The sequence below is a fragment of the Planotetraspora silvatica genome, assembly GCF_016863315.1.
Lineage (GTDB): Bacteria > Actinomycetota > Actinomycetes > Streptosporangiales > Streptosporangiaceae > Planotetraspora > Planotetraspora silvatica.
This window is the reverse complement of record NZ_BOOQ01000010.1, coordinates 1-57,671: the sequence shown is the minus strand read 5'-3', so window position 1 is coordinate 57,671 and position 57,671 is coordinate 1. Positions and strand designations below refer to the sequence as shown.

Annotated in this window: 48 protein-coding genes, 1 tRNA gene, 1 pseudogene and 1 riboswitch (1 of these 51 running past the window's edge); of the genes and pseudogenes, 25 read left to right on the top strand and 25 right to left on the bottom strand. The window is 69.8% G+C overall.

Annotated features, from left to right (window positions below; genetic code table 11):
* A protein-coding gene (ssd, locus tag Psi02_RS09525; protein WP_203973093.1) for a septum site-determining protein Ssd crosses the window boundary here: on the bottom strand, positions 1-731 show its 5' portion. 304 nt of this gene lie to the left of the window's left edge; the window shows 731 of its 1,035 coding nt (coding positions 1-731); the start codon lies at positions 729-731; the stop codon falls past the left edge of the window.
* A gap of 868 nt (positions 732-1,599) precedes the next feature.
* Positions 1,600-2,376, bottom strand: a complete 777-nt coding sequence (locus tag Psi02_RS09520) for a Fic family protein (protein WP_203973092.1) — start codon at positions 2,374-2,376, stop codon at positions 1,600-1,602.
* Between the two features lie 281 nt (positions 2,377-2,657).
* Between Psi02_RS09520 and acs the strand changes: the two genes are divergently transcribed.
* From acs to Psi02_RS09495, 5 genes are all read left to right on the top strand, one after another.
* Positions 2,658-4,634 carry an acetate--CoA ligase gene (gene acs / locus Psi02_RS09515; RefSeq protein ID WP_203973091.1) on the top strand — a complete coding sequence of 659 codons (1,977 nt, stop codon included), beginning with the start codon at positions 2,658-2,660 and terminating at the stop codon, positions 4,632-4,634.
* A gap of 129 nt (positions 4,635-4,763) precedes the next feature.
* Complete coding sequence (gene nhaA / locus Psi02_RS09510; RefSeq protein WP_203973090.1) at positions 4,764-5,966, top strand: Na+/H+ antiporter NhaA; 1,203 nt, start codon at positions 4,764-4,766, stop codon at positions 5,964-5,966.
* 20 nt (positions 5,967-5,986) lie between these two features.
* A complete protein-coding gene (locus Psi02_RS09505) occupies positions 5,987-6,475 on the top strand; it encodes a phage holin family protein (RefSeq protein WP_203973089.1) in 489 nt (162 codons plus the stop codon).
* A complete protein-coding gene (locus Psi02_RS09500; RefSeq protein WP_203973088.1) occupies positions 6,465-7,385 on the top strand; it encodes an alpha/beta fold hydrolase in 921 nt (306 codons plus the stop codon). The genes Psi02_RS09505 and Psi02_RS09500 overlap by 11 nt, the downstream gene beginning before the upstream one ends.
* 209 nt (positions 7,386-7,594) lie before the next feature.
* Positions 7,595-8,068: a DUF309 domain-containing protein gene (locus Psi02_RS09495; protein ID WP_203973087.1), complete on the top strand. Its 474-nt coding sequence runs from the start codon at positions 7,595-7,597 to the stop codon at positions 8,066-8,068.
* Positions 8,069-8,394: 326 nt separating this feature from the next.
* Here Psi02_RS09495 and Psi02_RS09490 read toward each other — a convergent pair whose 3' ends face one another.
* Complete coding sequence (locus Psi02_RS09490) at positions 8,395-9,579, bottom strand: MarP family serine protease (protein WP_203973086.1); 1,185 nt, start codon at positions 9,577-9,579, stop codon at positions 8,395-8,397.
* Positions 9,580-9,650: 71 nt separating this feature from the next.
* Here Psi02_RS09490 and Psi02_RS09485 point away from each other — a divergent pair, with 71 nt between their 5' ends.
* Complete coding sequence (locus tag Psi02_RS09485; protein ID WP_203973085.1) at positions 9,651-10,283, top strand: HEAT repeat domain-containing protein; 633 nt, start codon at positions 9,651-9,653, stop codon at positions 10,281-10,283.
* Here Psi02_RS09485 and Psi02_RS09480 read toward each other — a convergent pair.
* Positions 10,230-10,877, bottom strand: a complete 648-nt coding sequence (locus tag Psi02_RS09480) for an NUDIX hydrolase (protein ID WP_203973084.1) — start codon at positions 10,875-10,877, stop codon at positions 10,230-10,232. The genes Psi02_RS09485 and Psi02_RS09480 overlap by 54 nt on opposite strands.
* Positions 10,878-11,010: 133 nt before the next feature.
* A complete protein-coding gene (nth, locus tag Psi02_RS09475; protein WP_203954725.1) occupies positions 11,011-11,730 on the bottom strand; it encodes an endonuclease III in 720 nt (239 codons plus the stop codon).
* An 84-nt stretch (positions 11,731-11,814) separates the two neighbouring features.
* On the opposite strand from nth, the gene Psi02_RS09470 reads away from it, so the two are divergent.
* A complete protein-coding gene (locus tag Psi02_RS09470; RefSeq protein ID WP_203954726.1) occupies positions 11,815-12,495 on the top strand; it encodes a Crp/Fnr family transcriptional regulator in 681 nt (226 codons plus the stop codon).
* On the opposite strand, the gene Psi02_RS09465 is transcribed toward Psi02_RS09470, so the two are convergent.
* The 4 genes from Psi02_RS09465 to sp36 all read right to left on the bottom strand — a co-directional run bounded on the left by Psi02_RS09465 (position 12,492) and on the right by sp36 (position 15,262).
* Entirely contained in the window at positions 12,492-13,283 is a 792-nt protein-coding gene (locus Psi02_RS09465) for an MBL fold metallo-hydrolase (protein WP_203973083.1), read from the bottom strand. The genes Psi02_RS09470 and Psi02_RS09465 overlap by 4 nt on opposite strands.
* Positions 13,280-14,125, bottom strand: a complete 846-nt coding sequence (locus tag Psi02_RS09460) for an NUDIX hydrolase (RefSeq protein WP_203973082.1) — start codon at positions 14,123-14,125, stop codon at positions 13,280-13,282. The genes Psi02_RS09465 and Psi02_RS09460 overlap by 4 nt, the downstream gene beginning before the upstream one ends.
* Positions 14,126-14,645: 520 nt before the next feature.
* On the bottom strand, positions 14,646-15,110 hold the full coding sequence (locus Psi02_RS09455; protein ID WP_203954728.1) for a RidA family protein: 465 nt from the start codon (positions 15,108-15,110) through the stop codon (positions 14,646-14,648).
* Complete coding sequence (sp36, locus tag Psi02_RS09450; protein ID WP_203881737.1) at positions 15,110-15,262, bottom strand: Sp36 family protein; 153 nt, start codon at positions 15,260-15,262, stop codon at positions 15,110-15,112. Before sp36 ends, Psi02_RS09455 begins: the two co-directional genes overlap by 1 nt.
* A 280-nt stretch (positions 15,263-15,542) precedes the next feature.
* Here sp36 and bagA point away from each other — a divergent pair, with 280 nt between their 5' ends.
* Both bagA and bagB read left to right on the top strand, forming a co-directional pair.
* Positions 15,543-16,571, top strand: a complete 1,029-nt coding sequence (bagA, locus tag Psi02_RS09445) for an ATPase BagA (RefSeq protein ID WP_239094752.1) — start codon at positions 15,543-15,545, stop codon at positions 16,569-16,571.
* 40 nt (positions 16,572-16,611) lie between these two features.
* A complete protein-coding gene (gene bagB / locus Psi02_RS09440; RefSeq protein WP_203973081.1) occupies positions 16,612-17,766 on the top strand; it encodes an ATPase BagB in 1,155 nt (384 codons plus the stop codon).
* A gap of 235 nt (positions 17,767-18,001) precedes the next feature.
* Here the strand turns inward: bagB and Psi02_RS09435 are convergent, their stop codons facing one another.
* The gene (locus Psi02_RS09435) at positions 18,002-18,298 is read right to left on the bottom strand and encodes a WhiB family transcriptional regulator (protein WP_036326687.1); all 297 of its coding nucleotides are present in this window, start codon (positions 18,296-18,298) and stop codon (positions 18,002-18,004) included.
* 258 nt (positions 18,299-18,556) lie between these two features.
* Between Psi02_RS09435 and Psi02_RS09430 the strand changes: the two genes are divergently transcribed.
* Positions 18,557-20,776: a transglycosylase domain-containing protein gene (locus Psi02_RS09430; protein ID WP_203973080.1), complete on the top strand. Its 2,220-nt coding sequence runs from the start codon at positions 18,557-18,559 to the stop codon at positions 20,774-20,776.
* Positions 20,777-20,868: 92 nt separating this feature from the next.
* Here Psi02_RS09430 and Psi02_RS09425 read toward each other — a convergent pair whose 3' ends face one another.
* On the bottom strand, positions 20,869-21,324 hold the full coding sequence (locus Psi02_RS09425) for a GatB/YqeY domain-containing protein (protein ID WP_203973079.1): 456 nt from the start codon (positions 21,322-21,324) through the stop codon (positions 20,869-20,871).
* A 72-nt stretch (positions 21,325-21,396) separates the two neighbouring features.
* On the opposite strand from Psi02_RS09425, the gene Psi02_RS09420 reads away from it, so the two are divergent.
* The 5 genes from Psi02_RS09420 to Psi02_RS09400 all read left to right on the top strand — a co-directional run bounded on the left by Psi02_RS09420 (position 21,397) and on the right by Psi02_RS09400 (position 27,606).
* Positions 21,397-22,308, top strand: coding sequence for a metallophosphoesterase (locus Psi02_RS09420; protein WP_239094771.1), 912 nt, complete (start codon positions 21,397-21,399; stop codon positions 22,306-22,308).
* Between the two features lie 62 nt (positions 22,309-22,370).
* Positions 22,371-22,447, top strand: a tRNA-Pro gene (locus tag Psi02_RS09415).
* Between the two features lie 481 nt (positions 22,448-22,928).
* Positions 22,929-23,654 carry a DsbA family protein gene (locus Psi02_RS09410; protein WP_203973077.1) on the top strand — a complete coding sequence of 242 codons (726 nt, stop codon included), beginning with the start codon at positions 22,929-22,931 and terminating at the stop codon, positions 23,652-23,654.
* A 148-nt stretch (positions 23,655-23,802) separates the two neighbouring features.
* Positions 23,803-24,070: riboswitch (cobalamin riboswitch) on the top strand.
* A 132-nt stretch (positions 24,071-24,202) separates the two neighbouring features.
* The gene (locus tag Psi02_RS09405; protein ID WP_239094751.1) at positions 24,203-26,584 is read left to right on the top strand and encodes a ribonucleoside-diphosphate reductase subunit alpha; all 2,382 of its coding nucleotides are present in this window, start codon (positions 24,203-24,205) and stop codon (positions 26,582-26,584) included.
* Positions 26,585-26,610: 26 nt separating this feature from the next.
* Positions 26,611-27,606, top strand: a complete 996-nt coding sequence (locus Psi02_RS09400) for a ribonucleotide-diphosphate reductase subunit beta (protein ID WP_203973076.1) — start codon at positions 26,611-26,613, stop codon at positions 27,604-27,606.
* A gap of 10 nt (positions 27,607-27,616) precedes the next feature.
* Here Psi02_RS09400 and Psi02_RS09395 read toward each other — a convergent pair whose 3' ends face one another.
* Genes Psi02_RS09395 through Psi02_RS09380 form a run of 4 tightly spaced genes read right to left on the bottom strand, consistent with a single transcriptional unit; the run spans position 27,617 to position 32,971 of the window.
* Positions 27,617-30,403, bottom strand: a complete 2,787-nt coding sequence (locus tag Psi02_RS09395) for an FAD-binding and (Fe-S)-binding domain-containing protein (RefSeq protein WP_239094750.1) — start codon at positions 30,401-30,403, stop codon at positions 27,617-27,619.
* Between the two features lie 38 nt (positions 30,404-30,441).
* Positions 30,442-30,861, bottom strand: a complete 420-nt coding sequence (locus Psi02_RS09390) for an FmdB family zinc ribbon protein (protein WP_203973075.1) — start codon at positions 30,859-30,861, stop codon at positions 30,442-30,444.
* A 10-nt stretch (positions 30,862-30,871) separates the two neighbouring features.
* A complete protein-coding gene (locus tag Psi02_RS09385; protein WP_203973074.1) occupies positions 30,872-32,158 on the bottom strand; it encodes a hydroxyacid-oxoacid transhydrogenase in 1,287 nt (428 codons plus the stop codon).
* Positions 32,159-32,170: 12 nt separating this feature from the next.
* Positions 32,171-32,971: an N-acyl homoserine lactonase family protein gene (locus tag Psi02_RS09380; RefSeq protein WP_203973073.1), complete on the bottom strand. Its 801-nt coding sequence runs from the start codon at positions 32,969-32,971 to the stop codon at positions 32,171-32,173.
* A gap of 133 nt (positions 32,972-33,104) precedes the next feature.
* Between Psi02_RS09380 and Psi02_RS09375 the strand changes: the two genes are divergently transcribed.
* Positions 33,105-33,809 carry a GntR family transcriptional regulator gene (locus tag Psi02_RS09375; protein ID WP_203973072.1) on the top strand — a complete coding sequence of 235 codons (705 nt, stop codon included), beginning with the start codon at positions 33,105-33,107 and terminating at the stop codon, positions 33,807-33,809.
* 23 nt (positions 33,810-33,832) lie between these two features.
* On the opposite strand, the gene Psi02_RS09370 is transcribed toward Psi02_RS09375, so the two are convergent.
* Positions 33,833-34,657, bottom strand: a complete 825-nt coding sequence (locus Psi02_RS09370) for an alpha/beta fold hydrolase (protein WP_203973071.1) — start codon at positions 34,655-34,657, stop codon at positions 33,833-33,835.
* A 63-nt stretch (positions 34,658-34,720) separates the two neighbouring features.
* On the opposite strand from Psi02_RS09370, the gene Psi02_RS09365 reads away from it, so the two are divergent.
* The 3 genes from Psi02_RS09365 to Psi02_RS09355 all read left to right on the top strand — a co-directional run bounded on the left by Psi02_RS09365 (position 34,721) and on the right by Psi02_RS09355 (position 39,114).
* A complete protein-coding gene (locus Psi02_RS09365; RefSeq protein ID WP_203973070.1) occupies positions 34,721-35,170 on the top strand; it encodes a MarR family winged helix-turn-helix transcriptional regulator in 450 nt (149 codons plus the stop codon).
* A gap of 81 nt (positions 35,171-35,251) precedes the next feature.
* Positions 35,252-37,987: a helix-turn-helix transcriptional regulator gene (locus Psi02_RS09360; protein WP_203973069.1), complete on the top strand. Its 2,736-nt coding sequence runs from the start codon at positions 35,252-35,254 to the stop codon at positions 37,985-37,987.
* A gap of 305 nt (positions 37,988-38,292) precedes the next feature.
* A complete protein-coding gene (locus tag Psi02_RS09355; RefSeq protein WP_239094770.1) occupies positions 38,293-39,114 on the top strand; it encodes an alpha/beta hydrolase family protein in 822 nt (273 codons plus the stop codon).
* 101 nt (positions 39,115-39,215) lie between these two features.
* Here Psi02_RS09355 and Psi02_RS09350 read toward each other — a convergent pair whose 3' ends face one another.
* From Psi02_RS09350 to Psi02_RS09335, 4 genes are all read right to left on the bottom strand, one after another.
* The gene (locus tag Psi02_RS09350; RefSeq protein ID WP_203973068.1) at positions 39,216-40,460 is read right to left on the bottom strand and encodes a PP2C family protein-serine/threonine phosphatase; all 1,245 of its coding nucleotides are present in this window, start codon (positions 40,458-40,460) and stop codon (positions 39,216-39,218) included.
* Positions 40,461-40,658: 198 nt separating this feature from the next.
* Entirely contained in the window at positions 40,659-41,543 is an 885-nt protein-coding gene (locus Psi02_RS09345) for a helix-turn-helix transcriptional regulator (RefSeq protein WP_203973067.1), read from the bottom strand.
* A complete protein-coding gene (locus Psi02_RS09340; RefSeq protein WP_203973066.1) occupies positions 41,540-42,748 on the bottom strand; it encodes a sensor histidine kinase in 1,209 nt (402 codons plus the stop codon). The genes Psi02_RS09345 and Psi02_RS09340 overlap by 4 nt, the downstream gene beginning before the upstream one ends.
* Before the next feature lie 155 nt (positions 42,749-42,903).
* Complete coding sequence (locus tag Psi02_RS09335) at positions 42,904-43,365, bottom strand: PPOX class F420-dependent oxidoreductase (protein WP_203973065.1); 462 nt, start codon at positions 43,363-43,365, stop codon at positions 42,904-42,906.
* Positions 43,366-43,631: 266 nt separating this feature from the next.
* Between Psi02_RS09335 and Psi02_RS09330 the strand changes: the two genes are divergently transcribed.
* Entirely contained in the window at positions 43,632-43,826 is a 195-nt protein-coding gene (locus Psi02_RS09330) for a DUF5999 family protein (protein WP_203881702.1), read from the top strand.
* An 8-nt stretch (positions 43,827-43,834) separates the two neighbouring features.
* Positions 43,835-44,377, top strand: coding sequence for an ATP-binding protein (locus tag Psi02_RS09325; RefSeq protein ID WP_203973064.1), 543 nt, complete (start codon positions 43,835-43,837; stop codon positions 44,375-44,377).
* Here the strand turns inward: Psi02_RS09325 and Psi02_RS09320 are convergent.
* Positions 44,334-46,685: an ATP-binding protein gene (locus tag Psi02_RS09320; RefSeq protein WP_203973063.1), complete on the bottom strand. Its 2,352-nt coding sequence runs from the start codon at positions 46,683-46,685 to the stop codon at positions 44,334-44,336. The genes Psi02_RS09325 and Psi02_RS09320 overlap by 44 nt on opposite strands.
* A 122-nt stretch (positions 46,686-46,807) precedes the next feature.
* Here Psi02_RS09320 and Psi02_RS09315 point away from each other — a divergent pair, with 122 nt between their 5' ends.
* Together Psi02_RS09315 and Psi02_RS09310 are read left to right on the top strand one after the other, a co-directional pair.
* Positions 46,808-49,144, top strand: coding sequence for an ATP-binding protein (locus Psi02_RS09315; RefSeq protein ID WP_203973062.1), 2,337 nt, complete (start codon positions 46,808-46,810; stop codon positions 49,142-49,144).
* 274 nt (positions 49,145-49,418) lie between these two features.
* Positions 49,419-49,598: pseudogene (locus Psi02_RS09310) on the top strand (FGGY-family carbohydrate kinase); the annotation flags it as partial.
* 133 nt (positions 49,599-49,731) lie between these two features.
* Here Psi02_RS09310 and Psi02_RS09305 read toward each other — a convergent pair.
* The 3 genes from Psi02_RS09305 to Psi02_RS09295 all read right to left on the bottom strand — a co-directional run bounded on the left by Psi02_RS09305 (position 49,732) and on the right by Psi02_RS09295 (position 50,989).
* The gene (locus Psi02_RS09305; RefSeq protein WP_203973061.1) at positions 49,732-49,959 is read right to left on the bottom strand and encodes a hypothetical protein; all 228 of its coding nucleotides are present in this window, start codon (positions 49,957-49,959) and stop codon (positions 49,732-49,734) included.
* A gap of 133 nt (positions 49,960-50,092) precedes the next feature.
* Entirely contained in the window at positions 50,093-50,479 is a 387-nt protein-coding gene (locus tag Psi02_RS09300; protein WP_203973060.1) for a nuclear transport factor 2 family protein, read from the bottom strand.
* A 15-nt stretch (positions 50,480-50,494) separates the two neighbouring features.
* Positions 50,495-50,989 (bottom strand): NUDIX domain-containing protein, encoded by a 495-nt coding sequence (locus tag Psi02_RS09295; protein ID WP_239094748.1) that lies wholly within the window; start codon positions 50,987-50,989, stop codon positions 50,495-50,497.
* A 167-nt stretch (positions 50,990-51,156) separates the two neighbouring features.
* On the opposite strand from Psi02_RS09295, the gene Psi02_RS09290 reads away from it, so the two are divergent.
* Both Psi02_RS09290 and Psi02_RS09285 read left to right on the top strand, forming a co-directional pair.
* Complete coding sequence (locus Psi02_RS09290; RefSeq protein ID WP_203973059.1) at positions 51,157-53,424, top strand: MMPL family transporter; 2,268 nt, start codon at positions 51,157-51,159, stop codon at positions 53,422-53,424.
* A gap of 137 nt (positions 53,425-53,561) precedes the next feature.
* Entirely contained in the window at positions 53,562-54,782 is a 1,221-nt protein-coding gene (locus Psi02_RS09285) for an MFS transporter (RefSeq protein ID WP_239094747.1), read from the top strand.
* A gap of 162 nt (positions 54,783-54,944) precedes the next feature.
* Here Psi02_RS09285 and metE read toward each other — a convergent pair whose 3' ends face one another.
* Positions 54,945-57,368, bottom strand: coding sequence for a 5-methyltetrahydropteroyltriglutamate--homocysteine S-methyltransferase (metE, locus tag Psi02_RS09280; RefSeq protein WP_203973058.1), 2,424 nt, complete (start codon positions 57,366-57,368; stop codon positions 54,945-54,947).
* Between the last annotated feature and the right edge of the window lie 303 nt (positions 57,369-57,671).

The window sequence follows — 57,671 nt, the reverse complement described above, 5'->3', positions numbered from 1 at the left end:
TCCCCTTCCCCGACGGTTCGCGGGAGGTCGACGACCACCAGATCGCACCCGCGCCTGGCGGCGTCGAGCACGGCTCGCATCGCCTCCCGTGGAATGTCCGCCGGCTCGCCGCGATGCCAGGACAACACGGTGAGCTCGCCGAACGTCGGCAGCGCGTCCTGGAGCGCGGCGAAGCTGACCCGGCCCTCCCGGCCGACGATGTCCGGCCAGCGGGCCCCGGTGGCCTCCTCCTGACCGAGGACGACGTCGATGCCCCCGCCCAGAGGGTCGGCGTCGATGAGGAGCGTCCTGGCTCCGGCGCGGGAGGCCGTGAGGGCCAGCGAGGCCGACAGGACCGTCGCGCCGGCGCCTCCCCTCCCGCCCGCGACGCACACCACGGTGCCCGACCTGGTCACAGGGTCGGCCAGCTCTCCCAGCTCCTCGACCAGAAGCCGCTCCTCCTGAGGCAGTTCGAGCACGGCCTGCGCCCCCACGGCCACGCATCTGCGCCACATGTCCGGATCGTCGCGCACCCGGGTCACGAGCAGCACGTTCTGCCGGGGAGGCGGCGAGACAGCGGCGAGGGCGTCGGCGAGATCACCTCCGACGACCACGAGTGGGGCCCGGGTCCAGTACGGCCGGGCGTGGTCTGCCGCGTGGGCGACGTCCATCTCCACTCCGGCGGCTGCGGCGATGCGCAGCAGATCGTCGAGGAGATCCTGGTCGTCGGTGATGGCCAAGGGCCGGTGCATCGGTCTCTCCCTGTCGGTCGGGGAGACCACCGTGCGCCGCCACGCCTTCCCGCCCGGCGCCCGAACGCGGCTCTGTGGAAAAGGGCCGGCCTGTGGACGACGGGGTCGTCCCCACGGCCGCGGCGGCTCAGGCCGTACAGCGGAAAGTGGAAGAGAAAGCAGGCGACCCCCGCTGGGGGGGAGAGCGGGGGTCGCCAACCGGTCCGGCTCTGGGGGGGTAGAGCCGGCTCCGTATTAGAAGAAAGCTTTAAGTAGGAGGCCACCGCGTGACAAGGTGCACATGCTAGGCCTCCTTAGGAAGAGACACACCGTATGCTGCCCGATCGATATGAGGTTCGTCGAGCATCCTCTCTAAACTGAGTCAGTTTTTTTCACTGAGTCAGTCTCGACTGTGGACATCCACTTCCGGTTCCGGTAGGGCCACCGGTCACACCGAGTGAAACCAGCAACCCGTATCGGTCGAGTGAGCCCCAACTACGACGACTCCCCCTTACCGCCATAAGACCATACGAATGCCTGTTTCCGGAAGAGCGTGATCGTCGTAAAGGTCTTGGTCCCGGGGTTTCCAACCGCAGCAATCGGACGTAGAAAGGGCTTACGGGCCGCAAGGTCCGCGTACGGCCGCCGGGCACCCACGCGCGACCAGCCGCGGGAGGCGTGCCGAGACGGGCTTGACCCGGTCCGGCAAATTCGAGGTGCACGCTTGGTAACCCAGTGTGACGTACAGGCGACGGCGTTCCATCCCAGGGACGCCGTCCGCTTTGCCCCCAGCTGATTCTCCGTTTCTCCGGTGGAACCGGGCCCGGCGGCGACTCGTGCCGTTTCCCGGCTTTGCGCGGCTCCACGTTCTCCCCTTTCGCCATCCGTTTCAGCGCGACAGCGCTTCGCAGACGGCGGTGGTCTCGCGGGCTCCCAGGACGGTGGCCGCGGCGCAGTGCCGCACCCATGTCCCCACGCCCTCGGCGGTGCCCGTGAGATAGGCCCGCAGGCTCTCGCCGTACGCGTCACCGAGATCGGCGTGACCCACCTCGACGGCGACGAGCGACTTGGGATCGAGCCCGTGCTCCACGAGCGTGAGCCGCGCGGCCGCCCGGGCGACCACTCCGTCCACCACCCCGAACGGCCGGAGCACGGCGAGCTCGGCGTGCACGATCGCCGACAGGACGAGGGCCGGCGCCTGCGAGGTCGCCGAGACCAGCTCCGCCAGGGCGGCCATCCGCGCCGCGGCCTCCTCAGGACCCGGCGCCGTGCCGAGCCCGAGCGGGTCCGCGGAGGTCGGCCCGGTCCTCGGCCGGCCGGGATCAGAGGTCAGGCCCGTCGCCGCCAGGGTGTGCAGGCGGGCGAGCACCTGGGGAGGGGCCGATCGCCAGGTCTTGCCGAGCCGCCCGAGCTCGGCCGACGCCCGCAACGCGCCCTGCACGACCGGGTCGGTCACCTCGCCCAGCCGCAGCGGCTCCAGGCCGACCTCGACGCCTTCCAGCGACGCCGAGGCACGCGCGCCGCGGAGGGCGGACTCCGCCGACACCTCGGGGCTCCGACGGCGGAGCAGCCGGTGTCCGTAGAGGCGGTCGACCGCCTCCCGCGCCTCCTGGACGGCCTGGGGCACACCAGGCAACTCGGCGACGGCGGCCAGTGGGTCGTTCACAGGGACCGACCTTACCGGCCAGTAGGGGTCGTTCGGCGAGCCGGTCGAGCCGCTGAGCGCAGGAAATGCTCACTTGTCCCTCTAAAAGACTGATTTCCCAGCCACAGCGCTATTAACGAAGACAAGAGGTGGTCACACCGGCTCGTCGTAGGCTGCCTGTGGACCGATCTGGATTACTTGTACTTTGCGCCCCTGGCCTGGTGAAGTGGGACACACACATCCATGGCTTGGCCGAGGCGGCCGAACGAAAGTGATTCCACAACGCTGTGAAGGAGTACGGAGTGGCCCCCGAGACCCCCGGTCACGAGACCCAGGAGACGCTGTCGAACCTGCTGAGTGAGACGCGGCGGTTCGCACCACCGGCCGACCTGGCAGCGGCCGCGAACATCACGGCGAGCGCCTACGAGGAGGCGGCCGAGGACCGGCTCGCCTTCTGGGAGCGCGCAGCCGAACGGCTGACCTGGGCCAAGCCCTGGGAGACCACCCTGGAGTGGAATCCCCCCTTCGCCAAGTGGTTCATCGGCGGCAAGCTGAACGTCGCCTACAACTGCGTCGACCGCCACGTCGAGGCCGGCAGGGGCGACAAGGTCGCCTACTACTGGGAGGGCGAGCCGGAGGGCGACAGCCGGACGATCACGTACGCGGACCTCCAGGTGGAGGTCTCCAAGGCGGCCAACGCCCTCGAGGAACTGGGCGTCCGCAAGGGCGACCGGGTCGCCATCTACATGCCGATGATCCCCGAGTTGCCGATCTCGCTGCTCGCCTGCGCGCGCATCGGCGCCATCCACTCGGTGGTGTTCGGCGGCTTCTCCTCGGCGGCCCTGAAGAGCCGCATCGACGACGCGGACGCCAAGATCGTCATCACGGCCGACGGCGGCTATCGGCGCGGGGCGCCGAGCGCGCTCAAGCCGACGGTCGACGAGGCGGTGGAGCAGTGCCCGGGCATCGAGCACGTGCTCGTCGTCCGCCGGACCGGCCAGGACGTCGCGACCACCGACAAGGACGTGTGGTGGCACGACATCGTCGACCGCCAGCCGTCCGAGCACGAGCCCGTGCCGCACGACGCCGAGGACCCGCTTTACATCCTCTACACGAGCGGCACCACCGGGAAGCCCAAGGGGATCCTCCACACCACCGGCGGCTACCTCACCCAAGCGGCCTGGACGCACCACGCGGTCTTCGACCTCAAGCCGGAGAGCGACATCTACTGGTGCACGGCCGACATCGGCTGGGTGACCGGGCACTCCTACATCGTGTACGGCCCGCTGGCCAACGGCGCGACCAGCGTGATCTACGAAGGCACGCCCGACACTCCCCACCGCGGCCGGTTCTGGGAGATCGTGCAGAAGTACGGCGTGACAATCCTCTACACCGCCCCCACGGCGATCCGGACGTTCATGAAGTGGGGCGACGACATCCCCGCCAAGTACGACATGTCCTCGCTGCGTGTGCTCGGGTCGGTCGGCGAGCCGATCAACCCCGAGGCGTACGTCTGGTACCGCGAGCACATCGGCGGCGAGCGCTGCCCGGTGGTCGACACCTGGTGGCAGACCGAGACGGGCGCCATGATGATCAGCCCGCTGCCCGGCGTCACCGCGGCCAAGCCGGGCGCGGCCATGCGACCGCTTCCCGGCATCGTGGCCGACGTGGTCGACGACCAAGGCGTGTCCGTGCCCGACGGCGGCGGCGGCTTCCTCGTCGTCCGCGAGCCCTGGCCGTCGATGCTGCGCACGATCTGGGGCGACGACAAGCGGTACATCGACACCTACTGGTCACGCTTCGACGGGATGTACTTCGCCGGCGACGGCGCCAAGCGCGACTCGGACGGCGACCTGTGGCTGCTCGGCCGCGTCGACGACGTCATGCTGGTCTCCGGCCACAACATCTCGACCACCGAGGTCGAGAGCGCGCTGGTCAGCCACCCGAAGGTCGCCGAGGCCGCCGTGGTGGGGGCGACCGACCCCGTCACCGGCCAGGCCATCGTGTCGTTCGTGATCCTGCGCGGCAACGCGGAGGAGGGCGCGGACATCGCCACCGAGTTGCGCGCCCACGTGGCCAAGGAACTCGGCCCGATCGCCAAGCCGCGTCAGATCATGATCGTGCCCGAGCTGCCCAAGACCCGTTCCGGCAAGATCATGCGTCGCCTGCTCCGCGACGTGGCCGAGAACCGCTCGCTCGGTGACGTCACCACGCTCACCGACAGCTCGGTGATGAACCTCATCTCCGAGAAGTTGCCGAGCGCCAAGAGCGAGGACTGAGCCGGTCGGCTCACCTGGGGCGCGGGTGCTGGGCACCCGCGCCTCTTCGCGTGCTTCGGTAACCTTGTCCCCAGGTGTGCCGGGAAGTCTGGTCGGCGAACTGACAGACGCCGATCCGTGGGAGAGACAATGGACCGACCCACCGAGGGACGGCCGCCCAGATCCGCCGCCGGGTACGCCCAGCGGATGGCCGAGGCGCTGCGGGCGGAGACCATCGGCGGCGTCGTGGTCCTGGCCGCCACCGCCATGGCGCTGGTCTGGGCGAACTCCCCGTGGGGCCCTTCGTACGACGCCCTCAGGAATGCCGTCGTCGGCCCGATGGACCTGACGCTCTACGAGTGGTCCGCGGAGGGCCTGCTCGCGATCTTCTTCTTCGTCGCCGGCATCGAGGTCAAAGAAGAGCTCGTCCATGGGGAGCTGACGAGCCTCAAACGCGCCGCCCTGCCGGTGATCGCCGCTTTCGCGGGCATGGCCGTACCGGCGCTGTTCTATCTGGCGGTGAGCTGGGGCGCTCCAGGCGCCGCCCGAGGGTGGGCGATCCCGACGGCCACCGACATCGCGTTCGCCCTGGCCGTGCTCGCCGTGACGGCTTCGGCGATGCCCGCCGCGCTGCGCGCCTTCCTCCTCACGCTGGCCGTGGTGGACGATCTCGGGGCGATCACCGTGATCGCCCTGTTCTACAGCGACAGGGTGCGCCTTCTGCCGCTGCTGGGGGCCGCGGCCGTCCTCGCCCTGTACTGGTTCCTCCAGCGGCGGCGGTTCCGCCACGTGGTCGTCTATGTGGTGCTCGGCGTGGCCGCCTGGGCGCTCATGCACGAGAGCGGTGTGCACGCGACGGTCGCCGGGGTGTTGTGCGGGCTGCTGACCAGGACCGACAGCGAAACGGACGGCCGGCCCTCTCCCGCCGCACGTGCCGCCCACTTCACACGTCCCCTCTCGGCCGGTCTCGCGGTGCCCGTGTTCGCGTTCCTCGCCGCGGGCGTGAAGCTGGACCCGGCGTCACTCGGCTCGGTCTTCACTGACAGGATCGCCCTCGGCGTCGTCGTCGGGCTGGTCGTCGGCAAGTTCGCCGGGGTGCTCGGCGGGGCCTGGCTGTCGGTGCGTCTCGGGTTCGCGAGGATCAGCGACGACCTGCGCTGGCACGATCTCACGGCGGTGTCCGTCCTCGCCGGGATCGGTTTCACGGTCTCGCTGTTGATCGGCGACCGGGCGTATCCGGGCTCCGATCGCGTGAGCACGGCGGTGCTGATCGCCAGCCTGATCGCCGCAGCGCTCGCCGCCGCCCTTCTTCACGTGCGCGTACAGGCGCGAACACGACATGATGTTCTGTAGACGCAGATAGGAGATCGCTGATGCCCGAGGACGAATCGCTCGGCGCGCTGGTCGCTCAGGCCAGCCATCAAATCTCGACCCTCGTCCGTTCGGAGATCGAGCTGGCCAAGGCCGAGCTCAAGTTCGACGCGAAGCGGGTCGGCATGGCCGCCGGGCTGTTCGGGGCCGCCGCCTTCATCGCGCATCTGTGCCTGATCCTGGCCTCGTTCACCATCGCGTACGGCCTGGTCGCGCTCGGGATGTGGACGTGGGCCGCGTTTCTCATCGTCACGGTCTTCTACCTCGTGGTCGCCATCGGGCTGAGCTTCATCGGGTACCGCCGTCTCAAGGGCCTGTCGGGGATGAAGCGCACCGCCCGGTCGCTGAAGGGCCTCGCGAGCACCCCAGAGGACGACTCGGCGCCCGCGACCGCCCCCGCGACGTCCAAGCCCTCTCCTCCTCCCCCGTACACCGGCCCCACCGCCGGACAGGTCGGCGCACACCGGGAGTCCATCAGCGATGGCACTTGACGAGTCCGTGGTCCGGGTCGATGGCCCGTGGACCCACCGCGACGTCCACGCCGGGGGCACCCGGTTCCACGTCGTGGAGGCGGGTGAGGGGCCGCTGGTGCTACTCCTCCACGGCTTCCCCCAGTTCTGGTGGACCTGGCGGCATCAACTCGCGTCCCTGCCCGCCGCCGGTTATCGCGCCGTCGCGGTCGATCTCCGGGGGTACGGCGCGAGCGACAAGCCTCCTCGCGGTTACGACCTGCCCACGCTCGCCGTGGACGCCGCCGGCCTGATCCGCGCGCTCGGCGAGACGGGGGCCGTGGTGGTGGGCCACGACTGGGGCGGGCTGCTCGCCTGGACGATGAGCGTGCTCGACCCGAAGGCGGTGCGCCGCCTGGTCCCCGTGGCCGCTCCGCACCCCCTGCGGATGCGTGCGGCCTTGCTGACCGACTTCTTCGGGCAGATACGGGCCAGCGGGCACGCCTTGGGGTTCCAGGTCCCGATCGTGCCCGAGCGGCGGCTGACGGCCGACGGGGGCGCGCTCGTGGGGCGGCTGATCGACGCCTGGGCGGGCCCGGAGTGGCCGCCGGGCGACGTGAGACGCACGTACCAGGACGCGTTCCGCATTCCGGGAGTCGCCCACTCGGCTCTGGAGTACCACCGCTGGTTCGGGCGTTCAACGCTCCGGCCCGACGGGCTGCGCTACGCCAGGCAGATGCGGACGGAGATCGAGGCGCCCACCCTGCAACTGCACGGCGCCCTCGACACGTGCGTGCTCCCCCGGACCGCCCAGGGCTCCAGCAGGTACGTCGCCGCGCCGTACCGGTGGAGACAGATCGAGGGGGCCGGGCACTTCCCCCACGAGGAACGGCCGGACCAGTTCGACGCCGAATTGATCTCCTGGCTCACCGACCCCGAACCCGACCGATGACCCCCAAGCCCCACTCCCCCTTGGGCGTGATCATGCACAAGTTCGTGGAAAGGCCACCTGACCTGGCCGCTCTCCGATCGTGATCATGCACAGGTTCGGCAAGTGCCGTCCCGACCTGCGAAAACCCCCTCCGTGATCATGCAAGAGTTCTCGATCAATAACCATGAGCAGGCTGAACACTGTTCGTGATCATGCGATGCGGAGAAGACATGCGCGACCGTGATGAAGCAGGCAGACCACGCAGCTCCCGACCCCGGGACGACTACGGCAGGCCCCTGCCGTACGGCACGGAAGGTGTGCCGCGCGTTCCGGACGACTACACCCCGGATGCACAGCAAGCGCTCCGCGAGGCGCGCCGGTTCCTCGAGACCGGCCGCCCGTTCCACGCACATGAAGTGCTGGAGGCGCGATGGAAGACCGGCCCCGCCGACGAGCGAGAGCTCTGGCAGGGACTCGCCCAGATATGTGTTGGCTTGACCCATATTCAGCGCGGCAACCCGTCCGGAGCCGTCTCCCTCCTGGCCCGTGGAGCCGCCCGTCTCGGCTCGTACGGCTCTCGCAGGCCGTTCGACCTGGACCTCCGGGCGATGACGTTGGCCGCCGATCAGATCATCGTTGAGATCGACTCGGGCACCTCCGACGCGGACATCGCGATTTCCCGCATCGTGGGGCATCTGGGCTGAGGTTGGGCCCAAGGGCCCGACGGCGTGCATGATCACGCGTTGGATCCGGCCAGGCCTGGCCCAGGTTGGCCGAATCCGTGCATGATCACGAATGGCGTCTTCGCAGGTGATGCGATGTTTTCCCGAACCCGCGCATGATCACGGAGGGGGTTTTCGCAGGTCGGGACGGCACTTTCCGAACCTGTGCATGATCACGCCCAAAGGGTGGCCAGGTCAGGCCGCCTTTCCACGAACCTGCGCATGATCACGCCTGACGGCATCACGCCCAACGCACGCCTGACGGCATCACGCCTGACCCGCGCCTGAGGGCGATCACGCCTGGGGGGTCAGTCGCATTCCTGGGTGCCTACGCGGGCTACCGCGGCGCTGCCGTCCTCGGCGTCGGGAAGGACCTCCTCGGCCGTGAGCGCGTAGCCCGTCTCCGGCTGGTCGGTGGCCGCCGCGAAGATCACGCCGAACACCTTGCCGTCCGGGCTGAGCAGCGGGCCTCCCGAGTTGCCCGGCTGGACCTTGCCCCGGATCGCGTACACCTCCCGGTCGACCTTCCGGTGGTTGTAGATGTCGTACGACTCCGCCCGCTGCTTGACCCTGATCCTCGCGGCCAGGGGGGTGAACCCGTGCCCCTTGGGGTAGCCGGCGATGACCGCGTTGTCGCGGCTCTCGGCCGAGTAGTCGAAGCGGAGGGGCTGCACCTGAAGGTCGGGCACGTCGAGGATGGCGATGTCCCTGTCGGGGTTGTAGAGCACCACACGGGCGTCGTGTCCCGCCCCCGTGGAGTCGGTGACCCGGAGATCCCGCGTCACCCCTGCGACCACGTGGGCGTTGGTCATGATCTTGTGAGCCGCGTAGACGAATCCGGTGCCCTCGATGCGCTTGCGGCAGGAAGGTGCGGTGCCCTGCACCTTCACGATGGACTTGCGAGCCCGGGTGAGGTTGGGGCTGCCGGTCAGCACCCCTTCGTCGGGAGGCGCGACGTTCTGGCCGCCGATGGAGGTGATCACCTGGGGCCACTCGGAGGAGTCGACGAAGTCCCTGAACGGCTTCTGCAGCGCCCGGACCCCACTCGGAATGGCATCGTCGACCGTCTGCCAAACCACCGATCCGTTGACCTGGTCCTTGATCACGGCGAGGCTCATCGAGACCATCAGCGACCCGAGCAGCCACGCGATGAGCAGGACGGACAGGCCGCTGGCCACCGAGCCGCCGAAGGCGTCCACCGTCTTCGCGGGCTCCCAGGCCACGTGGCTGCGCACCACCGCCCCGACCGTGGACGACGCGAACTGCCCCACCGTCGCCGCCAAGAACACGATCACGATGGCCAGCAGCGCCCTCTCGATGTCGCCGCTCAGGATGGCGCCCGCGATAGGCGGCGCGACGAACATCCCAAGGAGGGCGCCGCCGACGAATCCGATGAAGCTGAAGGCCCCGATGATGAAGCCCTGCCGATAACCGGATACGGCAAAGGCCACCACGAGGCCGATCAGTATGAGATCCAGGAGATCACCGCGCACAGTTTCAACGGTATCCAGCCGCGACCCTCATCGTGCAGGCGTCCCACAGGTCTGCTCGATATCGTGACGTCATGGAGGCAGGGGACGGACGATCCGCCGGCGGCGAAACCCGGCGTGAGCAGGCCCGGCAGGGATCTGCGGGGCCGACCGGCGATCACGGATCCGGTGTCGACGAGCTCATCCGGATGGCGCTCGACGACAAGGACCCGGACGGGGCCGCCCGATGGCAGGCCATCACCGCGCTGCAGGCACGAGGGGATCTGGAGACGTTCACCGTGGCCAGGCGGCTGTGTGCGAGCGCGTCCGCCGGCGAGCGCGTGCTCGGCGTGGACATCCTCGGGGAACTCGGCCGTGACCGCCCGTTCGCCGACAGGACCCTGCCCGTCCTGCGCTATCTCGCCGTGAGCGAGAGCGATTCCCATGTGCTCTATTCGGTGCTGATCGCGTTCGGGCACCTGCGCGACGTGCGCGCCCTGCCGTCCGTGATCGAACTCTCGGGGAGCGACGATCCCGTGGTCCGGTACGGCGCGGCCTACGCGTTGCCCAACGTCATCGGTGATCCCCCCGACCCGACCGGGCTCTCCGCGCTGCGGCGCCTGACGTCGGACACGGACGAGGACGTCGCCGACTGGGCGATGCTCGGCCTGACGCTAACCTCGGGAGGCCAGGTCAAGGACTTCGGGAGGCAGATCCTCGATCCGTGACCTGTCCCACGGCTGCTCGAATCCCGCCGCGGACAAGACGCCGTCGAGAACTCCCGCGGTGAATCCCCACACCAGCAGACCGCGCACGCGGAATGCGGGGTGCGACACGGCTCCGGCGGGATAGCGGAGCTGGAGCCGGTTGGCCGGATCGACGAGTTCGGCGACGGGGATCCGCTCCACCGCCTCCACCTCGTCCGGCGAGGCGGCGTGCACGGCACAGGGCGTGTGCCACCAGGCCAGCACCGGCGTCACCCGGTTGTCGCTCCGCGACACGTACAACTCGGACATGGTGCCGACCACCTCGACGCCTCGCGGGTCGAGACCGGTCTCCTCCTCGGCCTCACGCAGAGCGGCGCCGATCGGGCCGTCGTCTTCGGGGTCGAGACCGCCACCGGGGAACGCGGGCTGCCCGGCGTGCACACGGCCCTTGGAGCTGCGCTGGATGAGCAGGACGTCCGGCCCCTCCGGCCCCTCGCCGAAGAGCAGCAGCACCGCCGCGCGCCGGCCGTCTCCGTTGGCGGGCGGCCGCAACGCGGCAGGCACCCGGGTCCGTACGGCTCCCGCCGCCAAGTCGGTCAACCAGCCGGGAACCACGTGTACCTCCGATGAGCGCTGGCTCGGCCCCTCGGGGGCCTGAGCCGACCAGCCTGCCGTACAACCATCCCGGGGCGCTCAGGCTTCCCGCTGAGGGGAAATCGTGCGCGGCGCCGTAGTCGACCGCCCCGAGTCACGAGAACGGACCGGACTTGACCAGCTTCCCGGCCTCCTCGGGATCGGTGGGGCCGGTGCCGTACGACGGGCAGAGGGCGGCGAGCGGGCAGGCGCCGCAGGCGGGCTTGCGCGCCTGGCAGATCCGGCGGCCGTGCCAGATCAGCCGATGGGACAACATCGTCCACTGGGACTTGGGGATGAGGTCCCCGACCTCGTGCTCGATCTTCACGGGATCGGTCTCCGTGGTCCAGCCGAAGCGGCGGGACAGCCGCTGGAAGTGGGTGTCCACGGTGATCCCCGGAACGTTGAAGGCGTTGCCGAGGACCACGTTCGCGGTCTTGCGGCCGACCCCCGGCAGCTTGACCAGCTCGGCGAGGGTGGAGGGAACCTCTCCTTCGTGCCGTTCACAGAGGGCCTGGGCCATGCCGATGATGCTGTTCGTCTTCGCCCGGAAGAACCCGGTTGATTTGATGATCCCCTCGAGCTCCGCCCGGTCGGCGGCGGCGAACTCGGCAGCTGTCCGATACTTCGCAAAAAGTACCGGAGTAACCATATTTACCCTTTTGTCCGTACACTGCGCCGAGAGGATCGTGGCGACCAGCAGTTCAAGGGGGTTGCCGAAGTCGAGCTCGCAATGAGCGTCAGGATAGGTTTCGGCCAGGATTCGATTGATCCGCCGGGCACGACGCACCAGAGCGAGCCGGGACTCGACAACCGATGGGACTTTGCGGGACACCCCGTAAGCCTATGCGGAAGGCGTGGGTCACAATGGCTAGCACGGAGCCGACGACCGAGCGCGAACCACAGTAAAGGAGGCACCGTGAGCACCGAAGAAGTACTGAGCAAGGCTCCCCTGTTCTCCGCGCTCGACCGTGAGAGCGCCGCGGCGCTGCGGACCAGCGTCACCGAGGTCGAGCTGCCCAAGGGCCGCACCCTCTTCAGCGAGAACGAGACGGGCGACCGGCTCTACGTGGTGCTCGAGGGCAAGATCAAGTTAGCGCGAACAGCCCCCGACGGCCGCGAGAACCTGTTGAGCGTCCTCGGCCCGGGTGAGATGTTCGGCGAACTCTCCCTCTTCGACCCTCGCCCTCGTACGGCGTCCGCGATCGCGTTGACCGACGTCCGGCTCGCCGGGCTGGGGCACGACGATCTGCGCCCATGGCTGACCGGCCGTCCCGAGGTGGCCCTCCATCTGTTGCGCGCTCTCGCGCAGCGGCTCCGCCGTACCAACGACGTGCTGGCCGACCTGGTCTTCACCGACGTTCCCGGCCGTGTCGCCAAGCAACTGCTCGATCTGGCCGACCGTTTCGGGAAGAAGACCGACGACGGCATCCGGGTGCACCACGACCTCACCCAGGAGGAACTGGCCCAGCTTGTGGGCGCCTCACGGGAGACGGTCAACAAGGCTCTGGCCGACTTCGCCCAGCGAGGCTGGCTGCGCATCGAGGCCAAGGCCGTCGTGATCATGGACAGGGAGCGGCTCTTCAACCGCTCGCGCTAGAGCGTCTTGAGGTAGTTGAGCTGGGCCGCGACCGACATCTCCGCGGCAGGCCACAGTGACGTGTCCACATCGGCGTACACGATCTCGACGATCTCGCGGGCGTCCTTGGCTCCCTGCCTGATGGCCTCGCGGATCTGCTCCAACCGCTGACGCCGGTGGGCGATGTAGGCGTCGAGCACGCCGATCGGCTCGGGCAGCACCGGCCCGTGACCGGGAAGCAGCGCCTCGGCCTCCAGCATCTCGGCGCCGCGCCTGAGCCTGTCGAGGCTGCGAAGGTAGTCGCCCAGATCCCCGTCGTGGGCGATCACCGTGGTCCCCCGGCCGAGGATCGTGTCGCCGGTGAGCATCGCCCGGTCCTCCGGCAACCAGAAGCACAGCGAGTCGAACGAGTGCCCCGGCGTGCCGACGACCCTGACCTCCGTGCCGCCGGCCGTGACCACGTCCCCGTCGCCGAGTCCTTCTTCACCCAGTCGATGCCGGGGATCGAGCGCGCGGACCGGCGCGCCCACCATCTCGGCGAACCGCCCGGCGCCGCCGCTGTGATCCTCATGCCCATGGGTGAGCAGGATCGCCGTCACCCTGCGCTCCCCCAGGTGACCGGCTATGCGCTTGAGGTGCGTCTCGTCGTCCGGGCCCGGGTCGACGACCAGCACGTCGTCCGACCGTCCGACGACCCACGTGTTCGTGCCGTCGAGGGTCATCGGCGAAGGGTTGGGGGCGAGCAGGCTGGTCGCGCCGGCCGTACCCGATCCGTCCGGGCCGTCGACCGGGATCCGCAGTCCGCTCATGCCGAGTCCCGCGTCACGTCGGGGAGGCGGTAGTCGATGTCGGGGACGTCCAGCACGACCTGACCGTCGTGCTCTCTGGCGGACGGCATGAAGGTCGTTATCGTCTGGTCGTTCGCGAACACGCGGTCGATCCTCTCGAACGCCGCTATCTCGGTCAATGTATGAAATGTCGGTGGCATGAGCATGATCTCGCCTGCGCGGGCCCGGGCGAGCGCGGTGTCCGCGGTCATCCACGCCACGACGTCCGCCTCGCCGCCGACGTCGCGCGTCCGCTGGCCGGCGGGGAGGGCGGCCACGAAGAATCGCGTGTCGAATCGCCGGGTCTCAATCTCGGGCGTGATCCAGTGCGCCCAGGCCTTCAGCAGATCGGACCTCAGCACGAGCCCGCGGCGGTCGAGGAACTCGGCGAACGAGAGCGTGCGGTCGATCAGCGCCAGGCGGTCGGCCTCCCAGTCGTCGCCCGTGGTGTCCGCCACGACGGTCTCCGGGCCGGGCCCGGCGAGCAGGACTCCGGACTCCTCGAAGGTCTCCCGTACGGCGGCGCAGACCAGGCCCCGGGCGGTCCGCTCGTCGGCCCGGAACGCCTCACCCCATTCGGCGGGCGAGGGACCTGCCCAGCCGACGGCGTGATCGGTGTCGCGGGGGTCGACCGATCCTCCGGGGAAGACATAGGCGCCCGCGGCGAAGGCCATCGTCGCCTTGCGCTTCAGCAGGTAGACCTCGAGGGGATCGTCCCGGAGCAGCACGACGGTGGCGGCGTCACGGGCGGGGACGGGGATGATCTGACCGGCCAGGATGCCTCGCGCGCGTTCCCCGAACTCTCCCGGCAGCGGAATGCCCATGTGCGTCCTCCTAGCAGAACATCACTCGGTTTCCGGAACCTCATGCTATTCACCCCGCCGCCCCATTCACACACCCCTCGCACACCTGTCGCGCGTGATCATGCACAGGTTCGTGATCAAGGCGCCTGAGCTGCGCCGATGCACTTCGTGATCATGCGCAGGTTCGCGCAAGTGTGCCCTGGCCTGGCCGAATACTCTCCGTGATCATGCACACATTCGCCCGCGCCCTTGACCACCTGCACAAACAAGCTTCGTGATCATGCACGCGGTCGGCGCACGATCGTCATATCGCCGCCCGATAAGGCCAAGGTCGACCCACGTGCATGATCACGAAAGACATCGGCGCAGGTCAATCCGCATGACCACGAAAGTGTGCATGATCACGGAGCGCATCAGCGCAGCTCGGACCCATTGATCACGAACCTGCGCATGATCACGCCCGGAGAGGGGGCTGGTCAGCGGCCCCTTCTCCGAAGGTGTGCATGATCACGCGCGGGTTGTGGCGGTCGCGCGGGAAAGGTCAGGGGTGGAGCTGGGCGATGATCTCGACTTCTACGGGGGCGTCGAGGGGGAGGACGGCGACGCCGACGGCGCTACGGGCGTGCTTTCCCGCATCCCCGAAGACCTCTCCCAGGAACTCGCTCACGCCGTTGACGACCTGCGGCTGGCCGGTGAAGTCCGGCGCGCTGGCGACGAACCCGACGACCTTCACAATCCTGGCGATCTTGGAGAGATCTCCGACGACCGATTTCAGGGCCGCCAGGGCGTTGAGCCCGCAGATACGGGCCTGCTCCTTCGCCTCGTCGGCCGAGACCTCGGCCCCCACCTTGCCGGTGACGGCGAGCTTCCCGTCGACCAGCGGCAGCTGGCCCGAGGTGTACACGTAGTCGCCCGTCCGCACGGCGGGCACATAGGCGGCCAGCGGGGGCACGACCTCGGGCAACACGAGCCCGAGGTCGGCGATCCGCTCTTCCGGCGTCGCCATCACTTGGGCCGCTTCATGTAGGCGACGAGCTGCTCGGGGTTGGGCCCCGGGACGATCGAGACGAGCTCCCAGCCGTCTTCTCCCCAGTTGTCCAGGATCTGCTTCGTCGCATGCGTCAGCAGCGGCACCGTGACGTACTCCCACTTGGTCATGTGCACAGGCTATCGATGCCGCCGCCCCCGCCGCTCTCGCCTGCGCCGTTCCATGGGGCACATGAGGCGCCACCCGAATCGCCCCGGCCGTCCGGACCAAGTATTGCCAAATCGACGTGCAAGCCATCCTGCGCGGTTCACCACGAAGTCGGGCGAGATGAATCGGCATATGACCGTTGGGTAGCCTTCCAAGCGTGGGCGAGTGGAGCAGGCCGGCCGACCGGCACAGCTGTGGCGGGGCCCGCGCATCGACCCCGTCAGGCAGGCCGGAGGAGGCGACGTGAGACAGCCAGCCGGCAGAAAGAGCACAGCCCGTGACTCCGACTGGGAAGGCGTGCGACTGCACGTCGTGACCGGGAAGGGCGGCACCGGCAAGACCACGGTGGCCGCGGCGCTCGCCCTCGCACTGGCCTCGGGCAACCGCAAGGTGTTGCTCGTCGAGGTCGAGGGGCGGCAGGGCATCGCCCAGGTCTTCGACCTTCCGCCGCTGCCGTACGAGGAGCGGAAGATCGCTGTGGCGCCCGGAGGCGGCGACGTCTACGCGCTGGCGATCGATCCGGAAGAGGCCATGCTCGACTACCTCGAGATGTTCTACGGCATCAAGCGCATGGGCAAGGCGCTCACCCGGATGGGCATGATCGACTTTGCCACGACCATCGCGCCCGGCCTGCGCGACGTCCTGGTCACGGGCAAGACCAGCGAGGCCGTACGGCGGCGCGACAAGTCCGGGCGGAGGGTCTATGACGCGATCGTCATGGACGCTCCCCCGACCGGCAGGATCGCCCGCTTCCTCAACGTCACCCAGGAGGTCGCCGGGCTGGCCCGGGTCGGCCCGGTCAAGAACCACGCCGACATGGTCCGCAGCGTCCTCGCCTCGCCCGAGACGGCCGTGCACTTCGTAACGCTCCTGGAGGAGATGCCCGTCCAGGAGACGCTCGACGGCATCACCGAGTTGCGTACGGCCAAGCTCCCTGTCGGGGGCGTCTTCATCAACATGGTCCGGCCGACGACCCTGCCGGACACCGTCCTCGACGCCGCCGCGGCGGACCGGTTCGACCTCTCGGAGCTCGCGCTCGGGCTGAAGGCGGCCGGGCTCGCGGACGGCAAGGCCGACGCGTCCCTGATCGCCGAGGCCCTCGCCCTGGAGGTCTCGGAGCATGCCCGCCGTACGGAGCTGGAAAGGCGCGAGCGCGGCACCCTGGACACCGCCGGCGCCCCTCGGTACGACCTGCCGCTGCTGGCCGACGGCGTGGACCTCACCGGCCTCTACGAGCTCGCCGAGGCCATCAACGAGCAGGGCGCGGCATGACGGCCGCATACTCGACCGACCGTACAGAAGAGGTTGATCTGTGAGCAGGACCGCCCCCGCGCTGGACATCGACGCGATCCTGGACGACGACGCCACGCGGATCATCGTGTGCTGCGGCTCGGGGGGCGTCGGGAAGACCACGACGGCGGCGGCGCTCGGGCTGCGGGCGGCGGAGCGCGGGCGGGCGGTCGTGGTGCTCACCGTCGACCCCGCCAGGCGACTGGCCCAGTCCATGGGCCTCACCGAGCTCGACAACACCCCCCGCCGGATCACCGGCAACGGGAGCGCGGCCGACCGGGTCGACGCGGCGAACGGCGGCGAACTGCACGCGATGATGCTCGACATGAAGCGGACCTTCGACGAGATCATCGAGGCCCACGCCGACCCCCAGCGAGCTCAGCAGATCCTGACCAACCCGTTCTACCAGTCGTTGTCGTCGAGCTTCTCCGGCACGCAGGAGTACATGGCCATGGAGAAACTGGGCCAGCTCCGCCGTTCGGGCGACTGGGACCTGATCGTGGTCGACACCCCGCCGTCGCGGTCCGCCCTCGACTTCCTGGACGCGCCGGAACGGCTCGGGCGGTTCCTCGACGGACGGCTGATCCGCATCCTCACGGCCCCGGCCAAAGCCGGAGGGCGAAGCGCGTTCAAGCTGCTCAACGCAGGATTCGGCATCATCGCGGGCATGCTCACGAAGGTGCTCGGAGCGCAGGTGCTGAAGGACATCCAGACCTTCGTGTCGGCCCTCGACGCGGTCTTCGGCGGGTTCCGGCAGCGAGCCGAGCAGACCTACCGGCTCCTGCAGGCGCCGGGCACCGCCTTCCTCGTCGTCGCCGCGCCGGAGCGCGACGCCATGCGCGAGGCCTCCTACTTCGTCGAACGGCTGGCCGACGACCGCATGCCCCTGGCCGGTGTGGTGGTCAACCGGGTGCACCAGGCATCGGCTTCCACGCTGTCCTCCGCCCGGAGTTACGCCGCCGCCGAGGATCTGGAGACGCGCGGCGAGCACGACCTGACGGTGGCCGTGTTGCGGCTGCATGCCGATCGCATGCAACTCGCCGCGCGTGAGCAGCGGGAGCAGGAACACTTCACCTCGGCGCACCCCACGGTGCCGCTCGCCCAGGTGCCCGCCATGCCGGAAGACGTCCACGATCTGGCGGGACTGCGCCAGATCGGACGGCTTCTCGCGTCGTAGCGTCGTAGCGTCGTGTCGCGTCGTCTCGACGCGCACGCGGTGGTCTTCTCGTCGCGGCCACCATGCCACGCGGTGACGGCGTGGCATCGGTGATGGATGGAGGGGGAGACGCGGAGAGCGCCTGCCACGAAACCCGAACAGCCGGGGTACCGGCCGTGAGATCAGACTGACCCGACATGGTGACTCGGGCCCGAGATTCCGCAAGGGTGTGCGGTGGTGCCCAGCCGGTCGGGGTTCAGCCGGCGATCAACTCGTTGGTGCGTTCGTACTCTTCCTTGGCTGATTCGAGCAGATCGCGCCAGGAGTCGACGTCGGGCCGTCGCCTCAGCAGCGCTCTACGTTCCCGCTCGGTCATTCCGCCCCACACCCCGAACTCGATGCGATTGTCCAGCGCATCGGCGAGGCACTCGGTACGAACGGGGCATCCTCGACAGATCAGCTTCGCCCGGTTCTGTGCGGCGCCTTGCACGAAAAGCGCGTCAGGATCCGCACCTCGACAGGCGGCACGGGAGGTCCAATCCGTGATCCACATGTTCGACCCCACTCCCCTTAGGTGGTCAGTCGTCATTTCGGCCGACGGGCGCGGGCGTCGAGCCTCCTTGTTGCAGTTGCCGCAGAGGAGAACGTACGCAAGGAGGCGATCGGACCGACAGTCCCCGGGGGGACCAATTTCTCGCATGGTCATGTCAGGCCATGTGGCCGGGAATGACTAGTCCTCCTCGCGAACCTGTAATGCAAGCTGGTGCAATTGGTGCCGATCGAGTGACCTTTGCCACGTACTCTTGGATCCGTGCAAGCTAAGGGCAAAGGCCGGCCGTCGGCGTTCTGGAACCTTCTGCGGCTGATCGCTGCGGCCGGCGTGGCCGGTCTGATAGCGGCGGCCATCGCCCTGCCGGCCGTGGGCGGTGCGGGTGTCACCGTGAAGACGGCGACCGAGGCGCTGCGGCTTGCCCCGGAGGACCTGCCCGAACCTCCGCTGCCCGAGAAGACGACGTTCCTCGACGCCAACGGCAAGCAGTTCGCCCAGTTCTACTGGCAGAACCGCGTATCCGTCTCCCTCAACCAGATCGCGCCGATCATGCAGAAGGCGATCGTGGCGATCGAGGACTTCCGGTTCTACGAGCATGGCGCGCTCGACCTCGAAGGCACGAGCCGCGCGCTGGTCAAGAACCTCACCACGGGCGGAGTGACCCAGGGCGGTTCGTCCATCACCCAGCAGTACGTCAAGCAGGTCCTCTACAACGCGGCCGACTCCGACGCGGACAAGGCCGCCGCCGTCGCCCCCACCTTCTCGCGGAAGCTCAACGAGATCCGCTTCGCGATGGCCATCGAGCGGAAGTACTCCAAGGACGAGATCCTCAACCGGTATCTCAACATCGCCTACTACGGCGCGAGCGCGTACGGCATCGAGGCCGCGTCTCAGCGGTTCTTCGGCAAGCACGCCTCCCAGCTCAACCTCACCGAGGCGGCCACGCTGGCGGGAGCCGTACAGAACCCGAACGCGACCGACCCGAACCGGGGCAAGGCGTCCAGCGAGAAGCTTCTCGAGCGACGTAACACGGTGCTGGACCGGATGGCCGAGTTGAAGCTCATCACGCCGGACGACGCGGCGAAGTCCAAGGTGAAGAAACTCGGCTTCAAGGACGTGGCGATCCCGGGCGGGTGCGAGGAGAGCACCTACCCGTACTTCTGCCTCTACGTCAGCAACGAGATCAGGAACAACCCGCAGTTCGGGAAGACGCCCAAGGCCCGTGAGGACTTCCTCAACCGCGGCGGCCTGACCATCAAGACCACGCTCACCCCGAAGATGCAGAAGGCCGCCGACAAGGCGATCAAGAAGTACGTCCACTCCTCGGACAAGCCGGTGGCGTCCGAGGCGCTCATCCAGCCCGGCACGGGCGCGATCCGGGCGATGGCGTCCAGTCGCAAGTTCGGGCGGAACAAGAAGAAGAACGAGATCTCCTACAACATCGTGGCGAACTCCGACCACGGTGGCGGAACCGGATTCCAGGCCGGGTCGACGTTCAAGGTGTTCACGCTGGTCACCGCCCTCAAGGAGGGCCTCAAGTTCAACGACGGCTTCAAGGTCGGCGGCACGTTCGAGGCCAACGCCTACTCCGACTTCAAGAACTGCAAGGGCCAGAGCGTCGGGGCCCCGGGCGTTGCGCAGCACAACTCCGAGGGCGGCGAGGGCGGGTTCGAATCCCTCCAGACCGGCACCTGGGGATCGGTGAACACCTTCTTCATGACGCTGGAGAAGAAGGTCGGCCTCTGCAACGTGGTCAAGACCGCCAAGGACATGGGGATCACCCGCTCCGACGGTACGAAGCTCCGCGAGGTCCAGACCTTCACCCTCGGTGCCAACGAGATGGACCCGGTCACGGTCGCCTCCGCGTACGCCACGCTCGGGGCGCGCGGGAAGTACTGCAAGCCCATGGCGATCACCGCCGTCATCGACCGGAACGGCAAGACGACGTCCTTCAAGCCGTCGTGCAAGCGGGTCATCGAGCCGGCGATCGCCGACGCGACGAGTGACATCCTCAGCGGTGTGTTCACCAAGGGCACGATGTCCGGAGTGGGCGGCATCCCCGGCAGGGACGCGGCCGGCAAGACCGGAACGGGCGACCAGTCACGGACCGTCTGGTTCGCCGGATACACCCCGGACCTGTCCGGCGCGGTCAGCCTCGGCGACCCTCGCGGCCCGGTCAAGTACCCGCTGAGCGGCGAGACCATGAACGGCCATCAGTACGGCTCGGTGTTCGGCGCGACGATCCCCGGCCCGATCTGGAAGGCCACCATGATCGCGGCGCTGAAGGGCACCGACCCGACGTCATTCGTCCGGCCCGACATGTCGAGGTTCGGCGGTTGTAGGAGCGCCTGCGCTCCCAAGCCGCCGAAGAAGGAGGGCAAGCCCGGGGACCCCAAGGGTCCCGGGGGGCCCGGAGACCCCGGTACCGGCGGCCCGGGCCATGGCGGTGTGACTCCCCCGATCGTCCCGCCCGCCCAGTGACGATGTGAAAAGCCCTCCCCGCCAGTGGCGGGGAGGGCTTTGTTCCGCCTGGCCTGAGGGGGACGGGTTCCCTTCCCTGTGGGCCGGCGGCCTCAGTCGCTGAGGCGGGCACGTACGGCCTGGGCGACGCGGCCGCCCTCGGCCCGGCCGGCGACCTTGGGATTGAGGACCTTCATGACCTGCCCCATCGCCTTGGGGCCGGCCGCGCCGCTCTCCGCGATCGCCTCGTCGACCAGTGCGCCGAGCTCCTCGTCGGACAGCTGGGCGGGAAGGTATTCGTCGAGGATGGCCTGCTCGTCCAGCTCCGCCTGCGCCTGCTCGGCACGGCCGGCGTTGGCGAAGGCCTCGGAGGCCTCCCTGCGCTTCTTCGCCTCGCGGGTGAGGACCTTGACGATCTCGTCGTCCGAGAGCTCCCGCGCCGTCTTGCCCGCGACCTCCTCGACGCCGATGGCGGCCAGCGCCATCCGGATCGTCCGGAGCCGTACCTCGTCGCGAGCCTTCAGCGAGGTCGTGAGATCGGCCTTCAACTTGTCCTTCAACGCACTCATGGATCCATCTTGCCGTGTCAGCGGCCCGCTTCTCGCCAGGTTATGTCTGAGGGGGGACAGCGGTCGGGCATGATGGGCTGTGTGAGGAAAGCCACCGCGATTCCCTTGTCCATCCTCGGTCTCGGTGTGGCCGGTCTCGGCTACGCGTCCGTCGTGGAGCGGAACTGGTTCCGCCTTCGACGGTTCGACGTGCCCGTGCTCGCTCCCGGGCAGCGCCCGATCAGGATTCTCCAGATCTCTGATCTTCACCTCACCCCTGGGCGCTCCAGGCTCATCAACTGGGTGCGCTCGCTGGCCTCCCTGGAGCCCGATCTGGTGGTCAACACGGGTGACACGCTGGCTCACCCCGACTCGATCGGGCCGTACATGCGGGCCGTGGAGCCGCTGCTGGACAGGCCCGGCCTGTTCGTCTACGGATCCAACGACCTTTACGCTCCGAGGCCGAAGAACCCGGCCCGCTACCTGTGGCGTACGTCCAAGAACGACTCGCGGCAGCACATCCCGAACCTCCCTTGGGAGGAACTGGGGGCCGCCATGACCACGGCGGGCTGGGTGGACATGAACAACGCCACCGCCCGGTTGAAGGTCGCGGACCTGGACGTCCACGTGGGCGGAATCCACGACTCGCACATCGACAGGGACCGGTACGACGAGATCGCCGGGCAGGCGCCCGCCGACGCCGATCTCCGTCTGGGCGTCATGCACTCTCCCGAGCCCCGGAACATGTCCCGTTTCGCGGCGGACGGGTATCAGTTGCTACTCGCGGGCCACACACACGGCGGCCAGTTGTGCATCCCGTTCTACGGCGCCCTCGTGACCAACTGCGGGATCGACCGGGCACGTGTGAAGGGGCTGAGCAGGCACGAAAGCTCCTGGCTGCACGTGTCGGCGGGTCTCGGGACCTCGCCGTACGCCCCGGTCAGGTTCGCCTGCCCGCCCGAGGCCACATTGTTGACCTTGGTGCCCCGCCGACCGGCACGCTGACGCACAAGCACGCACAAAGTCCGCTAGACTTGCCGAGTCGCAGGGCAAGACGACCTGCGCGTCGGGGTGTAGCGCAGCTTGGTAGCGCGCTTCGTTCGGGACGAAGAGGCCGCAGGTTCAAATCCTGTCACCCCGACCAAGAAGTACCAGCCGAGAGGCCGGTTCCGATCTTCGGAACCGGCCTTTTGCATCTCTTGGGTGACTGACTGAGTGGCTACGGCGTCGGAGGTTACGAATCTTGCGGCTGCCGCCACTCCCAGTGGAACCACTCCCGGGGCAAGATCTCGCGCACGGCGTGGGTCTCGGTGCCGGCACGAGCCGTTTCACCATCGGGACAAACGGCCGCCCTTACTCTGACCGAAGGCCTCCAGCTATAGGCTCGCCTCAACGTGGCCTTTGAGCTGCGGTGGAGGACATACGCCCCGTGGATGGACCTGGTTCGCCCCGCCCGGCCGTACGCGCCGGGCCGCTTCGGGCTGCCCTGCGCCGGACCGGTGGTCACCATTCCCGTCTTATCGGACGCGGTTGTCCATGGACCGCCTAAATCTCAACAAACAGGTCATACGGCCATATATCGCGGCAATAGCGTCGGAACTGTGGTTTAGAGGATTTGGAGCATCATGAGCAAGGCGGCTCGGCAGTCGGCCCGTGAGCGGGTCCGCGAAGAGCGAATCCGGCAGGCCCAGCAGGAGAAGCGCCGGCGGATCATCGTGATCACGTCCATCGCGGTGGTCGTGATCGCCGCCATCGTGGCCGGCGTCCTCGTACAGGCGAACAGGACGAAGCCGACGTCCTTCTCGGGCGCGATCGCTCCGATCACGGTCCAGGAGGCCGGCACGGTCACCATGGCCCAGCCCGCGGCGACCAAGCCCGTGCTGGACATCTACGAGGACTTCCAGTGCCCGATCTGCAAGGAGTTCGAGCACATCAACGGCGGCCTGATCAAGCAGTACGCCGCCGAAGGCAAGATCAAGGTGGTCTACCACCCGATCGCCTTCGTCAACCCGCAGGGCTCCCTTCGGGCGGCAGCGGCGGCGCAGTGCGTGCCGAACAACTCCTGGTTGGCCTTCCATGACGTCCTGTTCGCCAAGCAGCCCGACGAGAAGGTCGCCCTGACGATCGACGACCTCAAGAAGTTCGCCGCGGACGCGAAGATCACCGACCCGGCTGTGCTGTCCTGCATGGAGTCCCAGCGCTACGCCGGCCAGGTCCAGCAGTTGACGCAGACGGCACTGGCGTCGATCCAGGGCACTCCCACGCTTCTGCTCGACGGCAAGAAGGTCGACGACAACGACGCGCTGACCTCCTCCGGCCTTCGCGACGTCCTCCAGCAGGCGACCAAGTAGCCGGGCGGTGGGGTCCCGCCGCGCCGTGCCGTACGGCTCGGCACGTGCCCTCACGGAGACGGGACCCCACCGTACACGACCACACGGCAGCACCCAGACGACACGCCAACACGACATGTTGGGTGTGACTTTCTCCAGACCCCTATATATGGTGTCCCCTGCAGCTGGTTCGGCCGCCCGTCCAGGGCCGGCCGAGGCAAGAGGGAATCCGGTGCGGACGTGCTCGCGTGCCCGGCGCGCGAGCTTCGCCAATTCCGGAACTGCCCCGCAGCGGTGATTGGGAACGACCGTTGTCACATGCACTGGATCCATCCGGCCCGGGCCGGGGACGGTCCGGGAAGCGACAGCCAGTAGGAAACGCGGCGTCCGCCGTGCCGCCCATGAGTCCGAAGACCTGCCAGCGCGCCGCGCACGACCACATGTGCGCGGCTGGTCCGAGGCCGCGCGGGACGGCTGACGGCTCCGGCGCACGCCTCGGGGCGTATGCGCCGGTATGCCACCCTGCGCGCCGATCGGGCCACCGATCAGAGGGTCGCGAGGGGAGAGCTGTGACGGTCATAGAGGGTGTTTCATCAGGGGTTGCCGGCACCGAGACGCCGCACCGGGTTCAGATGCGGGTGCGCAAGCGCAACGGTTCCACCGAGCCGGTCGACGTCAACAAGATCGTCCGAGCGGTCGAGCACTGGGCCGGGGACCTGAACGACGTCGACCCGTTGCGGGTGGCGACGAAGACGATCAGTGGGTTGTACGACGGCGCGACCACCGACGAGCTGGACCGGCTGTCGATCCAGACCGCCGCCGAGATGATCGGTGAGGAGCCGCAGTACTCCCGGCTGGCCGCCCGGCTGCTGTCGGGATACATCGAGAAGGAAGTGCGCGGCCAGGGCGTCGCCTCCTTCAGCCAGGCGATCCGGATCGGCCACGCGGAAGGGCTCATCGGAGACGCGACCGCCGAGTTCGTCGCGGCCAACGCCCGCAAACTCGACGACGCCGTCGATCCCCGGGGGGACCTGCGGTTCGAGTACTTCGGCCTGCGGACGGTGTACGACCGCTACCTGCTGCGGCACCCGGTCACCCGGCTGGTGGTGGAGACCCCGCAACACTGGCTGCTCCGGGTGGCCTGCGGGTTGTCCCACAATCCCGCGGAGGCGATCGAGCTCTACCGGCTGATGTCGTCGCTGGCCTATCTGCCCAGCTCGCCGACCCTGTTCAACTCCGGGACGCGGCACAGCCAGATGTCCTCGTGCTACCTCGTCGACTCGCCGCGCGACGAACTCGGCTCGATCTACGAGCGGTACGCGCAGGTCGCGCACCTGTCGAAGTTCGCCGGCGGGATCGGCATCTCCTGGTCGAGGGTGCGCTCCCGAGGCGCGCTGATCCGCGGCACCAACGGCCAGTCCAACGGCATCGTCCCCTTCCTGCGCACGCTCGACTCGTCGGTCGCGGCGGTCAACCAGGGTGGCCGGCGCAAGGGTGCCGCCTGCGTCTACCTGGAGCCGTGGCACCCGGACATCGAGGAGTTCCTCGAACTGCGGGACAACACGGGCGAGGACGCCCGGCGCACGCACAACCTCAACCTGGCCAACTGGGTCCCCGACGAGTTCATGCGCCGGGTCGAGGCCGACGGGATCTGGTCGCTGTTCGACCCCGACGAGGTCCCCGAACTGCCCGACCTGTGGGGTGCGGAGTTCGACGCGGTCTACCGCGCGGCCGAGGAGCAGGGCCGCCACGTCCGCCAGGTCAAGGCCCGCGACCTGTACGGCAAGATGATGCGCACGCTGGCCCAGACCGGCAACGGGTGGATGACCTTCAAGGACGCGTCGAACCGGCTGTGCAACCAGACCGCGGAACCGGGCGACGTGGTCCACCTGTCCAACCTGTGCACGGAGATCATCGAGGTGTCCAGCGACACCGAGACGGCCGTGTGCAACCTCGGCTCGATCAACCTGGCCGCGCACATGGCCGGCGGCGGGATGGACTGGGAACGGCTGCGTGCCACGGTGGGCACCGCCGTGACGTTCCTCGACCGCGTGATCGACATCAACTACTACCCGAGCGAGCAGGCGGCGGCGAGCAACCCCCGCTGGCGCCCGGTCGGACTCGGCGTCATGGGCCTGCAGGACGTCTTCTTCGCGCTGCGCCTGCCGTTCGACTCGCCCGCCGCGAAGGAGTTGTCGACGCGCGTCGCGGAGGAGATCTACCTGACCGCGCTCGAGACCTCGGCCGATCTGGCCGAGCGGTACGGCGCCCACCCGGCGTACGACCGCACCCGGGTTTCCCGGGGCGACCTGCAGCCCGACCTGTGGGGCGTGACCGTGACGCAGACCGAACGCTGGGGGGCGCTGCGGAAGCGGATCGCCGCCCACGGAGTGCGCAACTCCCTGCTGATCGCGATCGCCCCGACCGCCACCATCGCCTCGATCGCCGGGTGCTACGAGTGCATCGAGCCGCAGGTGTCCAACCTGTTCAAGCGCGAGACGCTCAGCGGCGAGTTCCTCCAGATCAACACCGCGCTCGTGGGCGAGCTCAAGGCCCGCGGCCTGTGGACCCAGGAGATCAGGGACGCGATCAAGCGGGCGGAGGGCTCGGTGCAGGGCATCGAGGCGCTCCCCGCCGAGCTGCGCGAGCTGTTCCGCACGGCATGGGAGCTGCCCCAGCGGGCGCTGATCGACCTGGCCGCCGCGCGGGCGCCGTACATCGACCAGAGCCAGTCGCTCAACCTGTTCATGAGCGCGCCGAACATCGGCAAGCTCAGCTCGATGTACCTCCACGCGTGGAAGTCGGGTCTGAAGACGACCTACTACCTGCGCTCGCGTCCCGCGACCCGGATCCAGCAGGCCACGGTGGCCGTGGCCAGGCCGGCGGTTCCCGTGGAGGACGCCGTCGCCTGCTCCCTGGAGAACCCCGAGTCCTGCGAGGCCTGCCAGTGACCGCCGCCGATCCCAAGGAGGGCCCGATGTTGCTCGACCCCGGCATGGACCTGACGTTGCGGCCCATGCGCTACCCGCACTTCTTCGAGCGCTTCCGCGACGCGATCAAGAACACCTGGACGGTCGAAGAGGTCGACCTGCACTCCGACCTCAAGGACCTCGCCCGGCTGTCACCGGCGGAACGGCATCTGATCAGCCGGTTGGTCGCCTTCTTCGCCACCGGCGACACGATCGTGGCCAACAACCTGGTGCTCAACCTCTACCAGCACGTCAACTCGCCGGAGGGGCGGCTCTACCTGTCGCGCCAGCTGTTCGAGGAGGCGGTGCACGTCCAGTTCTATCTGAACCTGCTGGACACCTACGTGCCCGACGAGCGGGAGCGGTTCGCGGCCTTCGACGCGATCGAGAACATCCCCTCCATCCGGCGCAAGGCCGAGTTCTGCTTCCGCTGGATCGACTCGGTCTTCAACCTGCGCGAGCTGCGGACGCGTGACGACAGGCGGGCCTTCCTGCTCAACCTGATCTGCTTCGCGGCCTGCATCGAGGGCTTGTTCTTCTACGGCGCCTTCGCCTACGTGTACTTCCTGCGGTCACGCGGGCTGCTCAACGGCCTCGCCTCGGGCACCAACTGGGTGTTCCGCGACGAGTCGATGCACATGGCCTTCGCCTTCGACGTGGTCGAGACCGTACGGCGTGAGGAGCCGGACCTGTTCGACGACGACATGCGGCGCCAGGTGAGCGAGATGCTCGCCGAGGCGGTCGACTGCGAGGTCCAGTTCGCCGAGGACCTGCTCGCGCAGGGCGTGTCCGGGCTGTCGCTGACGGACATGCGCACCTACCTGGAGCACGTGGCCGACCGGCGGCTCGCGCAGCTCGACATCCCGCCGTTGTACGGGTCGAAGAACCCCTTCGCCTTCATGGAGCTCCAGGACGTCCAGGAGTTGTCGAACTTCTTCGAGCGGCGGGTCTCGGCCTACCAGGTCGGGGTGACCGGCACGGTCAGCTTCGACGACGATTTCTGAGGGCTCGCCGTCACGCGTCGGCCGGGGGCGGCGTGGCCACGTCCCCGGCCAGCAACTCCGCGAGGTGGTACGCCTTCGCGGAGGCGAGCTGGTCGAGCTGGGTGCGGCAGGAGAAACCGTCGGCGAGCAGGACCGTGTCCTCGCCCGCCTGCCGTACGGCCGGCAGCAGCCGGGTCTCCGCGACCGCGACCGACATCTCGTAGTGACCCCGGACGACGCCGAAGTCGCCCGCCAGGCCGCAACAACCGCCGACCGACGTGACCGAGGCGCCGGCCCGGGCGAGCAGGTCCCTGTCGGCGTCCCAGCCCATCACCGCATGGTGGTGGCAGTGCGGCTGGGCCAGCACCTCGACACCGCCGAGGTCGGGCGGCGTCCAGACGGGCAGGCCGTTCAGGAACTCCGCGAGGGTCCTGACCGAGCCGGCGACGAGCCGGGCGGCACGGTCGTCGGCGCCGAGCAGTTCCACCGCGTCCGAACGCAGCGTGGCGGTGCACGACGGCTCGAGGCCGACGATCGGGGTGCCCGCCTCCGCGTGCCGGGCCAGTGCGTCGACCGTACGGCGGAGCCTGCGCCGGGCCGTGCCGAGTTGTCCCGTGGAGATCCAGGTCAGCCCACAGCACAGGGAGGCGCGGGGGATGGTCACGGTCAGGCCGGCGCGGTTCAGCACCCGGACGGCGGCCCGCGCGATCTCGGGCGAGAAGTGGTCGGTGAAGGTGTCCACCCAGAGCACCACCGCCGGGCCCGTGCCGTCCCCGTGGTGTTCCTGCCGGTCGAGGGACCGGTGGAAGGACCGCTCGGCGAACGCGGGCAGCGCCCGCCGACGGTCGATCCCGCCCAGTCGTTTGGCGAGCGCGGCGGTGGGCCGTGCGCCGAGCACCGCGTTGACCGCCCGCGGGGCCTGCCCGGCCAGGCGGGCCCAGCGTGGAAGCCACCCGAGCGTGTAGTGGGCGGCGGGACGGGGCCGGCGGCGGTAGGCCTGGTGGAGCACCTCGGCCTTGTAGGTGGCCATGTCGACACCCGTGGGGCAGTCCGACCTGCATCCCTTGCAGGACAGGCACAGGTCGAGCACCTCGCGCACCTCGGGTGCCCGCAGCCCTCCCGGCAACGAGCCGTTCACGGCCTCTTGAAGCACGCGTGCGCGGCCTCGCGTCGAGTCCTTCTCGTCACGGGTGGCCTGGTAGGACGGGCACATGACACCCCCGGGCGTCGCGGACACGCATCTCCCGACCCCGGTGCACCGGTGTACGGCGGCGGTGAGGTCCCCGTGGTCGTCGGGATAGCGGAACGCCGTCCCCGGTGTGACCGGAGGCGGCGGCACCAGCCGCAGGCGGGCGTCGAACGCGGCCGGCCGTACGATCACGCCGGGATTGAGCACGTCGCCGGGATCGAACACGGCCTTGGCGGCGGCGAAGGCGGACAGGGCCTCCGGGGAGTACATCAGCGGCAGCAACTCGCCCCGTGCCCGGCCGTCGCCGTGCTCGCCGGACATCGATCCTCCGTGCGAGGCGACCAGGCGCGCGGCGTCGAGCAGGAACTCGCGGAAGACCCGCACACCCTCCGCACGGCCGAAGGGGAAGTCGATGCGCACGTGCAGGCAGCCGTCTCCGAAGTGGCCGTACGGCATGCCGGTCAGCCCGTAGCCGGTCATGAGCGCCTCGAACGCGCGCAGATAGGCGCCGAGGCGCTCAGGCGGGACGGCTGAGTCCTCCCAGCCGGCGTGCGCGGGCGCCCCCGAGGGAGAGCGCGCCGACAGCCCGGCGCCGTCTTCCCTGATCCGCCAGACGGCGGCCACCAGGGCCGGGTCGGTGATCAGCAGGCTGTCGCCCGCCGCGGCGTCCGCCACCAGCGCGGCCGCCCGCGAGTGGAGCTCACCCGCGGATCCGCCGCCCAGCTCCACCAGGAGCCAGCCGCCCCCCGCCGGAAGCGGCGGCACCCTGCCGGGACCGCGCCGGGTGCGCACCGCGTCGACGATTCGGGCGTCGATGCCCTCGATGGCCACGGGCAGGTGGGGCAGCAGAGCGGGCACGGCGTCCGCCGCCGTCGCCATGTCGGGGTAGCCGAGCACGACGAGCACGGTGTGCGCGGGCGCCTCGACCAGGGAGACCTCGGCTTCGAGCAGCAAACCCCAGGTGCCCTCGGTGCCGACCATGGCCTTGGCCACGTCGAAACCGTGCTCGGGGAGCAGGTGCTCCAGCGAGTATCCGGAGATCTGACGGCGGAACCGTCCCAGTTCGGTGCGGATCATCGCGAGGTTCTCCCGGACCACCCCCTGGAGCGCGGTGAGGGTGGGTGACCCGCCCGTGCCGCGCCCGGCGGTCAGCCGCTCACCGCCTCCGGTGAGCACGTCGAGCGCCACGACGTTGTCCGCCGTCCGGCCGTACGCGAGCGCCCGCGAGCCGCACGCGTTGTTGCCGATCATGCCCCCGATCGTGCACCTGTCGTGCGTCGAGGGATCGGGCCCGAAGCGCAGTCCGTACGGCGCGGCCCGGCTCTGCAGCGTGTCGAGCACGACGCCGGGCTCGACGACCGCGGTCCTCGTCTCCGGATCGACCGACTTCACCCGCCTCATGTGGCGGGCGAAGTCGAGGACCAGCCCGGGCCCGACGGCGTTCCCCGCGATGGACGTCCCGGCGCCGCGCGAGGTCAGCGGCACACCCTCGGCTGCACAGGTCGCCAGGGCGGCGGCGACCTCCTCCGCGTCGCGCGGGAAGGCCACCACCGCCGGAGGCACCCGGTAGAGCGAGGCGTCGGAGGAGTACTCCGCGCGGCGTCTCGACGTGGCGTCGACGTCGCGCACACCGGCCCGGCGCAGCGCCGCGGCCAGTTCCGCCGGCTTCAGGATCCCCCCTCCCCGGCGCTGCCGTGCGTGTGCGTACGGCCGGCGGCGTTCTTGGGAGTGTGGACGGGGGTCTGGTCGCCCGCGCGCAGCGGCGCGTTCTCGTAGCGGCCCTCGTGGGCGATGATCGGGCGCCGGTCCCCCGCCAGCTCGGGATGGCGTTCCTCCAGGTCACGGCGGGCCTCGGCGGTCCGCCGCAGGTGGGTGACGTACTCACGGTCGCCGCCGTAGGTGCCCCGCCAGGTCTGCGGCATCATCTCGGCGCGCGGAGGCGTGCCCGCGGAGCCGCCGATGCCGAACCTGCTGGGGACCTTGCCGGTGGCCGCGCCGCATTCCGGGCAGTCCGGCAGGGGCGCGGCGAAGGACTGGATGACCTCGAAACGATGGCCGCCGCCACAGCGCAGCTCGTATATCGCCATTGCCGTCACCTCACCACAGTGCGATCGATCGGGTCAGGATCCCCGCCACGTCGTCCTCGCCGACCGGCAGGGGGGCGGTGGCGAGCAGGCGTTGCTGCTTCATCGCGCCCTCCACGAGTGCGGGCACGTCGGCCTCCGTGTAGCCCACGCCGCCGATGCCGTTCGGGATGCCGATGTCCCGCATCAGGTTCATCAGCACGCCGGGAAGGAGCTCCGCGAGGTCGTCGGGCTTGTCCGCCGCCGGGTCGAGCAACTCGGCGGCACGCAGGTGCCGCTCCGGCTCGGCCTCGAAGGTGAACCGGAAGGCCTCGGGTGCGGTCAGCGCGACGGCCATCCCGTGCGGCACCATCGGCTCGTCGGCCGGATAGCCGTCCGGGTGGAAGTCCTTGACGCGTCCCGCGATGGGATAGGCGTTGGCGTGCGGGATGTGCACGCCCGCGTTGCCGAAGCCGAGGCCGGCGAAGGTGGCCGCCAGCGCCATGTCCGCCCGGGCCGCCGCGTCGTCCCCGTGGCGTACGGCCCTGCGGAAGGAGCCGGAGAGCAGGCGCAGCGCGCGCTCGGACCACATGTCGGCGACGGGGTTCGAGCCGCAGTACGGCACCCGCTCCTCCGGGCGCTTGTGCTCGAAGGAGGTGTACGGCCTGGCGGTGTAGCTCTCCAGCGCGTGGCAGAGGATGTCCATCCCCGCCGCCGCGGTCACTCCTGCGGGCTGGGTCAGCGTGAGGTCGGGGTCGACGACCGCGAGGACGGGGCGGAGCCGTACGTGGCTGATCCCGGTCTTGACCTTCTGCTCCAGCACGTCGAGCACGCAGATCGTGGTGCTCTCCGAACCAGTCCCCGTGGTGGTGGGCACCGCCACCAGCGGCTTGAGCGGCTGTGACGGGGCCCGGCCGCCTCCGACCGGCGCGTTGACGTAATCCATCAGCTCGCCGGGGTTGGTCGTGAGGAGGTTCACGGCCTTGGCCGTGTCGATGCTCGACCCTCCCCCGACGGCGACGAAGGCGTCCCAGGGGCCGGACGCGCGGGCGTGCTCGATGGCTGCGGCCAGGCTCTCGTCGGTCGGCTCGACGTGCGCGCCGTCATAGACATGCGCCTCCATGCCGTAGCCGGTGAGCTGGTCGGCGACCCGCTGGGGCCCGCCGGTGGCCGCGACGCGGGGATCGGTGACCACAAGGACCCGGCGGACGCCGTACTGGGCGAGGTCGAAGCCGATCTCCGCCGAGGCGCCGGGGCCGAACTTGAGCGCGGGGGCGCCGTAGGTGAATACGGACTCGGGATTGCTGGGAGCGTCGTACACAGTCGCCTCCCCTCAGCTGTAGAAACCGTTGGGAGCCGTGCGCATGGCGCGGAGCTGCTCCGCGTCGTGACCGAAGATCACATTGGCCTCCGACCTCTCCGCGATCGAGCGGATCTTCTCGACGGAGGCGTACCAGGCGCTGAGGTCGTTGACGATGGCCGCCGGGGTGGCGGGAGGGCCGTAGGAGTCGCCCATGTAGACCGCGTCCGAAGTGAAGATCATGGTGCCGGACTCCGGCAGGTCGACCCGCATGGCCATGGTCCCCGGGGTGTGCCCGGGAGCCTCGATGAGCGTCACCCCGGGGAGGATCTCGGTGTCGCCGGACACCGTCTCGAAGTCGAGTCCCTCGTAGTCGGACTTCAGGTGCGCCCCGTTGAACTCGCCCTCGTAACCGAAGGCGAACTCCTTCTCCTTGTCGTTGCAGACCAGGCGGGCCCCGGTGCCCGCGAACGTCCGGACGTTGCCCGCGTGGTCGAAGTGCAGGTGCGAGAGCACCACGTAGTCGAGGCTCTCGGGGCTCACGCCGAGCCGGCCGAGGTTGGCGTCGAGGTACTGCTCGTCGGAGACCTGGTCGTACGGGAAGAACTCCTGGAGGCCGGTGGGGACCCAGCGGGTCTCCCAGTCGCGGGGGCAACTGGTGTCCCACAGGAGGGTGCCCTCGTCGGTCTCCACGAGGACGGCGTGCGTCGTGCAGGAGTACCACTCGACCGGCTTGTCGCGCTCGGCTCTTGGTCTGATGGAACGGCCCGGCTTCAGCAGCAGCCAGGTCAGGTCGCAGCTCATCGCTCCGCAGTCGAGGACATGCACCTTCATGACCGCTCCTCCGTTGCATTGTTACCAGCAGATTTCCGAATCTGGCATGTAGCATGCTGCATGTCAACGATTGAGCATCGCGGCGTTCGGGAGTAAGGTCCCCCCACACGGGTCGAGTTCCGGAAGGTGCCAAGTGCTAGCGGTCGACGGCGCGTCCAGCCTCACGGAGCAGGTCATCGAGTCCGTCCGCGAGGCCATCCACTCCGGTGAGCTGCGACCCGGCGAGCTCTACTCCGTCTATCAGCTCGCCGCGCAGCTCAACGTGTCACGCACCCCGGTCCGCGAGGCGATGCTCCGGCTGGCCGAGGCCGGCATGGTGCGGTTCGAACGCAGCCGCGGCTTCCGCGTGCTCGGGCGCGACCCCAGGGAGATCGCCGAGGTCTTCCACCTCCGTCTGCTGCTGGAGGTGCCGGCCGCCCGCGTCGCGGCGGGCCGGGCCGAGCCCGCGCTGATCGAGGCCATGCGCGCCGAGCTCGACGCCATGCGCGCCGCCGCCGCCGATCATGACGAGCCCCGCTTCATGCGGCACGACTGCGCCTTCCACGAGGTCCTGCTCGCCGCGGGCGCCAACCGCAAGCTCGTCAGCATGGTCGGCAACCTGCGTGACGCGACAATGACCCTGGGGGCGTCCACGGTCGACCGGTCCAGGACACTCGCCGACATCGCCGCCGAGCACGAGCCCATCCTCGCCGCGGTGGAGGCGGGCGACGCCGGCGCCACCGCTCAGGCGATGCGCTCCCACATCGCCCACACGGGCGAGTTGCTGCTCGCCCAGGTCTCCGCCGAGAACGGCGTCGCCGCCGCCCCCGAGGACGTCGATCTGATCCACAGCGCGTGATCCCGCCTCCCCGGTGAGTACGGCTAGGCCTCCAGCAGGTCGCGGATCCTGGCCGCGTACGCCCGGGGGTGGGTCAGGTTGCCGTTGTGGCCACCGGGGAACTCCTGGACGTCGACACCGAGCAGGGCGGCGAGCTCGATCGCACAGCGGTGGTCGAAGACCGTCCGCGGTGTGGCGCGGCCGACCGCCGGGATGATCCGGGTCGGCGAGCCCGCCAGCGCGGCGACCTCCAGCGTGTCCTGCACGACGGCGCCGAAGTCGTTCTCGACGAAGAAGGCGAAGTTCGCCTTCCGGCGGTCGTCCATCGGATGCCGCGCGATGCCCGGCTCGGTCTCCTGGGCGGCCGGGTCGATGCCGAGAACCCGTGCGACCTCCGCGAAGGTCGCCGTCAGGCCTTCCTTCCGGTAGAGGTCCCGCAGCTCGATGAGCTCGCGCTCCTGCCGGACGCGCAGCTCGTCGGGCAGCAGCCGAGGCGCGACCGGTTCATGGGCGATCAGCGTGTGCAGCAGCCCGGGATGTCCGATCGCCACGTGGAGGCCGAGGACGGCCCCGAAACTGCAGCCGAGCATGGCGGCGGGCTCGTCGGTGACCTCGGCCAGCAGGCGCCGTACATCGTCGGCGTGCTCCGCCACGGTGGCGCCCGCGGCGGGGTCGTCGAGCGTGCTGCGGGACAGGCCGCGGCGGTCGTAGGTCACCACCGTGTAGCCCGCCACCAGATGGTCGACCAGGTCGCGGCTGCGCCCCGCGTCTCCCTCGCCGCTCTGCGAGATGAGCAGCACCGGCCCGTTGCCACGGACCTCGTAATAGAGCTTCGCGCCGGGCACGCGCACCATTTCCGCGGTGTTCATGAGCAATCCCTTCCGATCGGATGCATCATTCTTGATGCATCTATTTAGATGTATCATGGACACATGAACGGTGTCGAGCTCTTCCTCCTCGGACGGACCCTGATGAAGATCGGGGAGGAGGCCATGCCGACCGAGGGCATCGGCCCGCAGACCACCAGCGTCCGAACCGTCCTGGTGGTGGTGACCGACCTGCGCGAGCATCCGGAGACGTCGGTCGGCGAGATCGCCGCCCGCACCGGCCTCCCGCAGAGCGCCGTGTCGGGGGCCGTCGCCAGGCTCAAGGAGGCGGGCTCCATCGTGACGGAGACGGATCCGCGAGACCGCCGCCGCGTCCTGATCCGGCACGCGCCGGAGGTCTCCGCCCGGCTCGCGCACGTGCGCGCCTCGTCGATCGAGGGGGCGATCGCCTCGGCGGCCGGGACCGACGACCCCGAGCAGGTCGCCGAGATCGTCGCCATGCTCCAGGCGCTCGCACGGCGGTTGTCCCCCGGGGACACCCCCGCGCATCGGTGAAATCACCAGTTGTCAGCCAAGAAACGAATCCGAACGACATTTCCCTTTTAGGGATGACATCTGCGCGTAACACTGGGGAGCGTGTCTCGCGCCCCCCGGACTGTTCAGGCACCGGTGCTGCGCGGCCGTCACGACGAGCGGGAGTCGCTGAGGCGGTTGCTCGCCGGGGCGCGCACCGGATCGGGCGGGGCGGCGGTCCTGCTCGGCGCGACCGGAATGGGCAAGACCGCGCTGCTCGACCTCGCCGCGGCTGAGGCGCACGACTTCACCGTGCTGAGGGTCTGCGGTGTGGAGCCGGAGGCACAGGTCGCCTTCTCCGGGCTGCACGCCCTGTTGCGGCCCGTCACGGCGGCGCTCGCGGCGCTGCCGCCCGCCCGCGCCGCCATCCTGCTGAGGGTGATCGAGCTGGGTGTGGCCGACGCCGGGCTCGCGCTGCCTGCGGCGGTGCTCGACCTGCTCTCGGCCGTCGCGGACAGGAAACCGCTGCTCGTCTGCGTCGACGACGTGCACCTTCTCGACACGGCCAGCCGGGACGTGCTCTTCTTCGCGGCCCGACGCGTGTCCGGGGAGCGCGTCGTGCTGGTCTTCACCGCGGACGACCGGTACTGCGGCCCGGGCGGCGTACCTTCACGTGTGCTGGCCCCTCTCGACGGGGCCGCGATCCGGGAACTGGCCGACGAGCTCGCACCCGTACGGCTCGGCGACGATCTGCGGGCATCGCTGGAACGGATCGCCAGGGGCAACCCGCTCGCCCTCACTGAGCTCGTCGGCTCGCTCACGCCCGAACAGCTGGCGGGCACGGCCGCACCACCGGGATCGTTGCCTCCCGCCGGGCGTTTGTGGCGTGCCCACGCCGGCAGGCTGGCGGGCCTGCCCTCCGACACCCGTGACCTCCTGCTCCTCATGGCGGCCGATCCGGACCTGGACACGGCGACACTGCTCCGCGCCACCGGTCCGCGATGCCCCCTCATCGGCCTCGAACCGGCGGAGAGCGCGAACATCGTCCAGGCGGTCGACGACCGCTACGTCTTCAGCGAGCCCGCCATGCGCGCGGTGGTCTACGACGGGGCCTCAGCCGCCCGCAGGCGTGCGGCGCACCGCGTGCTGGCGAACCTCCTCGACCCCGGCCACCAGCGCCTGCGCCGTGCCTGGCACCGCGCGGCGGCCCTCGACGGCCCTGCGGAGGAGTTGGGCGACGAACTCGCCGCCGCGGCCGAGGCGGCCCGCCGCCAGGGCGGCCATCCCGAGCCGTTCCTCGCGTTCGAACGCGCCGCCGAGCTGACCGAGCACGGTGACGTCAGGTCGGCACGGCTGGCCTCGGCCGCCCGTCACGCGTCGATCGCGGGCCTGCCCCAGCACGCCAGGTCGTTGCTCGCCCGGCTGCGCTCGCTGACGATCAGCGAGGAGACGCGCGGCCGGGCGGAACTGCTCCACGGCAGCCTGGAGTTGCTCGCGGGAGAGACGGCGAGCGCCCACGACAAGTTCCTGGCCGCGGCCGGATGGCTCCTCGACCGCGACCGCGCGCTGGGCATCCGCGCGCTCGTGCGCGCCGCCGAGGCGAGCTACTTCGCCGCGGACAACCAGCGGTTCATCGCCATCGCCCGCCAGGCCGCCGCCGTGCGCCGTTCCGACGACTCCCCGGCCACGCAGCTCATGTTCGAGTATCTGGCCGGACTGGCGGCGACCTTCAAGGGACGGCACACCGAGGCCGCCGGACCACTGCGCCGGGTGTTGCGGCTCGCCTCCACCGTGCGGAATCCGGCGATGCCGGTCTGGGCGGGCGTCGCGAGCCTCCTGCTCGGCGAGGACGGGCACGCCCACATGCTCGCCACGAGAGCCGTGGAGATCGCGCGCAACCGGGGGAACGACTCGGCGCTGCCGCACCTGCTCGAATCGGTCATCCAGGCCGAGATCTGGATGGGCCGCTACGACTCCGTCGCCGCCAACGCCATGGAGGGGCTCCGGCTGGCCCAGGAGACCGGACGACTGAACGCCGCCGGCCACCACCTGGCGTGGCTCGCCCTCACCGCGGCCGTCCAGGGGGACGAGGAGACCTGCAGGATCCGTGCGCAGGCGGCCTTCGAGCTCGCCGACGCCCACGGGCTCGGCGTCGCCGCCGCGCTGGGCAACTGGGCCCTGGCCCACCTCGACCTCGCCGCGGGCCGCGTGGCCGACGCCGCCGCCCGCCTGGGGGCCGAGCGCAGGAACAACCACGTCGTCGTGCGGGTCATGGCGACCCCGACCTTCATCGAGGCGGCGGCGCGTACAGGTGACCGGGAGCAGGCCATGGCGGCTCTACGGGTGCTCGACCGCTGGGCGGACAGCACGCGCAGTCCCGACCGGCTCGCGCTGGCGATGCGCTGCCACGCTCTCCTCGCCGGCCCCGGCGAGGCGGAGCGGCTCTTCCGTGACGCCCTGGACCTGCACCAGCAGGGCTCCTGCGAGTTCGAGACCGCCCGCACGCACCTGCTGTTCGGCGGCACCCTGCGCAGGAGCCGGCGGCCGACCGCCGCCAGGAAGCACCTGCACGACGCGCTCGAGACGTTCGAACGGCTCGGCGCCCGCCAATGGGCCGCGCAGGCGGGGGGCGAGTTGCGCGCGGCGGGCCAGGCGGTCCGGCCCGGCCTCGCGCAGAACACCGACCAGCTGACGGCCCAGCAACTCCAGATCGCCCGGCTCGTGGCGGAGGGTGCGACCAACCGCGAGGTCGCGGCCCGCCTTTATCTCAGCCCGCGCACCGTCGAACATCACCTCAGGAACATCTTCGCCAAGCTCGGCATCCGCTCCCGCGTCGAACTGGTCCGGCTGCTGTCATGACCGGTGCCGCCACACCGGGTCATCTCACCGTGTCGTGACGAGGCACGTGATTTCGCCGATGCCCGGGTGACACGGCGACCGAACAATTGCGACGGTCAGCAGTCATCGGGAACCCCCACCCGGCGCGAGCCGTCCACTCCACGGAACCGGACGGCCGCCTGCGTGGCTCCCCACCTACCGCAGGGAGCACAAGCGACGTGCAGTCACGGATGATCCCCTCCCGTTCCGTCCATCCCGTCACCCCCGCTCCGGCTCGGCGCTCCCGCGCCGCCCGGCTGGTCGCCGCCGTCGGCCTGGCGCTCGCCATGGTCGCGGGCGGCGCCGCCTTCGGCACCCCCGCCCAGGCCGCGGCCAATCCGTACGAGCGCGGCCCCGCTCCCACCAACGCGAGCATCGAGGCCACGCGCGGTCCGTTCGCGACCGCGCAGACGTCGGTCTCCTCGCTCGTCTCCGGGTTCGGCGGCGGCATCATCTACTACCCGACCGACACCAGCCAGGGAACCTTCGGGGCGATCGCGATCTCCCCGGGCTACACCGCGTCCTGGTCGAGCCTCAGCTGGCTCGGCCCCCGCCTCGCCTCCCAGGGCTTCGTGGTCATCGGCATCGAGACCAACTCCATCTACGACCAGCCGGACAGCCGCGGGCGGCAACTGCTGGCCGCGCTCGACTACCTCGTCCAGTCCAGCTCGGTGCGCAGCAGGATCGATTCGAGCAGGCTCGCCGTGGCGGGCCACTCGATGGGCGGCGGCGGCACGCTCGAGGCCGCGAACTCCCGGCCGTCGCTGCAGGCGGCGATTCCGCTCGCGCCGTGGAACCTGACCAAGAGCTGGTCCGGGATCCGCGTCCCGACGATGATCATCGGCGGCGAGTCGGACAGCATCGCCCCGGTGTCCTCGCACTCGGAGCCGTTCTACAACAGCATCCCGGCGTCGTCGGAGAAGGCGTACATGGAGCTCAACAACGCCTCGCACTTCTTCCCGCAGACGTCGAACACCACGATGGCCAAGTACATGATCTCGTGGATGAAGCGCTTCATCGACAACGACACCCGTTATGACCAGTTCCTCTGCCCTGCGCCGAGGAGCACCGCGATCCAGGAGTACCGCGACACCTGTCCGCACGCCTAGAGATCCTCCGCGACCGGCACCTGCCGGCGGGCCACCCGCCCGCGCAGGTGCCGGCCCTTCGGCGACGGCCGTGAGGGCGATCGCGGGTGCCGAGGCCGGGGTCAGGAGCCCCAGACGTAGCCGGTGACCCTGACCACCCGGGCCACGACCACCGTCACGTCGTCCTTCGGGCCGTGGCGGTAGGCGAGCCGCAGCAGGACCTCCGCGCACGCCTGCGGGGCGGCGTGGAAGTACCGGCCGACGACGGCCTGGATCTCGGGAAACGACAACACGCCGGTCAGGCCGTTGGACGCGAGCACCACCAGGGCGCCCGGTCGCACGGCCGTGCTCTCCACGTCGCCGGTCACCTGGTCCGCCGCACCCACGGCCCGGACGATCGGGCCCAGCCCCACGGAGTGCGGGGTCGTCAGCATCTCTCCCTCGTCGGGCGAGGTGAACAGGAAGATGCTCCCGCTGCCGACGTGCGCGGAGACCAGGGCCCACGCACCGGCGATCTCGGCGAGGAGCACCACGTCGAGGGACGTCGCCATCCCGGCGAGCTCGGGGGCCTCCTCGCCCTTCCCGCGCAGGGTGGCGTTGGCGAACTCCAGGCTGTCGCGGAGCGCCTGCAACGGATCGAGCGAGTCCCCCGCCTGGTCGGCCACGACCGCCCCGAGAGCGAGGGCCGACGCCCAGCGGCTCTCGGTCGCCCGGATGATCCCGTCGGCCATCGCGATCAACTGTTCCTGGATGAGGTACCCGTCCGCGTTGTCACCCTGGTTCCCCGCGTTCGTACGGCCGGCCGCGTCGAACTTCACCAGGGGAACCGGCCGCGGGTCCCCTCCAGGCCGCGAGCGCAGGGTCCGGCGCTCGATCGCGTCGGGGCTGCGCCGGGGGACTCCGTCGTCCAACGCCGGACGCGGAGAGGCCACCAGCGGAGCCAGCGGCAGGCTGGACCAATCGTCGGCCCCCACCGTCCCGTCGCCACCGTTCTGGTCACCGTTCAGGTGGGCTTCATCCGGGCCGTCGCCACTCTGGCCATCCACCTCCTGGGCATCGTCCAAGCCGCTTCCATCCGGGCCGCTTCCATCCGGGCCGTTTCCATCCGGGCCGGTCTCGATCAGGGCGGTCACATCCGCGGCGTCGTCGCCCTCGCCCGTCGCCACGGCCCCTGCCGGGCGTGCCCCCGCGGTGCCGCCCGGCAGGGTCTCGTCCCCACCCGCACCCAGTCGGCCGCCGCGCGGCGGAGTCCACCGCTCCATGCCGCGCACATACTGGACGCCCCTGTTCTCACTGGCCGCGAACGCGATGATCCCGCAGATCACGAGACCCGCCACGACAGCCGAGGCCGCAAGCGTGACAATCACTCAGCCCGCCCCAGGGTGTCGCCGAAGATCTCGCTACCTCTTTCTCCAGAAGGTCTGTTCACCGGCCGTACGGCGAACGCAGCTCACCCAGGATCAGGCCCTGACGGCCGTGCCCGCATGAGGTCTAGCCCCTAATCGGCCCGAAAAGGGCCGAAAGGGCATTGTGATCTTAGAAGCGGCTCCGGCGGAAGGCCCCCGTCACTCCTCACCGGCGATCAGCCCCCCGATTCGGGTCTCCCACAGACGGTGGGGATTGCGGTGCCGCTCGGTGAAGTACATGGCGAGCAGGAGCCGCTCCGCCGTCGACGCCCGCGCGACGTGGATCTTCACCAGGACGTTGGCGAGATGGCTTTCCAGCGTCTTCGGCGAGATGTGCAACTCGGCCGCCACGGCCGACCTGCTGTACCCGTCGGCCAGCATCGCCAGGATCTGGATCTGCCGCTCGGTCAGCCTCTCGATCAGGCGAGGCCGTTCCATGGAGCCGATCGGGACGACGTGCCGGGAGTCCAGCCGTTCCAGCGGCGTCGCGCGGCAGGCGGCGACGATCGCACTCCGCTCCGCGGCGAAGCGGGCCGGGGACAGCCCCGCGCGCTCGCTCGCGACATCGGGACGCGTGCCGTACGCGAGTTCCGTGAGCAGCGCCGTCTGCGGGTCCGACCAGATGAGCGTGCCCGAGGCCGCGGCGTCCAGGAGCGCGGACGCGAGTTGCGGCGAAAGGTGGGCTTCACCTTCGCCCGCGCGCACCAGCGCGGTGGCCACGCTGTCGGGGTGTCCCGCCGCCCTCGGCAACACGCTCAGGGCGCCCATGGCGAGCGCCCGGACCTGGATCTGCCAGTCGACGCGGTCGGTCCAGACGACCGTGGGGTGCTGGGTCAGCACCTCGGCGACGGCGTCCTCATGGTGGCCGTCGACCGCCATGTCGAGCAGGCACACGTCGAATTCGGCTGTGGACGCGGACAACGACGGGATGTCGTAGGCCTTGAGCACGACCTCGAACCGCGCGTCCGCGTCCAGCGTCTCGACGATCGCGTCGCGCATCGCGGCATGCGCGTCCACCACGGCCACGGCGAGGGGACCGCTCATCTCGCCTCCTCCGCGACGGCGGCCAGCGGGAACTCGATGATCACCTTGGTGTCCCCCGGGATGGAAGGCCAGGTCAGGTCACCGCCCAGCGACTGGAGGCCGGCCTTGATCACGTTGAGGCTGCCCAGGACCGGCTTCTCGGGGAACCCCGGCCCATGGTCGGTGACCGCGACGGCGGCCCTGCCTCCTCGTATGTCGGCACGGACGTAGGTGTGGTCCGTACGGGCGTGGTCGGTGACGTTCAGCAGGACCGCCCGCAGGGCGTCCGCGAAGATGAGCTGCACCCGTTCCGGCACGGTCGCGGCGTACTCACGGAAGCTTTCCGAGATGACGGGCTCGGCGATCAGGCGCCTGTCACGGGCGTCGAGGATCTCCCTGTGCAGGATGCGCAGCAGGGACGTGCGGTCGGCGGCCATGCCCGTGTCGAAGAACACGCGCAGGCGGGCGTAGTCGGCCCGCAACATCTGGCGGAGCTCGTCGAACTCGCCGACGCGGGCGCAGTCGTGGGCCGTGACCTTGAGCAGGGTGTTGCCCCAATGGTTGTACAGCTCGGAGGCGAGCTGGAGATAGGCCCGTTCCTCGGCCGCGCGGCGGCTCAGGTCGGCCAGATCCGCGGCCGTGCGCCGCAGATAGGCGGCCCCCCGCTCGATCACCGTGGCGAGCACCACGAAACCGCTGGCCGCGATGATGGTCGCGGACTCCAGCGCCTCGGCCGGCACTCCGAGGAGGACGACCCCGAGATAGAGAACGGTGATGGAGGCGGTCCCCGCGACGAGGATCCGGAGGTTGCGGGACAGCGCGGCGCCGCTGATCTGGTCGGTCGTCCAGAAGACCAGCGGGGCGAGCGCCTCCGGCCGATCCGCCGCCGGAGCGCCGAGGCCCGCGATCACCAGCATCAGGACCCCGCTGCCGATGTCGACGCCGGCCGTCAGGCCTCCGCCGTACTCTCTCCTGCGGACGATCCGGGCGAACAGCCACACCGTCTCGGCGCCGCCGATGACCAGGATCGCGGCGCCCGCCACCGGGTCGAGCCGATGGAGCATGTCGACGGCGGTGCCGGCCATCTGGAAGACGTGCAGCAGGCGGAACAGCAGGAAGATGCGGGCGAGGGACCATTCCATCCGCTCGCGCGCGGACCGGTACCGCTCGGCACGGTAGTACCCGGCCAGGTCCCCCGATCTCGCCACGCCAGACCGAAGCCGCACCCCATCCCCTCCCCGCGCGTCAGGTCACGGCCGGCAGGCCTGCGTCCTCATGCCGGACGGGCGGCTCTACCGGGCAGTAAGGATGACGCCCCGGGGGCAGGTGAGGTTCACGGGAACCTCGGCGAGGTGCACGAGAACCTAAGGTGCACGAGAACCTAGGCGAGGCGCGCGGGGAAGCCGCCGGTGGCGACCGGGCCCCAGCGGGTGGGGGTGACGCGGAGCAGCGACTTGCCCTGGCGCTCCATGGCCGCGCGGTATTCGTCCCAGTCGGGATGCTCGCCCGCGATCGAGCGGTAGTAGTCCACCAGCGGCTCCACGGCCTCGGGCATGTCGATGACCTCGGCGGTGCCGTCCACCTGGACCCACGGGCCGTCGAAGTCGTCTGACAGGACGACCACGCTCACCTGCTCGGACCGGCGGGCGTTGCGGGTCTTGGCACGTTCGGGATAGGTCGAGACGACGATCCGGCCCTCCGCGTCGACGCCGCACGTGACGGGCGACGCCTGCGGGAGACCGTCACGCCGTGTCGTGATGACGATCGCCCGGTGCCGTTCCCGGAGGAATTCGAGAAGCTGCTCACGGGTGACGGTGTCCGCGGTCGCGATCTTTGGGCTCATACGGTCAACTCTAGTGAGCCCTCACACCCCCTCTCAGACCGGCTCAGATCCGCCAAATCGTGACAATCTGGGCTAAATATGGGTAGAGAGGAGAAATAGGATCTACTTTCAGGGGTGCTTGCAGGGATACGCACTACCTACGTAGGGCGGAATGGGTACCGATACGGGGGTTTTCCCCGTGCTCTACCAGCACTCGGACGCGAGATGCTGAAAACGTCGTCAAGAAAGTCCCATCTATCCTCAGCGAGGACCAAGGGAAACGAATCATGTGCCAGCACCAGCCTCCGTGCCCACCCGCCACCGCCTCCGATCGTGAGGCCGCACATCTGGTCGCCTTCCACCCCGAGCAGGGATGGGGCCTGCTGTGCAACGGCGTGGTGCTCTTCGATGACACCGGTGAGCTCCTGCCCGACGGAAGCAGCATCCCGGCCCACCGTGCGAGCGTGGGCGTCGCGGCATGACCCAGATCATGACGTCTCTCCACGCCAAGGCGGGCAATCCGCCGTGGCGAGTGGGGACGTCCATGTGTTTCTCGCCCATCCGCGACGAGCGGCACGCCGCCGCCCGGGAGCGCTGGACGGCCACCCGCCGACGGCATCGCGTGATCATGGTTGAAGGACCCGAGGTGCAAATGTCGTTCTGGCCGTTGGCGGCCAACGCCCGTTCCGTCGCCAGGGCACGGCGGCTCACCCGCGACCGGTTGGCGGCCTGGGGCATGGAGGAAGTCGCCGACGTCGCCGAGTTGCTCGTCAGCGAACTGGTCACCAACGCCCTGTGCCACGCGCACGGACCGGTCGGACTGACCCTTTCGACCATGGAAGGCCTGCTGCGCTGCGAGGTCGAGGACGCGGGCACGGTGCTGCCGAGCGCGTACTGCGCGGGACACGACGACGAAGGCGGCCGCGGCCTCTGCCTGCTCGACACACTGGCCTGCTGCTGGGGCGGGTCCCGCACCCCCACCGGCAAGGTCATGTGGTTCGAGCTGCCCGCGGGTACCCCCTCCGCTCACTGAGCCACGCGGCGACCTGCGCCCGCGAGTTGAATCCCAGCTTGTTCAAGATGTGCTCGATATGACCTTCGGCCGTGCGCTGTGAGATCACCAGCGCCGCCGCGATCTCCTTGTTGCTGAGTCCCCGTGAGACGAGCTCGGCGATCTCCGTCTCCCTCCGCGTCAGCGGGGCCAGGCGGGCGGCCGGCTCCACCGGCTTCGCGCCGATCGCCTCCTCCTGCAACGCATAGGTGATCACCTCTTCGTACGGCAACGCGGCGCCGTCCTTGACCGCGGCCCGGAAGTCCTGCTCGCCCAGCGCTCGAAGCGTCCGCGCCTCACATTCGTCGTGGTAGCAGGCGAGATGGCCGAATCCCGACAGCGGGGCGCCCAGCACACCCCACACGCCCTTCAGCGCGCCCAGCAGGCGGGCGGCCCGCTCGTACCGCTCCTCGCCCGCGGCGATCCAGGCCAGCGCCTCCAGGCCGATCGCGACTCCGAGCGCGTCGTCGAGCGCGTCGTTGAACCTGAGGCTCTCCTTCTCCAGCACCGCGGCCCGTCGGGAGTCGCCGAGGCGCCAGACCCCGATGCCCATGGCCGCCATCGCGTACGCCCGGTGCCACTTCTCCCCATGGGCCTCACAGATCGCCACGGCCTCCTCGGCGTCGGACACCGCCAGCAGGTCCTCCCCCACGACGGAGTGCACGAGGGACAGCCGGATGAGCGCGAGCGCGAGACCGAGCGGGTCCCCCGCGCATCGCTGCAGATTCACCGCCTCGTGGTGCAGCTTGATCGAGGTCTCGGCCTCGCCCCGGCACGTGGCGACCATGCCCTGGAAGAGGGTGACGTAGGCGAGCAGGCTCTCGGACCCGAGCGTCTCCGCCACGGAGCCGGCCTCCTCGATCAGGGCGGCCGCCGACGGGATGTCCGCCTGGACCAGGGCGACCCAGGCGGCGGCCCACAACGCCCTGCCCCGCTCCTCATCCGGCACCGTGTCCTGTGCCAGGCCCTCCTCCAGCCAGCGCCTGCCCTCTCCGAGGTAGTAGCCGCTGATCCAGTGATAGAGCAGGTCGGTCGTCATCGTGAGGCCCTCGCCGCAGTCGCTCGGGTCGGCGAAGCAGTGCTCCAGGGCGTTGCGCAGGTTGGCGTGTTCAGTGGAAAGACGCAGGAACCAGTCCACCTGCGCGGGACCGAACAGCTCGGCACGCGCGCGGGCGGCCAGGGCCCGGTAATGATCGCAGTGCCGCCGTCGCAGAGCGGACTCCTGACCGGTGGCGGCGAGACGCTCCCTGCCGTACTGCCGGACGGTCTCCAGCAACCGGTAGCGGACCGCCCCATGCTGCTCCTCCCTGGCCAGCACCGACTTGTCCACCAGGCCGGTCACCACGTCGAGGACGTCCCCCCTCGCGATGCCGTCTCCCGAGCACACCTCCTCGGCGGCCTCGAGGTCCAGGCCACCCGCGAACACCGAGATCCGCTGCCACAGGAGCCTCTCCTGTTCCGTGCACAACTCGTAGCTCCAGTCCATCAGCGCACGAAGCGTCCGCTGGCGGGGCAGCGCCACCCTCGACCCCGAGGTGAGCAGGCGGAACCTGTCGTCCAGCCGGGCGAGGACCTGCTCGGCCGACAGGGCGCGCAGCCGCGCCGCGGCGAGTTCGATCGCGAGGGGCAGTCCGTCGAGCCGCCGGCAGATCGCCGCGACGACCTCCTGGTTGTCCGGCGTCACCTCGAAGTACGGAACCACGGCCGCCGCGCGCTCGGCGAACAACTGGATGGCGTCGGACTCCACGAGCGCCTCCGACGCGAGCGGCGAGGCCTCCCGGACCGGCAACGGGGCGAGGTGGAGCGTCTGCTCGCTGGCGATGCCGAGCGGTTGCCTGCTCGTCGCCAGCACGCGCAGGTCGGGAAGGGCCCGGACCAGCGTGTCCACGAGGACGGCGCACTCGATCAGCAGGTGCTCGCAGTTGTCGAGCACGATCAGCGCCTGCCTGTCCGCCAGATGCTCGACGATCAGGTCAGAAGGAGGCATCCGGGAGAAGTCGCGGATCTCCAGACCCTCCGCGATGGTCTGCGCGAGCAGGTCGGCGTCGTCGAGCCCGGCGAGTTCGACCAGCCAGACGCCGTCGGGGAACTGCCGGCGCGCCTCGACGGCCGCTCGCAGCGCCAGCCGCGTCTTGCCGACCCCGCCCACGCCGGTGAGGGTCACGACGCGCGAGCCGGACAGCAGCCTTCGGACCTCGGCCATCTCGTGCCGACGCCCCACGAAACTCGTCACCTCGGCGGGCAGCCCTGAGGGCCGCCGCGTCGAGGCTCCCGGTAGCACCGCGGTCATACCGCTTTCGGCCACCCCGATCCCGAGCGAATTATGCCCTGCCATATTCAGGGTACATTTCTGCCCCAAACCACACCGATCCGGTTTGACCAGGCACTTTCCGCCGCCTAGCGTTAAAAATCATGGCCGGTACGGCGTTCACGCGGCAGGTCGGCAATCTTCCCGCCGACGTCACGAGCTTCGTGGGCCGCAGGCACGAGCTCGCGGAGATCAGGCGGCTGCTGTCCGTCTCGCGCCTGGTGACCCTCACCGGCGTGGGCGGAGTCGGCAAGACCCGGCTCGCCCTGCGCGCCGCCTTCGAGCAGCACCGCGCTTTCGACGAGGTCTGGCTGGCCGACCTGAGCGGGCTCGACGATCCCGCTCTGGTGGGCCAGACGGTCGCGGCGACCGTGGGCCTGCGCGACCAGACCACGGGGTGCCCCGTGCGGGCGCTGTCGGAATTCCTCTCCACCCGCCGGACGTTGCTCGTTCTCGACAACTGCGAGCACCTGCTCGACGCCGTGGCCACGCTCGCCGACACCCTCCTGCGCGGCATCCCCGAGCTCCGGATCCTCACGACGAGCCGGCAGTCACTCGGGATCACGGGTGAACGTGTCATGCGGGTCGCTCCGCTCCCCGTGCCCGAGTCCGACGGCGCCCGGACGCTGAAGGCCCTGGAGCGCTACGACGCGGTCACCCTCTTCACCGAGCGCGCGGCGGCCGTCCTGCCCGGGTTCGCGCTCGACGACGGCAACCGCGAGGCGGTGGCCACCCTGTGCCGCCGGCTGGACGGCATCCCTCTCGCGATCGAGCTCGCCGCCGTCCGGCTGCGGACGTTGTCGGTGGACGGGCTCGTCGAGCGCCTCGACGACCGCTACCGCTGGCTCACCGGCGGGAGCCGTACGGCGGTGCCGCGCCAGCGGACGTTGCACGCTCTGATCGACTGGAGCTTCCAGTTGTTGTCGCCCGCCGAGCGGACGTTGTGGACGCGAATGTCGATCTTCCCGGGCCATTTCGATCTCGAAGCCGCCGAGGCCGTCTGCTCGGGCGACGGCATCGCCCGCGAGGACGTCCTCGACCTCCTCGACGCCGTGGTGGACAAGTCGCTGCTGCTCAGGGAGGAGCACGCGGGTGACGTCAGATACCGCATGCTGGAGACCCTGCGCGAGTTCGCCAGGACCCGGGAGCCCGGCCCGGACGAACGCCGGACACTGGCGCGCCGGCACCGGGACTTCTACCTCCGGCTCACCGGCCAGGCGGCCGCCGAGTGGTTCGGACCCCGGCAGGTCGCCTGGTTCAGCCGGCTCAGGCAGGAGCAGGCCAACCTCCGGGCCGCGCTGGAGTTCTGCCTGCGGGAGCCCGGAGAGGCCGCGATCGGACTCCGCATGGCCACGGACCTGCACCGGCCTCACTGGCTTCCCAACTCGCTGTTCATCCAGGGCCGCCACTGGATCGGCCGCATGCTGGACGCGGAGCCTGACCGCACCGCCGCCCGCGCTCACGCGTTGTGCACATCGGCATGGCTGGCGTTCACCCAGGGGGACGCCCCGGCGGGCGAGCCGCTGCTGGCAGAGGCCCGGGACCTGGCCCGCGAGCTGGACGATCCGGTGAGCCTGTCCCAGGTGTGCCTGGTCTCCGGCAAGGCGGCACACAACCGCGGCGACTTCGAGCAGGCGGTTCCGCTGCTCGAGGAGGCCGTCACCCTGCTCACCGCCGCGGGCGACGGCTTCGCGGTCGCGATCGCGCTGCTCGCCCTGGCGGACGCGACCGGCTGCCTCGGGGACCGGGCACGCGCGGGAGAACTGTTCGAGCGGGGGCTCGCGTTGTCCGCCGACCGCGAGGAGAGCTGGTGCCGCGCCTGGACCCTGGCGATATTCGCCATCCACCTGTGGCGGCAGGGCGACAACGAACGCGCCACGGCGGCAGCGCGCGAGGGCCTGCTGCTCGGCAGGGCGTTCGACGACAGGCTGAGCCTGGCGACGGCCGTCGAGGTCCTGGCCTGGATCCTCTCCGCGGAGGGGCACCACACGAAGGCGGCCCACCTGCTCGGGGCGGCCGACGCCATCGCCCGCACGGTCGGGGTCTCCACGCTGCGGATGGGAAGGTACGTCGAGCAGCACCAGGAGTGCGTCGCCGTCCTCGAGAACCAACTCGGTGCCAAGAGGCTCGCCCGCGCGATGCTGCAGGGCGGGCGGCTGACTCTGGACGAGGCCGTCGCGGAGGCGCTCGGGGCCGAACCGGCGAGTGAGGAGGCGGGGGCGACCGCCTCGGCGGCGTCGCCGCTGACCGCGCGCGAGCTGGAGATCGCCGAACTGATCTCCCAGGGCCTGAGCAACAAGGAGATCGCCGCCGCCCTCGTGGTCGCCCAGCGGACGGCGGAGGGCCACGTCGAGCACATCCTGGCCAAGCTGGGCTACACCTCACGCGCCCAGATCGCGGCGTGGATGACAGCCCAAAAAGCCGAACAAGACACCACCTGACCTCCCCACGGCCCCCACCCCTTGGCCGTGATCATGCACAGGTTCGGCAACGTACGGGCTGACCTGCCCCAACACCCGGCGTGATCATGCACAGGTTCTTCCATACATCGCGCGACCTGCGCGAACACCGTTCGTGATCATGCACAGGTTCTGGCAGGCACGGTGTGACGTGCACAAACACCCAGCGTGATCATGCACGCATAAGGCTCCGTACGGTGCGTCCCGACCGAACGCCCGGCGCACTCGCCCACCCGCACCCACCCCCAGGCAGGTCCACCTGGTGGGCGGCGGCGCGCGCAACGCCCTGCTGTGCAAGATGACCGCGGACGCCACCGGCCTGCCCGTCACCGACATCCGCGATCTCGTACGGCGAAGCGAGCAGCCGGTCACCTACCTGCCGAGGGGCGCCCAGGATGCCTGGACCCGCGCCGGCGCCCGGTTGCCCGCGGACTGATCCAGGCGGGACTGATCCGGGCCGGACTGATCCGAGCCGGACTGATCCGAGCCGGACTGATCCGAGCAGGCCGATCCGAGCGGGCCGAGCCGGGCACGACCCGGGCCGGACTGATCCGGGCAGGCCGACCGCCTCAGGACGAGCCGAGCTTCTGCAGCAACCGCTCGCGTCTGGCCTCGAGCGTCTCGATCAACGACTCCTGCTGCTCCGCGTTGGTGATCACCATCGCGATCTCGGCGGCGTCCGTCGGGGCGTCCCAGCGCTCGCCGATCTCCCGCCGGATGTCCGCGGCGCTCGCCCGAAGCCTGGCCAGCTCCGCCTCCAATTCCTTCAGCTGCTCCCTGATCTCGGCGTCGTCCATCGTCTTACCGTCCTTGTCGGTTCGGGCCGTACCACCGGCCTATTCCGCGAGAGCGCCCGGTTAATCAAGGTGATCAAGGCAATCGCGGCAATCAAGGCGAAGGCCGCCCGTACATCCCCCGGCAGGCGACGGCTCATCGGCCGAGGGTCACGTGTCCCTCGGCGACGTGCCAGTAGTCGCGCGACTCCACGGCGAGCCCGGCCGCGTCGAACCGGACGATCACGCAGCCGGCCAGCGTCACCGGCCTGCCGTCCTCGGACGACAGGACGACGAACTCGGCCACCGCCGTGTCCCCGTCGACGAGCGGCTCACCGAAGCGGACGCTCTCGACCCGCTCGTTCTCGAACGACCAGCGGACGTAGTCGGCGAGCTTCGCCCGACCACGATGGACCGGACGGAACGGCATCGAGCGATGCTCGCAGCCCTCGGCGTACAAGGACACGATCAGCTCGACATCGTGCGCCGCCCAGCCCCGTTCCCACGTGCGGGCGAAGCGGCCTGCGGCCTCCCTGGTGTCCACGGCGCCGGCCTCCGGTTACGAGAACGAACCGATGTACGCGGTGGTGTTGGACGAGCGGGCGGCCTGCGCCGCGGTCAGGCGGGTCGCCAGGTAGGGCGGCATGATCGAGGCGGCCTCCTCCGCGGTGAAGAAGCCGTACCCGTCGAGTTCCTCCGCCTGCAGGACGATGCTGTTGCCGTCGACCACCGTGCCGCAGTCGAACAGGAAATGGACGAGCGGCAGGGGGCGCTCCTCGATCGGGGGCACCCAGTGAACGACCAACAGGCGGCCCACCGGTGGCTCCAGGCCGAGCTCCTCGAGCACCTCACGCGCACAGGCGACGTCCGGCGACTCGCCCTCGTCGACGTGACCACCCGGCCAGCCCCAGTGATCGCGGTAGTTGGGCTTGACCAGCAGGACACGGCCGGAGGGGTCGGTGATGAATCCGGCCGCGGCCGCCACCACCTTGCTCAGCCCGGCGTAGAAGACATCCGCGGGGATCACGACGACGCCTGGCCGGAGAAGAAGCACATGGCAGGAGCCTAGCCGGGGTTCCCCGAGGGCGGCCTCAGGGACGTCCCCTAGATCTCGAGCACGAGAGTAATACGCCGGTCGCAGGACGTCTGATCTGGTCAACGAGCCCGATGTGCACGCCTTGATCGATTTCTACGGTTGAGACATCCACTGAGGGAGAGAGCATGAGACGCCGGAAGAACCTCGCCGCCTCGATCGGCGGCTGGAGTGCCCGCCATCGATGGTCGGCTCTGTTGATCTGGATCGCTTTCGTCGCCGCGGCGACGTTCCTGGGCAGTGCCGTGGGCACGGCCGAGATGAAGAATTACGAGAGCTCCAACGGGGACTCACGACTAGCCGAGCAGATCTTGGACGGCGCGGCCTACAAGGACGTCGCCGGCGAGATCGTGCTGGTGCAGTCGCGCACCGGGACCCTCACCACCGGCGACCCCGCGTTCCGCGAGGCCGTCATGGGCGTGAAGAGTGCGGTCGAGGCCACCGGCCAGGTCGAGAACGTGCGCACGCCGTACGACAAGGAACCCTCACCCGTCACCCCTGACCAGCGCACGACCCTGGTCCAGTTCGACATGAAGGGCGACGCGGGGACCGCCGGCGAGCGGATCCAGCCGGTGCTCGACGCGGTCGCGGGCGTGCAGCGGGCTCATCCGGACCTCCGGGTCGAGGAGGCCGGCGGGGCGAGCGCCGACAAGCTGATCGGCGAGGCGATCGACAAGGACTTCGTGCGGGCCGAGCAGCTCTCGCTGCCGATCACCATCGGCATCCTGCTCGCCGCGTTCGGCGCGTTGCTGGCCGCTCTGGTCCCGGTCGCCCTGGCGATGACGGCGATCTTCTCGGCCACCGGGCTGCTGGCGCTCACCAGCCAGCTTCTGCACGTCGACTCGGCGACCAGCAACGTGATGTTGCTCATCGGCCTGGCGGTCGGCGTCGACTACAGCCTCTTCTACGTCATGCGGCAGCGCGAGGAGAGAGCGAAGGGCCGCGACAAGCGCAGGGCCATCGAGATCGCCGCCGCCACGTCCGGCAGGGCCGTCCTCATCTCCGGCATCACCGTCATCGTGGCGATGGCCGGGATGTTCCTGACGGGCAACGGCATCTTCATGGGCTTCGCCGAGGGCACGATCCTCGTGGTCCTGACGGCCGTCGTCGGCTCCCTGACCGCCCTGCCCGCGCTGCTCTCGCTGATCGGCGACAAGATCGACGCCCGGTTGATCCACGGCACCGTACGGACCGTCACCAGGGGAAGGGTCGGCTGGCGGCGCGTCCTCGGGGTCCGCGGAGGCGAGAGCAGGTTCTGGGGCGCGATCATCGGGCCGGTCCTGCGCCATCCGATCATCTCCGTGGTCCTCGCCGGCGGTCTCCTCGTCGCGCTCGCGATCCCCGCGTTCAGCCTCAAAACCGGCGCGCAGACCATCGACGACCTGCAGGGCAACTACTCGATCGCCGAGACCTTCAAGCGGATCGACAAGGCCTTCCCGGGCGGGAACGAGCCCGCGGTGGTCGTCGTCAAGGCCGCCGACGTGACGACCCCCCAGTTCACCGCCTCGATCGAGGAGTTCAAGAAGCGGGCGCTGGCGACGGGCGAGGCGAACGAGCCGATCAGCGTACGGATAAATCCGGATAAGACGGTGGCCCAGATCACCATCGGCATCAAAGGCGCCGGGATGGACGCGGTCTCGGAGCACGCGGTCCACACCCTGCGCGAAGAGGTCATCCCCGCCACGCTTCCCGGAGCGCACGTCACCGGCAGCACGGCCGGCTCGATGGACTTCGACGAGCAGCTTCGCCGGACGATCCCGCTGGTGTTCGGCTTCGTGCTGCTGCTGGCCTTCGTCCTGCTGCTGATCTCGTTCCGCTCGCTGGTCGTCGCGATCAAGGCCATCCTGCTCAACCTGCTGTCCGTCGCGGCGGCGTACGGCGTGCTCGTGCTGGTCTTCCAGAGGGGGTACGGCGAGAGCCTGCTCGGTTTCACCTCCACCGGGATGATCACCAACTGGCTGCCCCTGTTCCTGTTCGTGATCCTCTTCGGCCTGTCGATGGACTACCACGTCTTCATCCTCAGCCGGATCCGGGAGTCCTACGACAGGGGCATGCGCACCGAGGACGCGATCGCCTCCGGCATCAAGAGCACCGCCGCCGTGGTCACGAGCGCGGCGCTCATCATGGTGGCGGTGTTCGCGACCTTCGCCACGCTGTCGCTCCTGACGTTCATGCAGATGGGCATAGGCCTGGCGGCCGCGATCCTGATCGACGCGACGATCGTGCGAGCGGTCCTGCTGCCGGCGACGATGAAACTGCTGGGTGACTGGAACTGGTACCTGCCGCGCTGGCTCGGCTGGCTGCCTCAGCTCTCCCACGGCGATCACGACGACGAGGACGGCGATGACGACGGCGACGGCGTCCGGGAGGACCGGGTTCCCGCCCTCGTCGGCTGACAGTTCAGCTGACAGTTCAGCTGCCAGTACGGCTGACGGCGCGACCGGCAGCACGACCGGCAGCACGGCTTGCGCCTGGAGGTCCACCAGATGGACGCCCCAGGCGCAAGCCGTACATATCGGTAAAATCCCCAGCTATGGGACGAAGCGGTGGAACACGCAAACCCCTGATCTTCTGGGCCGCCGGCGTCGTCGCCTACATGATCGCGGTGTTCCACCGGCAGTCCCTCGGCGTCACGGGCATCGACGCCTCGGCCCGCTTCGGGGTCGGTGCGACCGGTCTGTCCGTCCTCGCCATGGTGCAACTGCTGGTCTACGCGGCGATGCAGATCCCGGTCGGGATTCTGGTCGACCGGCTGGGATCCAAACGCATGCTGCTCGTCGGAGCGTCGGTGATGGCGCTCGGCCAGCTCGTCTTCGCTCTGGCGACGAACCTGCCCGGAGCCGCCGCCGGCCGGATCCTCATCGGCTGCGGCGACGCGATGACGTTCATCAGCGTGATCCGGATCGTCAGCGTGTGGTTCCCGCCGCGGCGCAATCCCGTGATCGTGCAGATCACCGGGCTACTCGGCCAACTGGGCGCGGTCGCCTCGGCCGTGCCGCTGATCACGTCCCTGCACGCCAACGGCTGGACACCTACCTTTCTCGGCGCCGCCGCGCTCGGCCTGGTCTCTCTCATCGTGGTCGGCGCGGCGTTGCGCGACCGGCCCCCTGCGATGGAGACGGCCGCGCCCGCCATGCGGGCCGCGTGGGCCGAGCCGGGCACCCGGCTCGGGATGTGGACGCACGCCGCCACCCAGTCCTCGGCCGCGGCCTTCACGATCCTGTGGGGCTACCCGTTCCTGGTCCAGGGCCAGGGGTTGGCTCCGCGGACGGCGGGACTGCTGCTGACCACGATCACCGTGCTGTCGATGTTCTGCGGACCTTTGCTCGGCTTCCTCGCCGGGCGGTTCCCGCTACGGCGGTCCTGGATGGTGCTGACCGTCATCGGCAGCACGGCGGGAGCCTGGACACTCGTCCTCCTGTGGCCGGCCCCCGTGCCTCTGTGGCTGCTCGTGCTGCTCATGGTCACGCTCGCGACGAACGGCCCCGGCTCGATGATCGGATTCGACTACGCGCGGACCTTCAACCCGGCCGAGCGGATCGGCGTCGCCACCGGCATCGTCAACGGCGGCGGCTTCGTCGCCTCCATGTCGGTGATCGCCCTGATCGGCATCTCGATGGATCTTCAGGGCGATTACCGCTGGGCGTTCGCCGTGCAGTACCCCGTGTGGATCCTCGGCGCCGTCCAGGTCCTCCGTTACCGCACGCGGGCCCGCCGCCTGCCGCGCCTGCGGCCGGCGACGAGCAACGCTTGAGCTGAACACCCGAGCTGAACACCCGAGGCTCCTGTCACGGGCCGGCCAGTCGGGAGCCGACCTGTGCGCTGGACCCGTCACGAGCGGTAGCTGTTCACGAGCGATGACTGTCCACGAGCCGCGACCGTTCACCAGCGGTGACTGTTCACCAGCGCTGGTCCCTCACGAGTGCTGGTCACCTCGGAGGTGCCGCGCCGCGCTGACGAGGTTGGTGAGCGCCGCCTCAACCTGTTCGTACGTCCGGGTCTTCAGCCCGCAGTCCGGATTGACCCAGACCCGGTCGGCGGGCAACACCCGCAAGGCCGCCTTCAGCGCGACCTCGATCTCCCAGGTGCTCGGCACCCGCGGCGAATGGATGTCGTACACCCCCGGGCCAAGCCCCCGTTCGAAGTCGCCGATCGCCGCCTCGTCGAGGATCCGCGCACCCGAACGCGCCGACTCGATGGTCGTGACGTCGGCGTCGAGGGCGTCGATCGCGTCAAGGATCTGGTCGGCGTCGGAATAGCACAGGTGTGTGTGGATCTGTGTGCGGTCGCCCGCGCCGGATGTGGCCCTGCGGTAGGCCGCCACGGCCCACTCCAGGTAGGCGTCCTGGTCCTCACGGCGCAGCGGCATGAGCTCACGCAGCGCCGGCTCGTCGACCTGGATGACCCGCACGCCCGCGGCCTCGAGGTCGCTCACCTCGTCCCCGATGGCGTCGGCGACCTGGAACACCACGTCCCGCAGGGGCAGGTCGTCACGGACGAACGACCAGGCGACGATCGTCACCGGGCCCGTCAGCATGCCCTTGACCGGTTTATCCGTCAGAGACTGCGCATGGCGTGCCCACCGCACGGTGATCGGCTCCGGACGCCGGACATCGCCGTGAAGAATCGGCGGCCGCGTGCAGCGCGAGCCGTACGACTGCACCCAGCCGTTGCGGGTGACCGCGAAACCGTCGAGATGCTCGGCGAAGTACTGCACCATGTCGTTGCGCTCCGGCTCGCCGTGGACGAGCACGTCGAGTCCGAGCCGCTCCTGCAGGGCGACGACGCGGGCGATCTCGGCACGGACGAGGTCGTCGTAGGCCGCCTCGCCCAGCTCGCCCGCCGCCAGCGCCGCCCTGGCTCCGCGCAGCTCGCCGGTCTGCGGGAACGAGCCGATCGTGGTGACCGGGAGCGAGGGCAGGCGCAGGTGCTCGGCCTGTGCCGCCGCCCGGACCGCGTACGGGCTCCTGACCGGCACTTCGCCCGGTACCCGTGCGGTCGCCTGGTCCGGTACCAGTTCCGCTGCTTGGCCCGGTACCGGTGCCGGCGCTTGGTCCGGCTGTGCGGAGCCCACCACCGCAGCCTTCGCCTGCGTGCCTATGGCGGGTGTGGAGATCGGGCCGGTCGGATCGGCGGCCAGGAGAGCGGCCAGCTCGACCACCTCGGCGACCTTCTGGTCCGCGAACGCCAGTCGCCGCCGGACGGCGGGATCGAGGCCCGGCTCCAGATCCAGGTCGTACGGCACATGCAGGAGCGAGCAGGACGTGCTCACGACGACGTGCCCGGCCAGCTCGCGTACAGCGCGGAGCGTGGCCAATGCCTGTTCCTGGTCGGTGCGCCACACGTCACGGCCCGACACCACGCCCGCGACCACTGTCTTCCCCGCGAGCACGGTCTTTTGAGCAAGCACGCTCTCCCCGGCCAGGGCGGCCCCCCCGGCGTGCGCAGTCTCCCCGGCGTGCGCGGTCTCCCCGGCGTGCGCCGTCTTGTCCACGAGCGATGCGAGGCCGGAGGCACTGCCGGCCACCAGATCGAGACCGATGGCCTCGACCGGCGTGGCCGCGAGGACCGGCAGGGCGTCGCCGAGATCGCCGAAGTACGAGGCGACGAACAGAGCAGGTCTGTCGGTCAGGTTCCCCAGCCATTCGTAGGCGGTCGCGACGGCGGCCAGTTCCTCGCCGGTTCTGTCGGTCACGAGGGCCGGCTCGTCCAGCTGGACCCAGTCGACGCCCTCCGCGGCGAGCTCCGCCAGCAGCCGCTCATAGACCCCGAGCACATCGGTCAGCCGGTCCAGCGGGGCGAATCCGGCCGGCCCGCTCGGGGCGGCCTGCGACAGCAGGAGGAAGGTGACCGGGCCGACCAGCACCGGCCGCGTCTCCAGGCCCAGCCCACGGGCCTCCCGCACCTCGGAAAGCGGCTTGGCGGCATCGAGCCGGAAGGCGGTGTCCGGCCCGATCTCAGGGACGATGTAGTGATAGTTCGTGTCGAACCACTTCGTCATCCGCAGCGGCGCGATTCCCTCCGCGCCTCGAGCCATCGCGAAGTAGGCATCCTCACCCGTGCCGCCGCGATACCGATCAGGTACGGCGCCGAGCAGCACGGCCGTGTCGAGCATCTGGTCATAGAGCGAGAATGTGCCGGAGGGCAGCGCACCCAGGCCGAGCCCGTCGAGCCGCCGCCAGGTCTCCTCTCGCAGCCGCTGTCCCGTGTTTTCAAGGTCCTGGTACGTCGAGCGGCCGTCCCAGTACGACTCCAATGCGCGCTTCAGCTCCCGGTGAGGCCCGATCCTCGGATAGCCGAGCACTGTGGAGGCGGGAAAGGTCGGCGGACGCGCGGTCATGGTGGCTCCCTTGGCCGTTCAGGGTTCGGACGGACGCATCCTGCCCACCCGCGGCATTCGATCGCTTGGTCCATAAGCACGTGTTATGGATCTCCCTTGCGCGTGACTCATCGCGCCGCAACTCTCGTCCCGAGGCATGCGTGGACGCCCCACGGGGGCGACATGAGCGCACGGGAGCGGCTCACCGGCCGGTCAGCGCGGCGAAGCGGGCCCGGCAGCGGCCACTCCAGCGATCATGTTCTCTTCGGACGATTCGCGTAGGGGTTGAGGTAGGTGAAGGCCCAGCGGTCTGTGCCGCGTTGG

What these genes read in the sequence shown, in the direction of transcription:
- nhaA (WP_203973090.1), top strand. Translation starts at nt 4,764, where the DNA reads ATGGACCGACCCACCGAGGGACGGCCGCCCAGATCCGCCGCCGGGTAC.
- Psi02_RS09505 (WP_203973089.1), top strand. Translation starts at nt 5,987, where the DNA reads ATGCCCGAGGACGAATCGCTCGGCGCGCTGGTCGCTCAGGCCAGCCAT.
- Psi02_RS09500 (WP_203973088.1), top strand. Translation starts at nt 6,465, where the DNA reads ATGGCACTTGACGAGTCCGTGGTCCGGGTCGATGGCCCGTGGACCCAC.
- Psi02_RS09495 (WP_203973087.1), top strand. Translation starts at nt 7,595, where the DNA reads ATGCGCGACCGTGATGAAGCAGGCAGACCACGCAGCTCCCGACCCCGG.
- Psi02_RS09485 (WP_203973085.1), top strand. Translation starts at nt 9,651, where the DNA reads ATGGAGGCAGGGGACGGACGATCCGCCGGCGGCGAAACCCGGCGTGAG.
- Psi02_RS09465 (WP_203973083.1), bottom strand. Translation starts at nt 13,283, where the DNA reads ATGAGCGGACTGCGGATCCCGGTCGACGGCCCGGACGGATCGGGTACG.
- Psi02_RS09460 (WP_203973082.1), bottom strand. Translation starts at nt 14,125, where the DNA reads ATGGGCATTCCGCTGCCGGGAGAGTTCGGGGAACGCGCGCGAGGCATC.
- Psi02_RS09455 (WP_203954728.1), bottom strand. Translation starts at nt 15,110, where the DNA reads ATGGCGACGCCGGAAGAGCGGATCGCCGACCTCGGGCTCGTGTTGCCC.
- sp36 (WP_203881737.1), bottom strand. Translation starts at nt 15,262, where the DNA reads ATGACCAAGTGGGAGTACGTCACGGTGCCGCTGCTGACGCATGCGACG.
- Psi02_RS09435 (WP_036326687.1), bottom strand. Translation starts at nt 18,298, where the DNA reads ATGTGGATCACGGATTGGACCTCCCGTGCCGCCTGTCGAGGTGCGGAT.
- Psi02_RS09425 (WP_203973079.1), bottom strand. Translation starts at nt 21,324, where the DNA reads ATGAGTGCGTTGAAGGACAAGTTGAAGGCCGATCTCACGACCTCGCTG.
- Psi02_RS09420 (WP_239094771.1), top strand. Translation starts at nt 21,397, where the DNA reads ATGGGCTGTGTGAGGAAAGCCACCGCGATTCCCTTGTCCATCCTCGGT.
- Psi02_RS09410 (WP_203973077.1), top strand. Translation starts at nt 22,929, where the DNA reads ATGAGCAAGGCGGCTCGGCAGTCGGCCCGTGAGCGGGTCCGCGAAGAG.
- Psi02_RS09400 (WP_203973076.1), top strand. Translation starts at nt 26,611, where the DNA reads ATGTTGCTCGACCCCGGCATGGACCTGACGTTGCGGCCCATGCGCTAC.
- Psi02_RS09390 (WP_203973075.1), bottom strand. Translation starts at nt 30,861, where the DNA reads ATGGCGATATACGAGCTGCGCTGTGGCGGCGGCCATCGTTTCGAGGTC.
- Psi02_RS09380 (WP_203973073.1), bottom strand. Translation starts at nt 32,971, where the DNA reads ATGAAGGTGCATGTCCTCGACTGCGGAGCGATGAGCTGCGACCTGACC.
- Psi02_RS09370 (WP_203973071.1), bottom strand. Translation starts at nt 34,657, where the DNA reads ATGAACACCGCGGAAATGGTGCGCGTGCCCGGCGCGAAGCTCTATTAC.
- Psi02_RS09365 (WP_203973070.1), top strand. Translation starts at nt 34,721, where the DNA reads ATGAACGGTGTCGAGCTCTTCCTCCTCGGACGGACCCTGATGAAGATC.
- Psi02_RS09355 (WP_239094770.1), top strand. Translation starts at nt 38,293, where the DNA reads ATGGTCGCGGGCGGCGCCGCCTTCGGCACCCCCGCCCAGGCCGCGGCC.
- Psi02_RS09345 (WP_203973067.1), bottom strand. Translation starts at nt 41,543, where the DNA reads ATGAGCGGTCCCCTCGCCGTGGCCGTGGTGGACGCGCATGCCGCGATG.
- Psi02_RS09335 (WP_203973065.1), bottom strand. Translation starts at nt 43,365, where the DNA reads ATGAGCCCAAAGATCGCGACCGCGGACACCGTCACCCGTGAGCAGCTT.
- Psi02_RS09330 (WP_203881702.1), top strand. Translation starts at nt 43,632, where the DNA reads ATGTGCCAGCACCAGCCTCCGTGCCCACCCGCCACCGCCTCCGATCGT.
- Psi02_RS09325 (WP_203973064.1), top strand. Translation starts at nt 43,835, where the DNA reads ATGACGTCTCTCCACGCCAAGGCGGGCAATCCGCCGTGGCGAGTGGGG.
- Psi02_RS09320 (WP_203973063.1), bottom strand. Translation starts at nt 46,685, where the DNA reads ATGACCGCGGTGCTACCGGGAGCCTCGACGCGGCGGCCCTCAGGGCTG.
- Psi02_RS09315 (WP_203973062.1), top strand. Translation starts at nt 46,808, where the DNA reads ATGGCCGGTACGGCGTTCACGCGGCAGGTCGGCAATCTTCCCGCCGAC.
- Psi02_RS09305 (WP_203973061.1), bottom strand. Translation starts at nt 49,959, where the DNA reads ATGGACGACGCCGAGATCAGGGAGCAGCTGAAGGAATTGGAGGCGGAG.
- Psi02_RS09290 (WP_203973059.1), top strand. Translation starts at nt 51,157, where the DNA reads ATGAGACGCCGGAAGAACCTCGCCGCCTCGATCGGCGGCTGGAGTGCC.
- Psi02_RS09285 (WP_239094747.1), top strand. Translation starts at nt 53,562, where the DNA reads ATGGGACGAAGCGGTGGAACACGCAAACCCCTGATCTTCTGGGCCGCC.
- metE (WP_203973058.1), bottom strand. Translation starts at nt 57,368, where the DNA reads ATGACCGCGCGTCCGCCGACCTTTCCCGCCTCCACAGTGCTCGGCTAT.